General features: G+C 42.1%; 52 protein-coding genes and 1 pseudogene (2 of these 53 running past the window's edge). 15 read left to right on the forward strand and 38 right to left on the reverse strand.

Annotation, left to right across the window (positions count from 1 at the left end; all coding sequences use genetic code 11):
* A protein-coding gene (locus tag V6W81_RS15840) for a GNAT family N-acetyltransferase (RefSeq protein WP_338539675.1) crosses the window boundary here: on the forward strand, positions 1-68 show its end. Its footprint begins 550 nt before the window's first position; 68 of the gene's 618 nt are visible here — the last part of the coding sequence; the start codon falls outside the window, past its left edge; the stop codon is at positions 66-68.
* Positions 69-98: 30 nt separating this feature from the next.
* On the opposite strand, the gene V6W81_RS15845 is transcribed toward V6W81_RS15840, so the two are convergent.
* From V6W81_RS15845 to V6W81_RS15855, 4 genes and pseudogenes are all read right to left on the reverse strand, one after another.
* Entirely contained in the window at positions 99-443 is a 345-nt protein-coding gene (locus V6W81_RS15845) for a winged helix-turn-helix transcriptional regulator (RefSeq protein ID WP_056691034.1), read from the reverse strand.
* Between the two features lie 488 nt (positions 444-931).
* A complete protein-coding gene (locus V6W81_RS29225; protein ID WP_430701359.1) occupies positions 932-1,147 on the reverse strand; it encodes a DapH/DapD/GlmU-related protein in 216 nt (71 codons plus the stop codon).
* Positions 1,148-1,381: 234 nt separating this feature from the next.
* Positions 1,382-1,561, reverse strand: a pseudogene (locus tag V6W81_RS29230) (maltose acetyltransferase domain-containing protein); the annotation flags it as partial.
* Between the two features lie 71 nt (positions 1,562-1,632).
* A complete protein-coding gene (locus V6W81_RS15855) occupies positions 1,633-2,997 on the reverse strand; it encodes an MATE family efflux transporter (RefSeq protein WP_338539677.1) in 1,365 nt (454 codons plus the stop codon).
* A 135-nt stretch (positions 2,998-3,132) separates the two neighbouring features.
* Here V6W81_RS15855 and V6W81_RS15860 point away from each other — a divergent pair, with 135 nt between their 5' ends.
* Positions 3,133-4,023, forward strand: coding sequence for a helix-turn-helix transcriptional regulator (locus V6W81_RS15860; RefSeq protein WP_338539678.1), 891 nt, complete (start codon positions 3,133-3,135; stop codon positions 4,021-4,023).
* A gap of 80 nt (positions 4,024-4,103) precedes the next feature.
* Here V6W81_RS15860 and V6W81_RS15865 read toward each other — a convergent pair whose 3' ends face one another.
* Positions 4,104-4,904 carry an HAD family hydrolase gene (locus V6W81_RS15865; RefSeq protein ID WP_338539679.1) on the reverse strand — a complete coding sequence of 267 codons (801 nt, stop codon included), beginning with the start codon at positions 4,902-4,904 and terminating at the stop codon, positions 4,104-4,106.
* Between the two features lie 349 nt (positions 4,905-5,253).
* Positions 5,254-6,414: a CynX/NimT family MFS transporter gene (locus V6W81_RS15870; RefSeq protein WP_338539680.1), complete on the reverse strand. Its 1,161-nt coding sequence runs from the start codon at positions 6,412-6,414 to the stop codon at positions 5,254-5,256.
* 125 nt (positions 6,415-6,539) lie between these two features.
* On the opposite strand from V6W81_RS15870, the gene V6W81_RS15875 reads away from it, so the two are divergent.
* Positions 6,540-7,454 carry a LysR family transcriptional regulator gene (locus V6W81_RS15875; protein WP_338539681.1) on the forward strand — a complete coding sequence of 305 codons (915 nt, stop codon included), beginning with the start codon at positions 6,540-6,542 and terminating at the stop codon, positions 7,452-7,454.
* Positions 7,455-7,823: 369 nt separating this feature from the next.
* Here V6W81_RS15875 and V6W81_RS15880 read toward each other — a convergent pair whose 3' ends face one another.
* The 4 genes from V6W81_RS15880 to V6W81_RS15895 all read right to left on the reverse strand — a co-directional run bounded on the left by V6W81_RS15880 (position 7,824) and on the right by V6W81_RS15895 (position 12,381).
* Positions 7,824-8,444 carry an SMI1/KNR4 family protein gene (locus tag V6W81_RS15880; protein ID WP_338539682.1) on the reverse strand — a complete coding sequence of 207 codons (621 nt, stop codon included), beginning with the start codon at positions 8,442-8,444 and terminating at the stop codon, positions 7,824-7,826.
* Positions 8,445-8,751: 307 nt separating this feature from the next.
* Complete coding sequence (locus V6W81_RS15885; RefSeq protein WP_338539683.1) at positions 8,752-9,543, reverse strand: SDR family NAD(P)-dependent oxidoreductase; 792 nt, start codon at positions 9,541-9,543, stop codon at positions 8,752-8,754.
* Between the two features lie 51 nt (positions 9,544-9,594).
* On the reverse strand, positions 9,595-10,650 hold the full coding sequence (locus V6W81_RS15890) for an AraC family transcriptional regulator ligand-binding domain-containing protein (protein WP_338539684.1): 1,056 nt from the start codon (positions 10,648-10,650) through the stop codon (positions 9,595-9,597).
* Between the two features lie 342 nt (positions 10,651-10,992).
* The gene (locus tag V6W81_RS15895; RefSeq protein ID WP_338539685.1) at positions 10,993-12,381 is read right to left on the reverse strand and encodes a serine hydrolase; all 1,389 of its coding nucleotides are present in this window, start codon (positions 12,379-12,381) and stop codon (positions 10,993-10,995) included.
* Positions 12,382-12,538: 157 nt separating this feature from the next.
* Here V6W81_RS15895 and V6W81_RS15900 point away from each other — a divergent pair, with 157 nt between their 5' ends.
* Positions 12,539-13,069, forward strand: a complete 531-nt coding sequence (locus V6W81_RS15900; RefSeq protein ID WP_338539686.1) for a hypothetical protein — start codon at positions 12,539-12,541, stop codon at positions 13,067-13,069.
* 128 nt (positions 13,070-13,197) lie between these two features.
* Here the strand turns inward: V6W81_RS15900 and V6W81_RS15905 are convergent, their stop codons facing one another.
* On the reverse strand, positions 13,198-13,452 hold the full coding sequence (locus tag V6W81_RS15905) for a hypothetical protein (RefSeq protein ID WP_338539687.1): 255 nt from the start codon (positions 13,450-13,452) through the stop codon (positions 13,198-13,200).
* Between the two features lie 359 nt (positions 13,453-13,811).
* A complete protein-coding gene (locus V6W81_RS15910) occupies positions 13,812-14,384 on the reverse strand; it encodes a TetR/AcrR family transcriptional regulator (protein WP_338539688.1) in 573 nt (190 codons plus the stop codon).
* A 132-nt stretch (positions 14,385-14,516) separates the two neighbouring features.
* Here V6W81_RS15910 and V6W81_RS15915 point away from each other — a divergent pair, with 132 nt between their 5' ends.
* Entirely contained in the window at positions 14,517-15,281 is a 765-nt protein-coding gene (locus V6W81_RS15915) for an SDR family NAD(P)-dependent oxidoreductase (RefSeq protein WP_338539689.1), read from the forward strand.
* Positions 15,282-15,421: 140 nt separating this feature from the next.
* Here V6W81_RS15915 and V6W81_RS15920 read toward each other — a convergent pair whose 3' ends face one another.
* Complete coding sequence (locus V6W81_RS15920) at positions 15,422-17,161, reverse strand: ABC-F family ATP-binding cassette domain-containing protein (protein ID WP_338539690.1); 1,740 nt, start codon at positions 17,159-17,161, stop codon at positions 15,422-15,424.
* A gap of 282 nt (positions 17,162-17,443) precedes the next feature.
* Here V6W81_RS15920 and V6W81_RS15925 point away from each other — a divergent pair, with 282 nt between their 5' ends.
* Positions 17,444-17,695 carry a (4Fe-4S)-binding protein gene (locus V6W81_RS15925; RefSeq protein WP_145049036.1) on the forward strand — a complete coding sequence of 84 codons (252 nt, stop codon included), beginning with the start codon at positions 17,444-17,446 and terminating at the stop codon, positions 17,693-17,695.
* Positions 17,688-17,969 carry a GNAT family N-acetyltransferase gene (locus tag V6W81_RS15930; protein WP_338539691.1) on the forward strand — a complete coding sequence of 94 codons (282 nt, stop codon included), beginning with the start codon at positions 17,688-17,690 and terminating at the stop codon, positions 17,967-17,969. Before V6W81_RS15925 ends, V6W81_RS15930 begins: the two co-directional genes overlap by 8 nt.
* A 210-nt stretch (positions 17,970-18,179) precedes the next feature.
* Here V6W81_RS15930 and V6W81_RS15935 read toward each other — a convergent pair whose 3' ends face one another.
* Complete coding sequence (locus V6W81_RS15935) at positions 18,180-24,560, reverse strand: GDSL-type esterase/lipase family protein (protein WP_338539692.1); 6,381 nt, start codon at positions 24,558-24,560, stop codon at positions 18,180-18,182.
* A 199-nt stretch (positions 24,561-24,759) separates the two neighbouring features.
* Here V6W81_RS15935 and V6W81_RS15940 point away from each other — a divergent pair, with 199 nt between their 5' ends.
* Positions 24,760-25,632 (forward strand): AraC family transcriptional regulator, encoded by an 873-nt coding sequence (locus V6W81_RS15940; protein ID WP_145049030.1) that lies wholly within the window; start codon positions 24,760-24,762, stop codon positions 25,630-25,632.
* Between the two features lie 56 nt (positions 25,633-25,688).
* On the opposite strand, the gene V6W81_RS15945 is transcribed toward V6W81_RS15940, so the two are convergent.
* From V6W81_RS15945 to V6W81_RS15955, 3 genes are all read right to left on the reverse strand, one after another.
* Positions 25,689-26,024 carry a thioredoxin family protein gene (locus tag V6W81_RS15945; RefSeq protein WP_338539693.1) on the reverse strand — a complete coding sequence of 112 codons (336 nt, stop codon included), beginning with the start codon at positions 26,022-26,024 and terminating at the stop codon, positions 25,689-25,691.
* Positions 26,025-26,436: 412 nt separating this feature from the next.
* Positions 26,437-26,565 (reverse strand): DUF6254 family protein, encoded by a 129-nt coding sequence (locus V6W81_RS15950; protein ID WP_222125993.1) that lies wholly within the window; start codon positions 26,563-26,565, stop codon positions 26,437-26,439.
* Between the two features lie 84 nt (positions 26,566-26,649).
* A complete protein-coding gene (locus V6W81_RS15955; RefSeq protein WP_338539694.1) occupies positions 26,650-27,387 on the reverse strand; it encodes an SDR family NAD(P)-dependent oxidoreductase in 738 nt (245 codons plus the stop codon).
* Between the two features lie 176 nt (positions 27,388-27,563).
* Between V6W81_RS15955 and V6W81_RS15960 the strand changes: the two genes are divergently transcribed.
* Positions 27,564-28,175 carry a TetR/AcrR family transcriptional regulator gene (locus V6W81_RS15960; protein WP_338539695.1) on the forward strand — a complete coding sequence of 204 codons (612 nt, stop codon included), beginning with the start codon at positions 27,564-27,566 and terminating at the stop codon, positions 28,173-28,175.
* Positions 28,176-28,447: 272 nt separating this feature from the next.
* Here V6W81_RS15960 and V6W81_RS15965 read toward each other — a convergent pair whose 3' ends face one another.
* Complete coding sequence (locus V6W81_RS15965; RefSeq protein WP_338539696.1) at positions 28,448-29,593, reverse strand: DUF2264 domain-containing protein; 1,146 nt, start codon at positions 29,591-29,593, stop codon at positions 28,448-28,450.
* Between the two features lie 115 nt (positions 29,594-29,708).
* Here V6W81_RS15965 and V6W81_RS15970 point away from each other — a divergent pair, with 115 nt between their 5' ends.
* Positions 29,709-30,521: a helix-turn-helix transcriptional regulator gene (locus V6W81_RS15970; RefSeq protein ID WP_338539697.1), complete on the forward strand. Its 813-nt coding sequence runs from the start codon at positions 29,709-29,711 to the stop codon at positions 30,519-30,521.
* Between the two features lie 110 nt (positions 30,522-30,631).
* On the opposite strand, the gene V6W81_RS15975 is transcribed toward V6W81_RS15970, so the two are convergent.
* Positions 30,632-31,603: an aldo/keto reductase family protein gene (locus V6W81_RS15975; RefSeq protein WP_338539698.1), complete on the reverse strand. Its 972-nt coding sequence runs from the start codon at positions 31,601-31,603 to the stop codon at positions 30,632-30,634.
* A gap of 134 nt (positions 31,604-31,737) precedes the next feature.
* Here V6W81_RS15975 and V6W81_RS15980 point away from each other — a divergent pair, with 134 nt between their 5' ends.
* Positions 31,738-32,115 (forward strand): MerR family transcriptional regulator, encoded by a 378-nt coding sequence (locus V6W81_RS15980; protein WP_338539699.1) that lies wholly within the window; start codon positions 31,738-31,740, stop codon positions 32,113-32,115.
* A 102-nt stretch (positions 32,116-32,217) separates the two neighbouring features.
* Here the strand turns inward: V6W81_RS15980 and V6W81_RS15985 are convergent, their stop codons facing one another.
* The 3 genes from V6W81_RS15985 to V6W81_RS15995 all read right to left on the reverse strand — a co-directional run bounded on the left by V6W81_RS15985 (position 32,218) and on the right by V6W81_RS15995 (position 36,358).
* On the reverse strand, positions 32,218-33,186 hold the full coding sequence (locus V6W81_RS15985; RefSeq protein ID WP_338539700.1) for an ROK family protein: 969 nt from the start codon (positions 33,184-33,186) through the stop codon (positions 32,218-32,220).
* Between the two features lie 228 nt (positions 33,187-33,414).
* A complete protein-coding gene (locus V6W81_RS15990) occupies positions 33,415-35,097 on the reverse strand; it encodes a CotH kinase family protein (RefSeq protein WP_338539701.1) in 1,683 nt (560 codons plus the stop codon).
* A 109-nt stretch (positions 35,098-35,206) separates the two neighbouring features.
* The gene (locus tag V6W81_RS15995) at positions 35,207-36,358 is read right to left on the reverse strand and encodes a Gfo/Idh/MocA family protein (protein ID WP_338544011.1); all 1,152 of its coding nucleotides are present in this window, start codon (positions 36,356-36,358) and stop codon (positions 35,207-35,209) included.
* Between the two features lie 166 nt (positions 36,359-36,524).
* Here V6W81_RS15995 and V6W81_RS16000 point away from each other — a divergent pair, with 166 nt between their 5' ends.
* Entirely contained in the window at positions 36,525-37,415 is an 891-nt protein-coding gene (locus V6W81_RS16000) for an AraC family transcriptional regulator (protein WP_338539702.1), read from the forward strand.
* Positions 37,416-37,463: 48 nt separating this feature from the next.
* Here the strand turns inward: V6W81_RS16000 and V6W81_RS16005 are convergent, their stop codons facing one another.
* The 6 genes from V6W81_RS16005 to V6W81_RS16030 all read right to left on the reverse strand — a co-directional run bounded on the left by V6W81_RS16005 (position 37,464) and on the right by V6W81_RS16030 (position 42,858).
* Positions 37,464-38,228: an ABC transporter permease gene (locus tag V6W81_RS16005; protein ID WP_338539703.1), complete on the reverse strand. Its 765-nt coding sequence runs from the start codon at positions 38,226-38,228 to the stop codon at positions 37,464-37,466.
* Positions 38,225-38,974 carry an ABC transporter permease gene (locus tag V6W81_RS16010; RefSeq protein WP_338539704.1) on the reverse strand — a complete coding sequence of 250 codons (750 nt, stop codon included), beginning with the start codon at positions 38,972-38,974 and terminating at the stop codon, positions 38,225-38,227. The genes V6W81_RS16005 and V6W81_RS16010 overlap by 4 nt, the downstream gene beginning before the upstream one ends.
* On the reverse strand, positions 38,971-39,687 hold the full coding sequence (locus V6W81_RS16015) for an ABC transporter ATP-binding protein (RefSeq protein ID WP_338539705.1): 717 nt from the start codon (positions 39,685-39,687) through the stop codon (positions 38,971-38,973). Before V6W81_RS16015 ends, V6W81_RS16010 begins: the two co-directional genes overlap by 4 nt.
* Positions 39,688-39,894: 207 nt before the next feature.
* Entirely contained in the window at positions 39,895-40,338 is a 444-nt protein-coding gene (locus V6W81_RS16020; protein ID WP_338539706.1) for an Hsp20/alpha crystallin family protein, read from the reverse strand.
* 197 nt (positions 40,339-40,535) lie between these two features.
* A complete protein-coding gene (locus V6W81_RS16025; protein WP_338539707.1) occupies positions 40,536-41,765 on the reverse strand; it encodes a cytochrome P450 in 1,230 nt (409 codons plus the stop codon).
* 205 nt (positions 41,766-41,970) lie between these two features.
* Complete coding sequence (locus V6W81_RS16030; protein ID WP_338539708.1) at positions 41,971-42,858, reverse strand: TetR/AcrR family transcriptional regulator; 888 nt, start codon at positions 42,856-42,858, stop codon at positions 41,971-41,973.
* Positions 42,859-43,347: 489 nt separating this feature from the next.
* On the opposite strand from V6W81_RS16030, the gene V6W81_RS16035 reads away from it, so the two are divergent.
* From V6W81_RS16035 to V6W81_RS16045, 3 genes are all read left to right on the forward strand, one after another.
* Positions 43,348-44,952: an extracellular solute-binding protein gene (locus tag V6W81_RS16035; protein ID WP_338539709.1), complete on the forward strand. Its 1,605-nt coding sequence runs from the start codon at positions 43,348-43,350 to the stop codon at positions 44,950-44,952.
* A 90-nt stretch (positions 44,953-45,042) separates the two neighbouring features.
* Positions 45,043-45,933 (forward strand): ABC transporter permease, encoded by an 891-nt coding sequence (locus V6W81_RS16040; RefSeq protein WP_338539710.1) that lies wholly within the window; start codon positions 45,043-45,045, stop codon positions 45,931-45,933.
* A 15-nt stretch (positions 45,934-45,948) separates the two neighbouring features.
* On the forward strand, positions 45,949-46,839 hold the full coding sequence (locus V6W81_RS16045) for a carbohydrate ABC transporter permease (RefSeq protein ID WP_338539711.1): 891 nt from the start codon (positions 45,949-45,951) through the stop codon (positions 46,837-46,839).
* A gap of 96 nt (positions 46,840-46,935) precedes the next feature.
* Here V6W81_RS16045 and V6W81_RS16050 read toward each other — a convergent pair whose 3' ends face one another.
* The 10 genes from V6W81_RS16050 to V6W81_RS16095 form a co-directional block, all read right to left on the reverse strand.
* Positions 46,936-48,681, reverse strand: a complete 1,746-nt coding sequence (locus V6W81_RS16050) for a cache domain-containing sensor histidine kinase (protein WP_338539712.1) — start codon at positions 48,679-48,681, stop codon at positions 46,936-46,938.
* Between the two features lie 22 nt (positions 48,682-48,703).
* Positions 48,704-50,326, reverse strand: a complete 1,623-nt coding sequence (locus tag V6W81_RS16055; protein WP_338539713.1) for a response regulator transcription factor — start codon at positions 50,324-50,326, stop codon at positions 48,704-48,706.
* A gap of 155 nt (positions 50,327-50,481) precedes the next feature.
* The gene (helD, locus tag V6W81_RS16060; protein WP_338539714.1) at positions 50,482-52,905 is read right to left on the reverse strand and encodes an RNA polymerase recycling motor HelD; all 2,424 of its coding nucleotides are present in this window, start codon (positions 52,903-52,905) and stop codon (positions 50,482-50,484) included.
* A 312-nt stretch (positions 52,906-53,217) separates the two neighbouring features.
* Positions 53,218-54,234, reverse strand: coding sequence for a HAMP domain-containing sensor histidine kinase (locus V6W81_RS16065; protein ID WP_338539715.1), 1,017 nt, complete (start codon positions 54,232-54,234; stop codon positions 53,218-53,220).
* Complete coding sequence (locus V6W81_RS16070) at positions 54,231-54,911, reverse strand: response regulator transcription factor (RefSeq protein ID WP_338539716.1); 681 nt, start codon at positions 54,909-54,911, stop codon at positions 54,231-54,233. The genes V6W81_RS16065 and V6W81_RS16070 overlap by 4 nt, the downstream gene beginning before the upstream one ends.
* Positions 54,912-54,999: 88 nt before the next feature.
* A complete protein-coding gene (locus V6W81_RS16075) occupies positions 55,000-55,392 on the reverse strand; it encodes a GNAT family N-acetyltransferase (protein ID WP_056690897.1) in 393 nt (130 codons plus the stop codon).
* A gap of 26 nt (positions 55,393-55,418) precedes the next feature.
* Positions 55,419-55,733 (reverse strand): immunity 53 family protein, encoded by a 315-nt coding sequence (locus V6W81_RS16080; RefSeq protein WP_338539717.1) that lies wholly within the window; start codon positions 55,731-55,733, stop codon positions 55,419-55,421.
* Positions 55,734-56,049: 316 nt separating this feature from the next.
* A complete protein-coding gene (locus tag V6W81_RS16085) occupies positions 56,050-56,454 on the reverse strand; it encodes a hypothetical protein (protein ID WP_145048974.1) in 405 nt (134 codons plus the stop codon).
* A gap of 299 nt (positions 56,455-56,753) precedes the next feature.
* On the reverse strand, positions 56,754-57,302 hold the full coding sequence (locus tag V6W81_RS16090) for a hypothetical protein (protein ID WP_338539718.1): 549 nt from the start codon (positions 57,300-57,302) through the stop codon (positions 56,754-56,756).
* A 67-nt stretch (positions 57,303-57,369) separates the two neighbouring features.
* On the reverse strand, positions 57,370-57,671 hold the end of the coding sequence (locus V6W81_RS16095) for a Gfo/Idh/MocA family oxidoreductase (RefSeq protein ID WP_338539719.1). 1,135 nt of this gene lie beyond the right edge of the window; 302 of the gene's 1,437 nt are visible here — the last part of the coding sequence; the start codon falls outside the window, past its right edge; the stop codon is at positions 57,370-57,372.

A 57,671-nucleotide genomic window follows, 5' to 3' on the forward strand; every position in this document is an offset into this window, starting at 1 on the left:
CTGCAAAAGCAGGCTTCACAAAAGTAATATTCATGCAAAAATGTGTAGAGATCAACAGTCACACCTAATCTCCCGTCACCTCGGATTTTAACTACTGGTTATGGATACAAAATCTCGATTTCCCCTGGAGCATAGGATTGCTCTGCGTATTGCCCGCCCCATCCACATAGCAATTTCAAAATGGGTTCAAGGGATTGACCCAGCTCTGTTGTTGAATATTCAACTTTTGGCGGGACTTGATTGTACATTTTTCGATGAATTAATCCATCAGCTTCTAGCTCTCGAAGAGTTTGAATCAGCATCTTCTGTGAAATGTTGTTTATGAGCCGCTTAAGCTCTCCCGTCCGTTTAGGTCCTTTTATCAAATAATATAGAACAAGTCCTTTCCACTTTCCTCCAATAACCTCTAATGTCACTTCCAGTTCACAGTAATACGTTTTCATATCATGCACCCTCTCTCCAATCTATTATGGAGGAAAAGTTACTAGATGAATAGTACCTACTTTTTAGTGATATAGTCACCAAAAGGTAATAATTGAGTCATTACAAGTTATTTGTTACGCCGAGCTGTTCATTTAATGACATCAAAATAGTTGCATACAGTTGCCGTGGCATATCATGTCTCATGTCTACGGGCACCTAACCACAAGCAAAACAAAAGCAACCGACTCATTGGGTCGGTTGCTTTATCATTTTTCTAAAAACGATAGTCTTCTGATATTCTGAATTATATCCTGTCATTATGTTGATCATTATGATAGGCATTTTCATTATAATAATGTTCAAACTTTTTTTTCATTTTATTAGCGATCAAGTTGGTTCGGCGGGTATGGACAAGGGCTCTAATGACAAAAAACAGAGCGATCAATACGACAATAGAATATATAATATACATAGACAAACTCCTCTCTAGAAGGCAGATGTCCTTCTTTTACCATTCAACCTGGTCAAAACGCATGTCTTTATAGTAGAACTCTCGATCCTGTTCGTTAATCTCACGAAGAACTCTGCATGGATTGCCCACAGCGATTACGTTTGTAGGGACATCCTTCGTTACAACGCTACCCGCACCAACGACACTTCCTTTGCCAATCGTGACTCCTGGTAGAATGATTGCTCCTGTCCCGATCCACGCCCCATCTTCAATGACGACGGGTAATGCAAACATCCCGCCTTCTTTGCGCTTCTCAGGGTGTACCGGATGACTCGTTACAGCAATTGTTACATTTGGGCCAAACATCACATCATTCCCAATCGTGACTTTGTAATCATCAACCACGGTTAGATTGAAATTGATATATACATTATTGCCTACGCTCGTATTTGAGCCGTATGCCATGCGGAGTGGCGGCTCCATCCACACATTTTCGCCTATGCTACCAAACAGCTGTTTCATTAATTTCTTGCGCATCTCAACATCATCTGGGTGCAAATTATTGATTTCATAGCATAGTGCCTTACCTCGTTGGCGTGCTTTGGCTAACTCTGCAGCCTCTTTCGGATAATTGGCATCATCATCTGTAAATAGTTGTTTGCTTGCCATACGTTCTTGAATATTCATATCATCTTCTCCTTTATGAAAAAGCTATTATATATAAGAGTACATTACATAATCCTTAGTGATGATTAGGTTTATGTAAAGTTTCTAGTTAAGTTGTTCAGCCACTTAAATTGACGATAACGGGTGAAAGCAATAGGCAATTTAATTAATTCATCTAAGCTGATGACGATATATAAAAAAATGGGAGACACTTGCCAAACAAAAGCACACAGATAACTAAGGGGTAGAATAATAAACCACATCACAACTGTGTCGCACCATAATCCAAACTTCGAATCTCCACCAGCCGGGAATATGCCCGCTATAGTTGTGGAGTTAAACGATTTTGCAATGCAGTAATACGCACTAATGTATAACATCCCATCCAGATAACCTTGAGCAGCGGGGTTCAAATTAACGATGGAGTAGACCAAAGGCCTAATGAGCAGAATTGTGCAACCGGCAATGACTCCAAAAATCAATGCGTAATAACACATGTTGTTACCCGCATACCTTGCTTTCTCCATTTCACCCTGTCCCAGATACTTTCCAACCAGCACAGATCCGCCGGTAGCTATACCTCCACAGAGAACAACCGCCAAGTTTTTAACGACAGATGCGATGGAGTTCGCTGCTACCATATCGGAATTCACATGACCTATAATGGCAGCCGTCGCGGTAAGTGCTCCTCCCCATACGATATAATTCCCCTGTACTGGCAGCGTATATGTCAAAAAATCCTTTAATAGATTACGCTGAATACGGTCACGTACCGGTAAACGAAAGCGAATTGATCCTTTTATTAAGGAATGAATCACACAACATGCTAGTTCAATCATACGTGCCAATACCGTGGCAAGAGCTACTGCCGTAATCGCAAGTTCCGGATGGGATGGGAATAATACAAAAATGCAAATGGCATTAAATATAATGTTTAAGACCAAACATAAAGAACTAATCCACGCAGTGAGTTTTGCATTTTCCATACTTCGAATCACACTGAGATACATCTGCGATAATCCCATCACAAGGTAAGAAAAGGAATTAAACTGTAAAAACCTTGACCCATATTGAATCAGTTCAGGATCATTGGTGAATAAGTTCATCAGTGCGTCGGGAATCAACAAAGAAGACAAGAAAAACAGAATCGATATACCTAAGGAGAACACGCAGGCAATACTAAGAATGCGCTGTATGGTGGGTGTATCCTTCTTCCCCCAATACTGAGCCGTGAGGATACTCGCCCCCGCTGACAACCCCATGTAAAACAATGTTAATGTAAACGTGACTTGTCCTGCGAGTGATACGGCTGCCATTGCAGATTGACTTATCATACCCAACATAATGACATCAACAGATATCACCGTTGCGGATATTAGGTTTTGTAGTGCAATGGGGATCACAAGCGATATTAACTCTCGATTAAAGTCTCGTTTGCCGAAACCCTGAAGTTGCATGCGTTTTCTCACCTATATCGTTCCTCTCTGTTGTTTTGCATAATATAAGAATAGGACACAATGATTGTTGTTTCCATCAATATTGGCTATACTTTTATCAATATCGTACACATTTGTGTGAAGAAGGGATTCTCAATGACAGACTTAGAGGTGTTCTCTGATTTATCAGAACGGTTGAATTATAATCTTCCTGATTTACCGCTTTATGTCCGCAAGGGAAGCCTTCATCAATTTAACAATCATGCAGCAGTTGCACATTGGCACGTGGATCTGGAGTTTATATATGTAATAAAAGGATCGATGGATTTCTCTGTGAATGGAAGTATCACTCGATTGCATCAAGGCGATGGACTTTTTGTTAATAGCCAACGCTTGCACTATGGTTACGCCATTGCGGATCATGACGATTGTTCGTTCCTTGTGGTCGTTATTCATCCCTCTATCCTTGGTGAGAAGGCTTCATATATCCAAACGTACTGGGAGGAGAAGTTCAGTTCCAAGATGGCTGATTTTGTTGTGCTCATGAATCAGGAGGACTGGCAACAAGATATATTACTGTCCATTCAGGAACTCTATCGGGAAATGCACACGGAGCATAGACATCCCAATCCACTTCGTTTGGTAGCCCAAGCGTTATCGTTGAGTGCTACAATTGGCGATCAGTTAAAGCCCGTTTCCGGTCAACCTGGCGTACTAACGCATGTTCAGGAAATGACTCATTTCATTCATCAGAACTATGATCAAAAGATAACGCTTGAAGAGATCGCATCCGCCGGAGCTGTTTGCAGAAGCCGTTGTTGCCAATTGTTTAACAAATATGTGGGTCAATCGCCGAGCAACTATGTGACCCAATATCGACTCCAGAAAAGCTGCGAAATGTTAAAAGAAACACGGAGATCCATAAGTGAAATTGCACTTGCCTGTGGTTTTCAAAGCTCTAGTTATTTCTCGTCCATTTTTCGAAAACAGATGGGCATAGTCCCACAGCATTATCGCAAACAAGTTACGATCAACGACTCCAATTAGCATTTCTTATCCAATAAAAATAGGGCAATCATAAGATTGCCCTGTCATTTTGAACATGAATACCTGTGGGTAGACCAGTATTATTGCAAATCCAGTATTTTTTGAACCGTTAGAAGAACGCCATTCTCTTCATTGGATTTCGTAATAAAGCTCGCTGCTTTTTTCGTATTATCACAAGCGTTACTTACTGCAAAACTATATTTGGCGATGGCCATAAGTTCCACATCATTCTCACCGTCACCAAATGACATCGTTTCTTCGTAAGTGACACCCAACATTTCTTGCAGTTTCTTAACCGTCTCTCCTTTGTGGGTGTGCAATGCCGTAATATCCAGCCATTTAGCCTCCGAGTCAACAATGTAAATTTGTCCACTCAACGTATCCTCCACATGCGCTCTTAATGCTGTGCTACGACCTTCAGTATCAAAGACCGTAATTTTGATAAAACGACTCTCAATTGTTTCAAAGGAATCTGTTTTAATTACACGCTCATAGGAGCCTTTAACCACTTTGTACATATCTTCTGAAATGGAAGAATGAACGTAAGCAGCATCGCTTGCACATACGATAAGAGTCATCGTTTTATCGAAGTCCTGAATTCGATCAATCGCCTTCAACGCAAGATCCTTGTCTATGCTGAACTCTTTAATAACTTCACCATCTTTTTTAATTCGAGCAGCGCTGTCACCCAGGATCCAAACGCCTTTGCCATGTTCATCAAACAGTTTCTCTACACGTTCACATTGTTTCCCGGTACATGCGACGAAAGTAACTCCTTTTTGCTGCATTTCCGCATACACTTTTTTAAAGAGCTCGACATCGTACGAACCCTTATTGTTCAGAAACGTTCCATCTAAATCAGTAACTACCAGTTTAATCATCGTTATGACCTCCATGTTTTAAGTATGTCCTTTTTATCCTGTTTGATTGAGATGATCTTCTTTATTTAGACACTTTATAATGGATATTTAATAAGTGTCCAAAAAAAAGGTTTATCATGTGTTGCCTACAACTATGAATATGATCTCTCGCTACAAAGCAAGATTAAGATATGTAACTGGTTTCATGTCAACATTTTTTTTTTGAATTCATGATTACCAAATGGTCTTTAAATTAATAATGTTACAAACAGAATCTGCCGTAACATGAGCATAATCGCCGCAACTCTATCCTGTGAATGGTTACGGCGATGGACTTCAGAAGCTCTATAAACTTGTAAGCTATCTACTATTATTGATAAGGCCCCTCTTTGTCCTTTTTTACTATATTCATGGAAAACTGAACACCAATCATTAACATCACAATGACCAGCATGGCTATAATCGGAGCGTAAAATTGACCTGTTAGATCGAACATCCACCCGATAAAAAGTGGTCCAAAAGCACCCAGAATATAACCTCCCATCTGTGACATGGCCGACCAAGTTCCCGCTTCCTCTGCAGAACGTGTTTCCATAATGGGCAGCATCAGCGCTAGAGGAAATAATCCGCCGGCACCGATTCCTAAGAAAAGCACGGCTGGAAGCATGGGAGCCGATAATAAAAGTAATACCAGACCGATAAGCTCTGATACACTGCACAAGACAAGCAGTAATTTAGGATTACCTGTGCGATTCACGATGCCTGGAACCAGCAAAGCAATGGGAACCTGAATCAAGGTGAACACGGTCAGCAGCATTGCGGCGTATTGCGAACTGTATCCAAAACTTAGAGCAATGGGCGAAATCCAGGCCGTTAAGGCATAGAACATACTAGCCATGAAGCCAAAGAACAAGGTGAATTGAATCGCTTTTTTGTTACCAAGCGGTAGTCTGAGATGCCGAGTCTTGTTGCCGGAATGTTGTTTTTGCCGTATCAGTGCAATCCACACGATTAGAGCGACAATCCCTAAGGCAGCCCAGCATGACGTAGCCAATGGCAGGTTATTCTCACTTTGAGTATAGATTGGAATGGTTAAGCCCGAAGCAAGTGCTGCGCCAATTGTCATTGATACCGAGTAAATACTAACAACACCCGGACTCGTTGGAAAATATTTTTTGATAAAACTAGATAGTAAAGGTCCGGCGAAGCTGATCCCGATCCCCCCTGCCAGAGCAGTCACAAGAAGTATTGTGACAGATTCATTGATACCACGCATGATCGTAGCCACGGTGATGAGCAGTAACGCAATACATAGTGTCCGCTCCAAACCAAAGCGTTGGCTTAGTGTTGTGGCAACCGGGGCAAACAGTCCCATACATAGGACGGGCAGTGTAGTCAGTAGGCTAGCTGTCAAAGCACTTATGCCTAGCTCGGATTGAATAGCACCCATCATGGAGGCAACCGATGTAATGATGGGGCGTAAATTCAAAGCCGCTATAAATAGAGCGAATACATAGAATGCTTTTTTCATATGACTCTTCCTTTCCATTCGTGTTGATGTCACTATGAGTATAAGTGGGCAGCATTCATTGATCAATCCAATAATTCGTATTATTATGATAGTAAAATACTATGATAAGCAGAAAGGAAACATCTATGGATACTCGTAACATTACGTATTTTATGGCTGTCTTTGAGCATCTTCATTTCACGAGAGCCGCAGAACTACTCGGAATCTCACAGCCTACGCTTAGCCAGCAGATTCGTCTGCTTGAGGCAGAGGTAGGTATGCCGCTCTTTGATCGTATTGGCAAAAAAGTAGTAGCAACCGAAGCGGGTAGGCTACTTCATCAATATGGTATGAAGATGCTTCAGGCTGAAATGGATGCAAAGAATGCGATTAAAGAATTGCGATCCGAGAATCGTGGAACCATTCGGCTAGCTGTATTACCTTCCGATCTTGACTTCCAGCTCGTTCCGTTGTTCGTTGGTTTCAAGACCCGTTATCCTGAAACTAGCCTGCAAGCATTCTCAACGATCTTCGTTCGAGAGGAAGTCCTAGCACATAAAGTAGACCTTGGAATTGGTCTGAGTGGTTCTTTAGACAAACGCCTGGTTCAAATTCCACTGGGAAGCGAGCCTTACGAATTGTTTGTCCATTCAGCAAGTGAACTGGCGAAGCGGCAGGAGATTACGCTCGAAGAACTGACTCAGCATGCTCTGGTAATGTACCCGAAGGGGTATCTGGGCAGAGATTTGGTGGATAACGTTTGTCGGGAGCAGGGCATTGAGTTAAATACCGTCATGGAGGTGGGATCCGCTTCCTCTTTATTACAATTGGTGGAGGCTGGCATCGGTGCGACCATTCAACCGAAGGAGTTACTGAAACAACATCCGGAATGGTCACATATCGTATCGATTCCCATAGCTGACCCTGCTCCCATTCGTCATCTGGAGTTAACCTATTATGCTGACCGGTTCATCAGCAAGGCACAGCAGCAGTTAACAGAATCGCTTATTAAATTCTTTACATCCAGAGGGGGTGGAGAAGACTTGGAATTGCGAGGTTAAATAAGCATAAAATAATTGCTCTTACCGTTGTGAATTCTATAGTTGGACTGCTTCACCTGAACAACTTCAACTGGCTAAACCAAAACAAAAAAGCCGCCAAATAGCGACTTCGATAGGGTTATATTCTTAACCCTCAATATCTGGGATTACTACATTATCATATCAGCTCACTCGAGAATAATTGAATTCGACATAATACCTTGTAAAAATTCATCAAGATGCTCTGCCACTTTGGTGACTTCTTCAAATTCAGGTTCTTCTCCACGCACGATTGTACCTATTTCGTTGGATAAATCAATTGCATAGAACGAATTCACTTTGACTCTTGGAATTGGTTCACACTTATACGGTTGTCATTGTTGGTCAATTCTAATCCTCGTCTTCACTAAGATACACATATTCACCGTCAATAAGCATTTGTAAATACGCATCAAAACTGTTCGCAATCACGGCATATTCATCTGGGTCATGCAAAAAGCGGATGATTTGACCCTTAACCCCTAGATCAGAAGGGTTAAAATCAATATAAAGTCTTGATGTTCCCCCATTGTTCATACAATCTGAGAAATGAAGATATTGGCCTGGAAGTAGCCCCTCTGAATTTATTTTAGGGTCAACGGCCTCCTCTTCCTCTTCCTCTTCCTCTTCCTCTTCCTCTTCCTCTTCGTATTCCAATAGATAGGACACATCTTCCTCTTGTTTCGAACTTTTGAGCATTTCCTCAGTGGAAAGTAAATAATATGGATATCGACCTTCTTCAACATCAGAGCCTAGAATGCAGACCGTAATTTCTTTGTCTCCGTACTTCCTCCAATATGTACCATCTATATTCTCTAGCAAACGTATTAACGATTCTGGACAATCAGGATACTGTGCCCTCAGTGTATCAATATCCTCTTGTGCAGCACCATGTGCGGTGTTTAGATCATCAAGCTCTTCTGCTGATAACCTTGCTCTTAAGCCATTTAAAAATTGGTTTACTAAATCCATGGTATTGCCCTCCCAAATAAATAATAGAAATTCCGCTTAAATAAACAGATAAACTGAAGTCAAACTATTGTTTTGTTAAAATAGTTTTGCTCTTCCATACCATCGTTTATATCAAGTCCAGTTTATCATTTTTAACTAGCAACTCTCCAGTTAGGTTGGCAACTTGATTGCAACTTGGCTAAACTTAGCTAACATTACAAAACTTCAACGAGAACATGCTTTAATCCTGGTTCAGCATCAAAAACAACCGATAAATCTTATCGGCTGTCTGTTAAAGTTATGAAATTTATCATGTACTTAAGTATGATTAGTAAATCGTCGGAACCATTCCACCATCCATTCGGATCGGGGAACCTTTAAATGGTGTTGCGAACGGGCTGCAAACAAATGTCGTAAGTCTGCCGATCTCGCTTGGTCTAATGAAACGTTGTAACTCCGATTGCGGAAGATTCGCGGCCATAAAGGTCTTCTCTTTTTCTTCAAAGGTCATGTTCTCATCCTGTATGACGCTCTCAATAATCTGTTGTACATTCTCTGAAAGTGTCGGTCCAGGCATAATCGTATTAATCGTGACTTCCGTGCCTACTGTTAATTTGGATAGACTCTTGGATAAAGAGAGCAGCATGGATTTCGTTACGGCATATTGAGGCATATATCCAGGCATTACCGCTTCTTCACTTGCAATAAAGACAATCCGGCCAAAACTATTGTTCAACATGGTAGGCAGATAAAATCGGGTCAGCGCATCTGCGGATAACACGTTGGTCTGAATGTATTTTTCCCATACGGCATCATCTATATCATAATATGACATCAGCTCATAAATTCCGGTGTTATTGATCAGAATATCAACCTGTGGGAACTTCGCAAATAATGCTTCACGCTCTGCAGAATTAACAATATCGGCTGCTGCATTTTGAGGAGACGTATTCGGATAGGTAGACTTGATTTCATTTACAACGTTTTCTACCTCATCATAATTCCGTCCATTGATCAGTACATTTACACCTTCTTTAGCCAGTTCGATGGCAATGGCTTTACCGATTCCTTTCGTCGAACCTGTTACCAATGCTGTTTTATGATTCAATCCCATGTCCATGATCGTATTCTCCCTTGTCTGTTCTAGTTGTTGGTTCTCGATGATTGATTATTAATGAGTGTGTCCGCCTGAAAATGAAGGATGATCTCCTGAGTTTGCATCCCCCTCCGCATGCTCAATGCGCCAATTGGCAGGCGTATCGCCTTCCCAAGTGCGGAATGCACGGTAAAATGAATTTTGATCTTCATATCCGATCAGAAAAGCCACTTCCTTGATATCAAGTGATAAATCTGACAAATACATCCGTGCTTGTTCATGCCTTGCTTGTGTGAGCAAATGGTTAAATGTCGTGCTTTCATCGGTTAGTCGACGCTGCAAAGTCCGATTGCTCATACCAAGTTCTTTAGCGACCATGTGCACATCAGGACGCCCAGCGCTGAAGCTGCGCTTCATAATCCATTTGACCATCTCCGAGAAGGAACGATTCCCTTGATGTTCATGTAACGTGCGATCCAGTGCAGGAGTCAGAATCTCAAGCAACTCTTCATTGTAAGTACGAAAAGGAAGATCCAGATCTGTCCGATGTAACATCAAACGATTGCGATTGGCATCCGTTCGAACCTGGCATCCAAAGTAGTCTTCAAGAGCCTGAATGTCTCCCATCGGCTGTGAAAACTCTACAGTTCTTGCCGTCAGATGCCGGCCTGTTCCTCGTCGTCCCAATTCGAGAAGGAAAGCTAGCGTAATGCCCACCAGAAGCGGTGGACACGCTTGATCCGTAACCAACCATTGCAGATCTATGGTACATTCTTCGCGATCTTCAACCATCTCTAAACTTTCTGGAGGACACAGCTGTTTATATCGAGCCATCCGTTGTAGTGCATCGCGATAATCACGTGCGTGAAAAGTGGCTAATATAGGGGGTGGATATTTCGTTACCTCATAAATGGTTGCAAGTTGGATCATCCCGTGAGCAATATCACCTGCGAGATCTGAATATGCCTGCCAGATTGCGTAATATTGAGTGATATTCACCGATGAATCGGAAATAATCGTAAGTGGTAAACCGGCCTTGCGTGCTACATCATGTGAGTTAATGCCGATCTGACGTAGTCCTTCCCAGAATCCCGATGGCATCTTAATACGTTCAAATGAATCGCTTGTCATTGATGTGCACCTCCTTCTGCTGACTGACAAACTCGGATGACATGCATCCTTCGCTGACTTGCAAATACAATGATACTCTTAGGGTTTATATATGTAACTAGCATAACATGACAACCTACTAACACATTGCGCCATGCTCATCTCATCGCGATAATTGGAGCATATCAGGTGCCAATACGTTTAATAGCCAAGAAGTAATTGTTTTGGGTTTTGGACATCTTCAATCATCATGCGTATACAAACGTCGAGGGTTACACAAAAGGCTACCCTCATGGATAGCCTTTTCTCCAAACCCAAATATCGATATGCTGACATAGTTATTCTGCAATGCTGCTCCGAAACTTAGCCAAATGTTTTATCCAAACGGAAAGCCCTTCCCTCTTGATGAATATGAAGTGCCACAACTTGACCATCTCCATCCCGTTCAAAATCAACGCTTGCATTCAGCCCATCTGTTGAAAATGTCGTCTCCGATTCGGGAGATAGTCGGATTGGGGACTGTTCTTGTATTCGTAATGCCAAGTTATTACCGTCTAGGTTGATAGAAGCATGTAGTCCTGATGTTGCTTTATAATCGCCTACGTACTCCTTAAGTATATTCGGCGATACATCCACATTTATTTGATCAGGAGAATATCCGAGCCATCCATATTCGCGCGCAATAGCGTGCTCGATTTCTCCAAGCAATGCATTACCTTCATTAGAATTAATCATAATGACGGCACCATAACCGTGATGTTTGGATAAAACAAATCGGGATACGAAACCTTCATTCCACCCATTATGACCGAAACGACTTGCTTCCCCTTCACCTTCTAGGAAAAAGCCGATACCCATATGATTCTCAATTTGGGCAGTTAACATTTCGTTTAAAGTTTCCGCAGAGAGAATCCTACTCGAATGATGCTGTAATGTTAGTTGCAATTCAATGCCTATACGAGCAAGATCTGAAGGCACCGTCCAGAGACCTGCTGCCGCCATCTCTGGATATACATACCACTTACCAGGCAGAGGTCTGCCTTTCCAAGGATGTCCCGTCGCGGTAGTTTCATGCCTTTGAGAAGATAATGGCTGTTCATATGTACTGTTCGTAACTCCTAACGGTGCGAATATCAACTTGCTCATAATTTCAGCTAAGGGTTGGTTCAGCCTATCCTCAACAAGCTGTTGTGCAATGGTTGTACCCCCTCCGGAATATCGAAATTGCAATCCTGGAATAACATTAACCTCCACAGATGAAGTATTGGCTGGATGTTGTCCATTCAGAATCTGCACTAGCTTGGGAAGTTCACCGGTTCTTTCATAACCGGGAAATCCCTGAATCGTAACTCCCGCACTATGGCTCAATAATTGCCGCAACGTGACTTTTGGCTGCCAGCCGGAAACAGAAGGTATTTTCCAAGATGTCAGATAATCGTTCACGTCCCGATCCAGATCTAATTTCCCTTCCTGAACTAATCGCATTACAGCTATAGCAAAAATCGGTTTGCTGACCGACGCAGCTTGGAAGAGCGTTGTTTCGGTGACAGGCTGCGGTTTCCCTGCCTCGCGTACCCCGAATCCCCGAGCCCATTCTAGTTTGAAGTCATTGATAACCGCAATGGATACCCCAGGTGTGTTGTAATACTTCATTCGATCTGCTAGCGTTGCTTCCTGACCGTATTTATTTCGAAGATGAGTTTCCGGTTGTAAACGCTTAATAATTGCTTCGATTCGTTCTTCAATTGCCATGGACATCGACCTCTTCCCACTTTATTCGTTTTGAATATAATTCCACAAGCCGGCCAGATTCCCCTTTCATCTCAACGATAAACTGAACTAGTACAGGGTAACTATTTCATTATAGTAGACGTTTATAACTAAGCAGAGTATATAAGGAGGAATGGTCATGACAAAATTATGGATAGTATTTCTACTAATGGGTTGTATGTTGGCTCATTATTTCGTTTCTCCTGACTCTCCAGTTATATCTACTTCTACTAGTGAGCCTGTTCAACAAGAAGAATCCAATCTAGTCGGCTACACCAGTAAAGAAGAAATTGCTGCTGCTCTTGATGCAGCAAATATCTTCAATTTTCACTACATAGATGAGATTCACTATGAGGGGGATGAGCTGCAAATTGTGCAGACATTGAATCGAAATATGAAAGGTATACTGCAGTTCGATGCTGACGCGGTACGTTCAGCTTATGTTCAAGATCACGCGGTTCACGAGGAAGAATTCAGTCAAGTGTATGCTGTAGCTATTTCAATGGATGAGCCGTTGTTTAATGTGCTTCAAGATGGAAACATCGAAGTGTTTGTTAAACAAATAAATGTGTATTTCCATGAGTCTCCCCTACAAGCAGATGAAACTACTAAGTTATACCATATGCAAAAAGAAGATTCAGCATGGCGTATTCTCTCTATTACGAATTAACACTCCTTGCATATAAAAAGTCGTGAGTCTTAATGACCTCACGACTTACTTACTTGTGATCCGATATCCGATTACAACCGCAGTGTAACCAGATCAATTTACCATCATATGTAGTTTGCTTAACGAGCTTATAACGTATGATCTTCTTTCTTTAATTTCCGAATCTGACTCAGCTCTTTCCTGATTTCTAGTAACCGTCTATGCGGCATACTCGGTTCTACTGATTCGGCTTCTACATTTTTGTGTCGGATATCCAAATCATTTAATTGTTCCAAAGATGTTTTCTTGTTCGGAACTGGACTAACTTGACCTGTTCTAGCCTTGATCGATTTGGATCTCTTCGATTTCATAATCTGTTCAAATACGCTGTCTTCTTGAACCATTGTACATTCATCCCTTAGTCTGTAATGCTTCTATTGTAATCAATCCTTGACACTTTGCACACTACTAATTTGGCATCCAACTAATGGTTCCCATCGTTTCTCATTGTCTCCAATCTTTATATAAAAGCGGACCTCAGATTAATATCCCTTTACACAATATCGCTTACAATACAAAAAAATGTTGATCAGTATTAGATCAACATTTTTAAGCACGTTTTGAAATGGAGTTTTACTTGTAATGATTTCAGAGCTTTGTCAATTATAGCAACTTAATTAACTCTTCTAGCTTATCAACCAAACCTACACATCTCTCATTTCGATTTTTCAACCAATGATTTCGGTTTTGAGCCATAATTTAATTACACTATTTTTTCAGCATTTCCCTTCGGAATAGTGACCCCACAGAATTCATACAAAATATCAGCCATGTACTTATCACTTTCTTTCATGCCATTTAACGCCCATTCGATTAAAACGCAATAAAATCCACCTACATAAAACTTAGCAATATAGTTTTCTTTGTAAGAATCATCGTAGGTTTTAACTACAATTCTTGTGGCTAATTTGTGCAGGTATTCATTACACTTGGCCAGCAATAAGTAACTAACGTTGGACTTTACCAGATTTTCTACTAAGATTTTCTCATTCCTGAAACATCTGAAGAATAATAGTGTTGAATAATAGTTATCAAAGTTCTCCCCTGCCAATGCCTGATCAAAAAAGTCATTAAACACTTGATCAATGCGTTCCACGATTACATCCTCAATGATGTTGTAATTTCTATAGAACCCCATGCGTGAAACACCAGCTTTTGTACAAACCTCGGTAATAGATATATTATTTAGATTTTTGCTTTGCATTAATATCATTAGTGCATTGAAGATCCACTCTTTCGTCATCGCACTTCTGAGTTGATTAGATGGGTTTGACATTACAACATCTCCTTTTATGTCACAGTTGCCTCGAAACGCATTGATATCTTTATGTTATACACATTATACTGAGCTCAACGAGACGTTACAACAGTAACATCTTAGCGAATAAAATTTGAGGAGGAATATAACATGTTCAAAAAATTGCAAGATACGGTGGCATTGGTAACTGGAGCAAGTAGCGGAATCGGTGAGGCGACTGCCAGAAGGCTCGCTGCTCAAGGAGCAACTGTTGTCCTTGTCGCACGTCGTAGAGATCGATTGGAGAATCTGGCTTCGGAGCTAAAAAACCTTGGAGGTGAGGTTCTTGTAATAGAAACAGATATAACAGATAAGAAGCAAGCGGAACATGCAGTTCAGCAGGTTATCCATAAATATGGACGTTTGGACACCGTTATAAATAATGCGGGACTCATGTTAATCGGTAGTGTGTCAGAGACGCCCTCAATCGAATGGGAACGAATGATATCCGTGAATATAAATGGGTTGTTATACATATCCCATGCTGCACTACCGTATCTAATCCAATCAGCCTTGACTTCCGAACGGAAAGTTACTGATTTAATTAATATCAGTTCAGTTTCTGGACGCAAACCATCGGCAGGGCAAGCGGTGTATAGTCTCACGAAATCTGGTGTTGCAGCGTTTACTGAAGCCCTGCGGCAAGAGACTGCCGGACTTAACGTTCGTGTGGCTATTTTAGAGCCAGGCGCAGTGGGAACGGAACTAGGTAATCACTTACGTGACGATGTGCGTGAGCAACTTTCCAATATTCTGAGCAATATTGAAGTTCTTGAAGCAGAAGATATTGCGGAAACGATTGAATTTATTGTAACTCGCCCACGTCGTGTTGCGGTCAACGAGATTTTAGTTCGTCCAACGGATCAAGCAATGTGATGCTGATCCGATTCTTATTAGATACGGTTGCGATGCATTACACAGAAATATGATTGACCTTCCATTGGCCTTACAAGCAAAAAAAGTCGCTAAGGTAGCGACTTTTTTCTGGTCTATCATTTCAATCAGAACCTTGTCAATTAAAGCAACTTAATGACCTCTTCTAGCTCATCCACCAAACCTTTTGCAAGTTCAAAATTAGTATCTTTCAAAGCTAATTCAATTTTCATTTCAACTGCTTTTTTCTTTTGTTCAGTTTCTAAATAGTCTTTATTAAAATGACTCTCATAGATCATCTCTCTAAATTCTTCAATACTCATTTTTTTAATCTTTTTATCCTCAATGAGGACAACATAATCCATACCATTGACTACAGAATAAAAATCATGCGAAATCATGAGAATAGCGCCTTTGTAATCCGTAATGGCATTCTCCAATGCTATTTGAGAATAGATATCTAAATGGCTTGTCGGTTCATCCAGCAGCAATACGTTTGCTTTACTGGCAGCAACTTTAGTCAATTGAAGCATATTTTTTTCTCCACCAGATAAAGATTCTATCTTTTGATTAAGAATTTCTCCTTCAAAGCCATAGTTTGAAAGATACGATCTAATCTCATCATACGTATTAAACCCAGCATCAATGAACTCATCGAGTATGGTGTTCGAATCCTTCAGCATTTCACCTTGAACCTGAGATAAATAAGCCACTTTGACATCAGCATTGATTTCAATGGAAGCATGATTATTCTTAAAGACTTCGCGGAGCAAAGTCGTTTTCCCGGTACCGTTTGCACCGATAATGGCTACTTTATCTGTAGCTTTCATCTCAAAACTAACATTATCCAAAAGCAACTCGTCAAAGGCAACGCTATAATTATTGACAAGTACAACAGGGATATCTTCTGGTTCAAGATCCACATCAAAATGAATATTCGGTTGCTTAATATCAACAAATGGCGCTTTAATTCTACGTGCTTCCAATCTTTCTGTGAACTTAACTCTAGCCTTTAACGCTCTGCCTCTCGATGCTTCTGAATCATTCGTTGCGATCTCTCTAAGGTTAATTACGATATTCTCGTTTCTCTTAATTTCTTCTTCTTCCGCGACTGCGATTTCTTGTAACTCTACTTTGGTCTGAAGCAGTGAGAAGTTGTAATCGATATATCGTCCATCAAACTCTTGGATCTCCGTATCTTCAAGGTGGATGATTTTGTTGAAACAATGATTCAACAGATATCGGTTGTGCGTAACCACCAGCAGCATTCCCTTGTGGGAATTTATAAGTTTTTTAAGTGCATTTAGATTTTCAAAATCCAAAAATACATCTGGTTCATCCATAATCATTAAGTCTGGACGATGGAGCATTTGCTTCATCACTTGAATCAATTTGAATTCTCCACCACTTAAGGAGGAAATGTTAAGATCTTTTAGCTTCATGAGGTTAGCCAGGTTTAGCTGCTTATTAATGTTGTTTTCGAAATTATCCCCGTCCATCGACTGGAACGCGTCTAACGCCAATTGAACCTTTTCCATCAGCGAATCCATATCAGAAGTGGTTCCCATTTCAGCATAAATAGACGTGATTTCATTTTGAATTTTGATAAATTCTTCTGCAATAAATTCGAAAACAGTCATTTCTTTCGCTTGGTCTTCTTGTAAGAACTGACTTACATACCCGATTCTACACTCTGGGTCTATCTCCAACTTGCCATCGTATAAATATCGTTCCGGATCCATCAGAATATCAATCAGCGTACTTTTCCCACTACCACTCGTTCCGATAAAGGCGCAATGTTGGCCTTCTTCTAATGTAAATGAAATATTGTTATATAAATCTTTTTGCGGAAATGAAAAGGATAAATTATCAACTGTTATCATAGTGTTACCTTTCTTTCTAACTAAAATGGTGATTATGAATACATGTCTTATGAACACAGACTTTTAGAGTAACACTGATTACCCCCAAGTACAATTCATTTTTAGTCCTTCGTATAGGAGATTAGTCTCGTTGACTTATCTACGATTCCTCATTATAATTCGGACATCGAGAGCCTGGCAGACACTGTTTTCCAAGAATGCTTGTCGCAAAGTATTTATGTCGGCTTTTGAATAATGAAGCTAGTTCTATAAACAAACTTTAAAGTGAAAGATGTGAAGATTATGACTAAGGAGAAGGTCTACTACGGTAAAGAGATCGAAGTTATGTTTAATTCGGATGTCTGCATTCATTCCGGCATTTGCGTAAAAGGACTTCCTGGAGTTTTTAATTTAAGTAAACGTCCTTGGGTTGATCCAGATGCTGACACTTCCGAGGCCATTGCCCGGCATATTGACACCTGTCCAAGCGGAGCATTGACGTATAAACTTCTGGACGGTAAATTTTCAACTAGGAAAGAGGATGAACATGCATAACGTAGAACATGAACCTGCTAACAAAAGATTTATTATTCAAGATAACGGTGACATTGCTGCAGTAATGACGTATGTGATCTCAAGTCCTGAGCTCTACATTATTGATCACACGTTAGTAGAAAATGCTTACCGAGGACAAGGACTTGGCGATAAACTGCTCCAATCGATGGTGGAATACGCGCGGGAAAACGGTATCAAGATTTTACCATTATGCCCGTTTGCCAAAGGTCGTTTTGATCGTATCACTGAATACGCGGATGTTCTTAATAAATAATAACTAAGCACGTTTAGATCACAATTTCTCTAGATATCAGTTCTCTTTCTAACCATGCCTTAGATGGATTTTCAAATCAGTCAAATGCTCTCATACGGAGCTCATTCAAAAAGGTGCTATCCCTCAAAATGATGAGGAATAGCACCTTTTTATATAAGGATATTGCTCTAATCACAAAATGTTAATGGACTTCTTCAAACGTTACAACCACTATCGTACCCTCACTTGCAATGGATATGATCTGGTTTCCCCTGAAGGATTGCGAAGTACAGCTTCATACTCATAGCTTCCAGATGATCTTCCAGAGATAGCGGTAACCGCAGACTGAGCATTAGGTGTATGCGATTGTAGTGATTGTGTATCGATCAGAACGCCATTCTCATACAGTTCATATTCAGTAGCATTTGTTCCCCACCACAAGTTCATCGTGACATTAAAGTTACCATCACCATCCCAGTTATCGTTCGACAGAATAGCTTGCCCTGGAGAAGCATCGGTAACGATGACTGTCAGTGGAACACTCGTGGTCGTACCTAGTGAATTGATCAATTCCCCGGTATACATATAGGTACCATTTTTCTTTCCAGTAATATCAACTTTTACAGACTGAGCAGATGGCGATTGATCAACTAGGGAAACTTCCTTAATCAACTCACCATTCTCATACAACTTGAATTGATTGCCATTATTACCCCACCACAAATTCATCGTGACAGTGTAGTCTCCATCCTTGAGTCCCGTGTCGTAACCGTTATTGTCCGACAGTACCGGTGTCCCTGGTGCACCGTTCGCTAGTGGTGTTGCTTGGTAAAGCCATTCCTCCCACTTAAGCAGTACATTCACCTGTTCATCCGTAAACACGTTTCCTCTAGCTGCTTGAACGTCACTGCCATAGGATGCGAGCAGTTGACGTGCTTTTGCCCCGTCACGATCATTAGCAGCCTGTTGTGCTTGTTGTAAGGTGTTCACAAGCTGATCAGCAAGTACGCTTGCATTCGGATCGGCCGATTCATCAGCAAAGGAGTTCGTCAGATTAATCAAGCTGTCGAAAGTAGCAATTACCGCAAAGCTATATTCTACTGTCTGTTCCCAACCCGCTATATCGGAGACGGTTGCCGTAACCTGGTTCAGGCCCGGTTCCAATGTGTACGCTGGAGTATCCAGAAGCACACCCTCCGGTTCTGCCACACCGGATACCGCGTCAGAGGCTGTATAGCCGATTTCCACATGCTGATCAATCGTGTACTCCGTTTGACCATGAATTTCGATGGTTGGAGGAACGAGATCAATAGATACGGTCAAAGACTGCTCACTTTCCTTGTTACCGTCTACATCGACGCTCCAGTATGTGATCGTGTGTGTACCTTCTTCAGTTAGAGTCAACTGTGTGCCACTCACCGTCTCGTCATCGTTAACTTGATAATAAGTTCCTTCGACCTCGGAATCTTCGTCACTTGCTGTAAAGGTTACTTGTACTGGAGAAGTATACCACCCGTCATGTTCTTCCCCTTCCACGGTTACCGTGGTATGCGGGGCTTTCTGATCTGGATTTTCTCCTTCCAATTTAACGTGAGCTGACAGCGGAATATTCAATTCCTTCACAAGACCTGCCACAAGTTCAGATACCTTGATTGCTCCGTTCATCTGCAGATGTGTATTGTCTTCCGTTGTGCCTACCCACATAAATATTGATTTCGTTCCTTCTGTGCCAAGCTCTTGGAAATACTCCCAGCTAGCTTGGTTCAGATCAATAATGAGCGTTTCGGTCTCCTGTGCCGTTTCCTTCATCGCCTGTACGTATTCCGGGAAGCTCTTATTCAGCACCTCTCCGGTAAAATCACGACGGTTGACTGGCGTGACCAGAACCGGAATCGCCCCTCTTTGCAGAGCACCGTTAATGTATTCTTTCAAGTACACTTTAAACTGCTCTGGCGTTAGATAACGCTCTGGACGGGACGGCGTGGAATCATTATGAGACCACTGCATGAATAGATAATCGCCTTCATTGATGTCGAGCAAAATATCGTTAAGGTATCCACCAACCAGGAAGGTTTTGCTGCTCAATCCCCCGACTGCACGGTTATCAATGCTGACTTCATTTTGATCAAAATATTGACCCAACGTCTCGCCCCAACCTGCTTGCGGACGATAGTTCTCCGCGTAATTGGCCACGGTGGAATCACTAGCCAGATAGACAATAGGTTTGTCGCTTGCATTGTTATCTGGTAGACGCTCCAGCGTCAACGCATTGATTTTCGGTGCATTTCCAGTGAAGTTGAAGTTAAAGATTCCATCGATGAGCGCAATATCATAGGTTACTTCTTTGAACTCGCCCTTGGCAATGGTTGTGAGCGGCAGTTTCGTCATCTGCTCTACCACGACATTCGCGCTGGTCGATTCTTCCGCATCTCCTATGGTCATCGTTACACGGTAATTCGCTGGCTCCATTTCCACCAGGAAAGAAGTGCCGTTTACTCGAGTAAAATCCTCCTTGAGCGCATCCCCGGTCTCCCGGTTCTCATCTTGTGTCAATGCAGTATCAGCAAAGCCGTACTTATTGCCTTCAATGTACGCTCTTTTGGCATCTACCTTGATGTATCCTTCGGCAGCATCGCCAGAACCAAAATCAAATTTGTACGTGTTAATCTCTACACCCGGTTCAGTCGTCAACGAATCCTTTGCGACCGTTAACACGTTAAACGCATGATCAATTTGAGCTTGGGTTGCTTCTGTATTAAAGATAGCTTCCGCAGCTGCCAAAGCCCGATTGACTACTGCTTTCGAAGCTTCTGTATATGCTGACAGATCAAGTGCCTTGACCTCATCGTACAGGTCAACCAAGGCTGTCTGATCGCCGCCCTCTGAATCAAGCTGAGTTCCTTCAATTCGCACATTATCAATCTGAGTAGTCCAGTTCAGCGTACCTCCACCGCCTTTTCTCGTACCAAGGAACCGAATCGCTCTGACGTTATCTGCATAGGCGATGGAACTCATAGGGATATCCTGGATCGTCTGTGTGACGGTTGGATCCGCCTGATTCGTTAATGTCAGATCCAATGTTTTCTCGGCAAAATTAACGGATGCATCCACATTGACCCATTGGTTCTTGGAGATCTCTGTAGCCGTTCCCCCTTCAGGTATGGCTGTATCACCTGTGCCGTAGTCCGGGTTATATGCACCGACAAAATAATGAATTTTCGTGCTTCCGGTTTTGGTAAACAGTGTGAACAGAGCATTTTCGTTCGAATCTTGAACCGTCAGGTGACCTTCAGACGGATAGGCACTCACATTGCCGGATTGCCAGTCAAAGTTCACGTCTACCTTATCGCCATTTACGGCATCGAACAAACGGAACACTTTCGCCCGATGGCCTGATCCAGAACCTGTGACCGACAGTACCTTATTCCCTGACTGTTCAACTACCGTTCCCGCCATGGTACCGGCAATACCAGTAGCGTTCACCATCGCATACTGATAGTCCGCTGCGGCGCCTTCAAAGTCCTCTTCGTAGAGCTGGATTTCCGGCTCTGGCTCGGGTTCAGCTGTATCCGGGTCAATGACCAGGGGAGAAATGCTAAGCTCCATGTCTTTCACCGCGCCGGCAACCAATCCAGCAATTCTCTGCGCACCATAACTGCTGAAATGGGTGTTATCGTTGATCCCATTCGGGTATTTCGGATATTCGCCCGGATTAGCATATAGGAAAACTTTTTCCGTAGCTGTATTACCAATTTTGTTGAAGTACGCAATGCTTAATTTGCTGAGATCAATCAGCGGCACATTCAGTTCCTGCGCCACTTCTTTGGCTGCTTGCACATATGCCGGGAAGCTAACATTGAACTCCTGAGTTAACGTATTAAAATCTCTGCGTCCAACCGGAGTAAGCAGTACCGGTGTAGCGCCGCGCTGTTTCGCACCGTTCACATAACGGGATAAATAGATTTTATAGTCTTCTGGTGATGCATACCGATCTGGTATACCTGCACTAGCGTCATTATGACCAAAGGAAATGAAGAAGAAATCCCCTGGCTTAATGCGCTGCAGAATTGTATCCAGACGTCCATCTACCATGAACGATTTACTGCTACGTCCACCAATTGCATCGTTCACAATCACTGCCCCATTAGAGAAATAACGTCCGAACTGTTGTCCCCATCCTTCTTGCGGAGCTTGCATTTCACTGTAAGATTGCATCGTTGAATCACCGGCCATATAGATCGTCGTTGCTGTACCGGCCTCTTTCTCCGGATATTTCTCTATAATGATGTCTTGGATGTCTATGGCAGTACCCGTAAAGAGAAAATCAAGTTGCCCGTCCACTAAGGCAATATCATAAGAATACTCCAGCGGCTCTCCTGCTTTTACATTGGTTACAGCGAACTTTTGAACAAATTCAGATTTGACTCCAACGTTAGAGTCATGCGTATCGCTGCCCAAACGCAGTGTTACCTTATAGTTCGCATTCGGCAGATCAACGGCAAATGTCGTGCCTGCCGCGACTGATACCTCGTTAACCCCTACGGTAACACCGCTTGTATCCGTAAATCCATATCCCGTCTCTTGTGTGTATGGCGTATCTTGAATATCCGTACTTCCAGCCGCTGTATCTGTACCAAAATCAAAACGGTATACGGAATCCAGCATTTCCGCTCCGCGAGTCAGTGTCAGATCAGCTTTAGGGAATGAAGTTGACTCTGCTCCAAGATAAAAGCCAGTATGCGGTGGCTGGTTGTAGGATACATTTTGCCAAGCTACGCCCAGGCGATACACAGGATCCTGCATCAGTGTAGGGATGCGATAGTCTGTAGGAATGGTCGTCGTATAGAGACGATATTCTGAACTATCTTCACTCCGCAGCAGAATTTCCTCACGCCAGTCCCCCAGAATGTCCGCTTGAAGCGCAGGATTTCCTTTGGTATGATTGTTCGTTAATGTACCGGTTGCCCGGAAGATTTCGTCGAGCTTTTTATTTTCGTAATCCCATTTATAAATGAGCGGAATTCCTCTAGCTGTACTGTTATCCCACTCATGGTCAAACAGTTCACGCTGAAGATCTCCATCCCACCAGATGGCAAAGTTTGCGGTTTTGGGTCCCTCTTCAACAGTGTAGATTGGCTCTCCGGCAGCCGAGTAAGTACTGGTTACAGGTACACTTTGTCCGTTAGTAACCGTGGTTGCCCATGACTCGTATCCCGGATGATTCGGATCAATGTCTGCCGACATCCCACGGCCTGTGTCAAAACCCGTTTTCTCTCCCCAGAGAATTTCACCTGTAGCCGCATCACGCATCTCCAGTCCGTATGCAGCATTGGAATGCTCGTGTACACTTACGACCTGTTGACCCTCACGGTTCGGATCGAGCTTGCCTGCGTGCATAGCGTCGCCGTGACCGAGTCCGGTGCTATACATCAAGCTGCCATCATCGTCTATCGCTAAGGCGCCAAACATGATCTCGTCCTTGCCATCATTGTCAGCATCCAGCACACTTAGATTATGGTTGCCTTGTGCCTCATATTGAGATCCTGCCTCGTTGGTGTCAAACCTCCAACGTTTGACGAGTTCTCCGCCAACATAATCATAAGCAACAAGCACAGTACGAGTATAATACCCCCTGCTCATTACAACACTTGGCTTCGTACCATCCAGATAAGCGATAGCGCCAAGGAAACGGTCTACACGGTTACCGTAGCCATCGCCCCAATCGCTGACATTGCCTCTTGGAGGATCATAATCCACAGTGGATACGGCCGCTCCAGTCTCACCGTTGAATAGCGTGAGATATTCTGCACCTGTCAGTATGTATCCGCCTTCATTACGGTAATCTTTAGTACCATCGCCAATGATCGTACCTTGTCCGTCTGTCGTGCCGTCTGCAGTCTTTACAACTACTTCAGCCTTTCCGTCGCCATCCAGATCGTATACCATTAATTGCGTATAATGTGCTCCGGCGCGGATGTTGACGCCAAGGTCAATCCGCCACAGCTTCGTGCCGTCTAATTTGATCGCATCGATATACACATTGCCGGTGTAACCTGCCTGCGAATTATCCTTGGAATTGCTTGGACTCCACAGAAAGACGATCTCATATTCGCCGTCACCATCCAAGTCCGCTACGGAAGCATCACCCGCATAGTAGGAGTAAGTTCCACCGTCCTTGGTTCGGCCGTCAGCCGGTTTATCAAGCGGGATCGGTAGATAATCGTTATGCCAGACCGATACAACCTCTGGCTCCATTTGCTCCTTGCCCGTAATAATCGTAGAAATCTGATATTGGGAGCTGTCGAAGCCACTTGTGTCCACATAGTTCGTCACATCGCTTATAGGCGATGCGTTTACTTTCGTCCCGTTTTTATATATATTGAAAGCGATCTCATCAGGATCATTGTTCAGATACCTCCAGCTTAGAAAAACACCGTTGTCCACGAGAACCGCAACCAGACCACGGTTCAGATATTCCCCCTGTCGACCCGCCTTGATGTCTGATGTCTCTGCTCGTGCCGGAGCGGGAGGTACAGCCAATGAAATTACCATAAGGAATGCTAGAAAAGATACAAACATCGATTTCTGGATGGAAACAGTTCTTCGGTTCATCGGATTAGCTCCTCCTTTATCCAAAAATTCATTTTAAGAAATCTGCCTTACTTGTTGTCAAATGAACACAAAATTACAGTCACCATCCTTTCGTATGTTACCGCTTACATTTATCTTACAGGTCTAAAAAAAGACAGACAATCTAAAAAATGTGACGTATTATATAACATAATTGACTTTTTTAGGTAGGGGTGAAGGTATGAATCATACGGTCTCTTATGCTTTTCGTAATGACGATACATCAATCATGACACTGGACTCTATTGGATGGCAGATCGTCTCAAGTGAGGAATATCGTTGTCCAAGTGATGACAGACCGGATCCGGGGCATGTTGTTTTTCAATACACTCTGAATGGCCAGGGTTATCTGGATATTGACAATCAAACACTTCCTTTACCTAAGGGGCACGCACTACTCGTCAAAATTAGCGGAGAACATTGCTATTACTATAAGCAAGAAAATAACGAACCATGGGAATTTATTTGGATTAACATTCGCGGAGATGAAGCCAATCGAATATGGGATATGATTCATGATAATGAGGGGCATGTCATTTTGCGGAACGCGGATTCTCCCTTAATTCAAGAATTGTGGCAGATCATCCATTTGATTCATCAAGAGAAAGTGACCGACAAGTATCGTCTGTCCATGCAAGTCTATCAGTGGTTGCTTCTCTTAGTGCAGACGAGTCGGGATGCGGAGAGGGATATCGGTGTCCTATCCATAACAACAATCGAGAAATGCAAAAAGTTCATTCGAGAGAACTATGCTTCCCCCTTGACGCTGGACCTACTGGCGAGCCACTGTGATATCAATAAACACTACTTATGCAGATTATTTCAGAAATCGGAGAAAACATCACCGCTAGCTTATCTCAAGGACAGACGGATTGAAGTTGCCGTCCGACTTCTCCGCACGACAGAAATTCCGATTGCTCAAATCGGTCAACAATGCGGCTTCGAGAGTCCCAGCTATTTCGGCAAAGTCTTTCGGCAATATATGTCCATGTCGCCCAAAGAATATCGGCTGAATAAGCTAACATTTCCTTACGAAGCGATCTACTATGAATAGGCCATCTCTGCTTTTGCTTAAGGCTCACAGGGATCGAGACGTTCAATGTCGTAGTTTCAAAACGCTATAGAATTATAGATTTGCTGAATACGATTCTCAAGAGATTCAAACTGTACGAATCTACCTTCTCGGAACAATTCTTTTTGCTCATAGAACATGATGAATGTCGGGACTGAAAAAATTAAAAAACGCCCCGCAACTTCTGTAACTTGCTTTGCATCCACTTGTATGAATTCAATATGAGGATAGTTTGTCAAAAGCTTCATTAATTTGGGGAGAATCGCGTGACAGACAGAACATTCTTCTTGTGAAACATACAGTAAAACTAAAGAATGATGTTGTAAACATATATCAATATCTTCAATAGAGTTGATTATTTGATGTTTCATCATATTCAAATCCTCTCATCTTAGCTTGTTAACATATAGAAATATTGTACACGGAAACCTGGAATACTAAAACCTAGCCTTTGGTTCTACTGCAATATGGCTATCCAACTTCAACGACTTTTCGGAAAAGACCTCGTTTGCTCCAGTAGGAATCTGGACGAATCGGTTCACACCTCTAGGAAACAGTAAACAAAATAAGAAAAATTGGAGATTTCTCCCGACCCCTTGGTTCATCTAGTGGGATAATTATTCAATTTCACTATTGGCTGAAGCATCATAAAAAGCCGCTACTTCCATAGCGGCTTCATTGACATCATTTTCAAAAGGGATTCTTTATTGAATATTCAATGTTATATTAACAGGATAGATAAGTAGTAGAAATGACCGCCGGCTGTTCATGCCGACAGTCATCGCTTTAATCCGTAGTATGTTTCTCATCATACTCGCTTGATATTTCTTTGAGCGATCTGATTTTACCATGAGGGTGCTGTTCTTGCTTTCGTGACTTCCAAGCAGCTTCCTGCCTTTTCTTCTGGCGAGCCATAAAAGATCTCCTCCTCTGGAAATGAGAAATGATACTACCTCTGTAGGATGTCGATGTTAAGCTACTTTCATTCATCCTTAACTCTTATTGAGCAGTGTATCCACCGTCTACGATCAGACTGTTGCCTGTCATATAGGAAGAATCGTCACTCGCCAGGAACAGAACAGCTTTTGCCATTTCTTCTGCTTGACCAAGACGTTTCATTGGTGTTGCTGCAGAAAGAGCCTGTTTGCTCTCTTCAGGAATAATCGGTGTATCGATAAATCCTGGGCATAATGAGTTAACCCGAATGTTATTTTCTGCATATTCCAGCGCAAGCGAACGAGTCAAATTCACGACACCGCCTTTGGCTGCATTGTACGCTGCAGAACCAGGTGAACCAACCCATCCGTACATGGATGCCGTGTTAACGATCGTGCCTCCACCAATTTTCAGCATTTCGCGAATGGATTCACGTGCAACCAAGAATACGCCGTCCAAGTCTACGTTGACTGTATTGCGCCATTCTGCATAGTCCAGTTCATGTGAAGGATGCACACGTCCGATCCCTGCGTTGTTGAATACGATATCCACTCGGCCAAAAGCCTCGACCGTTTGTTTGAAAATATCCGCAACCTCTTGTTCACTGGTGATGTTAGCTTTAATAAAGAGGGCATCTGCTTTAAGCGCTTTCAGTTCCTGCTCGAACGCCTTCCCTTTTTCTTCATTCAGATCCACCAAGACCACTTTGGCACCTTCAGAAACGAAAAGACGTGCTGTCGCTGCGCCAATCCCAGATGCTCCTCCTGTGATAACTGCTACTTTATCTTGAAGTTTGCCCATGAATAATTCCTCCAGTATAATATTTTGAATAGCGACTATATAAATAGTGCTATATGATGTTTACAAAACTAATTGTATGCTTAAAATTGTAACAATCCAATCATTAAGATAAGACCAAATGTCTACCTCATAGACACTTTTCTAAACAATGTCGATTTTTATAGGAGATTTATTGAATGAATGATGAACTTATTGTGACAACTCAACATCGTAATCGTACCAAAGAACACCTCAAAGCAGCCTTAATTCAGCTCATTAAGAAAAAAGGCTTCCACGCTGTGTCGGTGAAGGATATCGTAGAGCAAGCGGGTTATAATCGCAGCACATTTTATTTACACTATCAGGATAAATATATTCTAAGCGAAGAATTATTAAATATGGAGCTCGAAGGATTGCGAGGTGCGGTAGGCAAACCCTATTGGCATGGTCAAAAGGTTCTGACAAACAAGCTTACTGCCGAATCTTTTCAGATCGTGGACTATATTTACGAACACCGTGACTTCTTTGAACTGATTCAATACGATGATACGTTACCCGGTCTACATACAGGATTTCCGCAAACAATACTTAAAATCTATGAGGAACAATTTATCTTCGAGACGATCAACAACTCCCCAGTGAACATGGAGTATTTCAAGTACTATACCGCATACGGTTTCTTTGGACTATTAAACAATTGGATCTTAAGCGGATATCGTGAATCACGCGACACATTTATCCAAAACGTCATTGAACTCACAAGAACGCATATTCACTCTTTTCAGTATGTGGGCGACAAATTTGAGTAAGCTTATCAATTAAAACTCTGTTGATCTCTTAAAATATGTTTGTTGCGTTTGAACTTTGTATAAGAGTCGCTAATATTCTTTCATTAACGGAAGGAAAAATATGATTCAGATTAACACTTCATCATTCCCAAAAAACAAGCTGCCTGTAGGCAGCTTGTTTAGATATAAATACACTTACTATCACATTTCATGCTGAATGTTACCACAGGTTCAAATTAACTTACTTTGCTCATGGCTAATGCTGTTACTAAGCTATACGACACCAAGCAACTTTAAAAATCACCATACATCGCTACATCTAGCTCCACCGTTCCGCCAGACCATGCTTTTAGTGAAGTCCACTCTGCCTCTCCTTGCCAGAAATCGGCTTCGGGTGAGAGCCCCAAGGCTAGAAATACGGTCGTACATAGGTATAAGCTGCCTGTCGAAATATAGGCTTCCCCGATGGCTGGTTGACTCCCGGCAAAGCCAATACGAAGCCAACCATGCTCATCAAAAGTACCCTGTATCTCTATCTGTCTCTTCATAACGGCTGTAAGAGCACAACGAACCTGAGCTGGCAACAGCTTCTCCGGCAGTTCTTCCCTAAGCGCCATCAACGATAGATGCTGAAATGCCCCGAACCGATATGCGAGTGATCGTCCAAGAGGTGGATAGGTTCCTTCAGGGGATATCATTCGTTCCAAAACAGCCGCATAACGCACTGCTCTTTTCAACACGTTAACTCGAAGTGCTGCCCAATCCTCGAACTGATCACCTACTGCATCTAGAATATCGACCAGCATAGGTTGAATGACAAAGCTATTGTAATAATCCCAATGAAATGCTGGACCGTCACCGTACGCACCGTCGCCTTTATACCATTGCTCATGCTGTCTTAACGCATAATCAACACGCATACGATCCCACTGTTCTACACCCATTCGAAATAATGCAGTTTCAATCATGGCACTAAACAGAAGCCAATTGCTAAAGACCGGACGAATCTTTCGCGTAGCCATCAACGCCGAGATTAAATTCGTTTTCACTTCTTCATCAAGCAGTGCATACAGTTCGTTTGGAGCACGTAGAACTGCATTGGCCAGAAAGGCTGCATCAACGACAGGTTGACCACCTTTGGTAAAATTCATATAGTCCGGTGAAGCTGGATCAGTTGCAGCCTCAATTGCTTGCCTAGCCATCATAGCCATTTGTGACCGAAGTTCACCTTCATCACCAGAACGTGGTCCCTGTTCAAGCCATGGTGCGATCCCCGCCAAGGTACGTCCTAATGCTTCCAAGTATGTATAATCGGATCGGTCACCCGCCCTTGCTTCAACAGGCATCTCTGCAGTCAATTGCCGTTGGGATAAAGAACGTAAAACAGGCTGTGCAATCTGAACTAAGGTGTCCACCCAATATCTTCTGTCGTTCCTCATGAAGCATCGCTCCTTCGTAGGCTCGTATTTTAGATCAAGTATAGATTGTTGTATCCCCTCCTTCAATAAACTATAATGATCAAAAACTGACCTATCGTGCTAGGAGTGTACACAGATGTTGAAGTTAATTTCTTGCGGATTTCACACCATTCACCATGAGGGGATTATCCGGAATCGCCCGAATGGATCAGGTCATTACACATATGTATTCTTCAATAGCCGTGCAGAAGTGACGCTACGTGAGCAAACGATGATTGTAGAAAAAAATACATTTATCCTGTTTGGCCCAGAGACGCCTCATGCGTACCGCGAAATGGAGAACCCTTTTATCAATGACTGGTTTCATTGTTATGGTGCGAACATGACTGATTTTCTGATGGAATTGAATTTTCCGCTGGACACTCCGATTGAAGCATCCGATCCGCTGCTCATATCCAGGTGTGTTATGGAGTTACAAACGATTAACCGACTTGATGGTTCACTACGTGAGCGTATCATCGATTGTGACCTCCGATCTTTCTTCATGAAATTGAGTGATCTGCGCGAGCGAACGGCTCCTCATCAACTGAATCGTTATTATATTCGATTCAATGAATTGCGTAACGAACTATACCGCTCACCTCACCAGAATATTTCTGTGGCGGAGCTTGCTTCCCGATTAAATGTAAGTAAATCTTATTTTCAACATATCTATAAGCAGTTATTTGGCTGCTCAGTGATGACGGATATGATTAACGGAAGACTTGAACACGCGAAGTACCTTTTGGATCATAGTGAGATGTCGGTAACTGAAATATCCAGCTCGTGCGGTTATGACAATGACACCCATTTCATGCGTCAGTTCAAGAAATTTGTGGGTACCTCACCACGGCAATACCGGTTTAGACGCGAAGCTAGTTATGGATCGCCTCTAAACCAAAAAGGCTAGCCCACAAAAAAAGGCTAACCTATCAGGTAACAAATATCCTGTGATATATCACACATGCTAATCTATTTCGGTCTGAAATTGTCCATATTGATAAAGTATGATCTCCGATATTATCGCAGTGGCGCAAAATGGCTGATGGAAGACAGAATTTCTTCCGTTTCCGAGATTATATCAGGGGTAAGCTCAAGTTTAACCGCTTTGAGATTCTCTTCAATCTGCGCCGGTCTGCTAGAGCCAATGATGGCAGAACTTACCACGGGTTGACGTAGAATCCACGCCAATGCGAATTGGGACAATGTTGCTCCAATTTCATTAGCAAGTTCCGACAGCTGTAACGTACATTGAAGCACATCCTCACGCAAATAGCTGTTGATGACGCCATTCGTTTGATTATTCGCAGCCCGTGTACCTTCAGGAATCTGCTGTCCCGGTTTATATTTACCGGTGAGCACACCCTGTGCCAGTGGAGAGAATACGATGAGCCCCAGCCCTTCCTGCTCGCATTGCTCAATGACTCCTTCTCTCTCAATATAGCGTTCAAACATATTGTAGATCGGCTGATTGGAAATTAACGGACGTAAATTCAGACGTTTGCTAATCCCTGATGCCTCTGCAATCTGTGCGGACGTCCACTCACTGACACCTGCATACAAAATTTTGCCTTGCGCTTGCAGATCATCCAATGCTCGAAGTGTTTCGTCAACAGGAGTTTCGGAATCAAAGCGATGACATTGATATAAGTCAATATAATCTGTACCCAGCCGCTTTAAGCTCGCCTCACACTGCTCAACGATGTGTTTACGGGACAATCCGCGATCATTCGGTCCTGATCCCTGCGGGAAAAACAACTTCGTAGCTAGCACGTAACTATTGCGTGAATACTGCTTCAGCGTGCTTCCCATCACCTCTTCGGCGCCCGGATACGAATTCGATGTATCGAAAAAATTAATGCCGAGTTTATACGCTTTATGCATACATGCGCGCGCCGCTTCTTCTGAAGTTGCTGATCCGTATGTTAGCCAGCTTCCCAATCCAATTTCACTAACCTTCAATCCACTTCGACCAAGTCTTCTGTATTTCAACTAAATCACTCCTTATAAGAATGGTTGGATTAGAGCCTACTCGTGTAAACGCTCTATTGTACAATCTTAGGATAGTGGTTAAACTTAGGTTTAAGTCAAGACATTCAATCATTTTTTTGGAAAGGAAGATTTGCTTGGAATTTACGATTAAACAAGTCGCGGAACGAACCCAATTACCTGCTTCCACTTTGCGTTTCTATGATCGGGCAGGTCTCATGCCTTTATTGAAGAAGACGGAATATGGTACCCGTAAATATTCTGAGATGGATATATGTTGGCTGGAATTAGTACGTTGCCTAAGGGACAGTGGCATGCCACTTGAGGATATCAAAGCATTTATGCTGCTCTGTCTAGAAGGTTCCGGCACTAGTGAACAGCGGAAGGAAATGTTGGAGACGCATCGGCATAACATTTTGAAACAAATGGACATGTTAAACTGCAGCCTGGGTACCATTGATTACAAGCTAGAGCACTATAATGAGATTGGCATTTTCCATATCGATACCAAATAGTACATAGGATGTTTATTATAAAACAAAAAAAACGCTCGTGTTAGGTACAAATCTTTCGGCTACCTTAACATAATGAGCGTTTGAATATTTTAGGCTGTTCATTTATAAAGACATCTTATTGTTCGCATACGCAGCCGCACCGATCATACCTGCTTGTCTACCTAATTTAGCTTGTAGGATCTCACAAGCACTGGAAGCAAGTGCTAAAGCATGTTTTCTAACGGTATCTCGGACTGTTTCCAGCAAACGTTCCCCAGCAGCAGACATTCCACCACCCACAATAACGACTTCAGGATTCAATAAATTGATCACATTCGCAAGACCAAATCCAAGAATGGTGCCTGTTTCATGCATCACCTCGATCGCAAGAGCATCTCCAAGATCATAGGCCTCCGAAATCATATGGGCAGTAATTGCTGTCCCATCGTCTCCTGCCCATTGCAAGATGATACTTGATCGACCTTCCTCAAGCTTCTCAGTAAACGTTCTAACCATACCTACCGCAGACACATATCTGCCTAAACAGCCCGAGCTTCCGCATCGACAAGGTCGACCTTCCCGGAACATATTCATATGCCCAATTTCGCCAGCACTAGACGTGGTACCGTAGATGACTTTGCCATCATTCACAATACCCGATCCTAGACCCGTACCTAATGTGATTAATACTAGGTTACGATAGCCAACGCCTGCACCGAAGAGCCATTCTCCGTACATATTTACTCGAACATCATTATCAATGAAGACTGGAAACTCAAAATGTTCCTTCATCACATTCACCACATGAATGTTCTCCCAACCCGGAAAGTTAGGCGAGAATATAGATAGCCCTTCCTCTGGATCAAGCAATCCTGGAATGCCCATACCCATACACTTAATTGAAGACTGATCGATGCCTTCAAGCAGCAGCATCTCTTGAACAATTCCCTGAATTCTACTCAATACATGAGCTGGTCCCTTGCTTGCTTCTGTAGGGTCACTTCTTTCGTGAACGATGTGAAAATCCATGTTGAAGATTGCAGACTTAATATTGGTTCCACCGAGGTCAATGCCTATAACATAGTTACTCATGATCTTGATCTCCGTTCTCCTAGGTTTAGAGTATTGTAAAATACTTCATGCCTAAAATGAATGGACATATGAGACTAATATTGGGTAACTGCTCTCACGAAAGTTAATATCAGAGGTTAAACCAAAAAACACAAAACATCCTTATCGGACGTTTTGTGTTTTGAATTTTAGGGTACGGCCTTTCAGGTTGGGTCTTGTACACGTTCGGCCTTTTATGAGTATGATCTTTTATTGAGAAGACGTTTCTGACGAAGATGGGCTATTCTCTTCCGTACGTCGATCTCTGCCGTTCATACCTCTGCCTCCTGCACTCTCACCTAATTTGGTCAAATCAATAGAGGATGCATCAATCAGAGTATCGGAACTCGCTTTTTGCTCATCTGTTGTAGCAGGTATCGATCCATCTAGTTGGCCTTGTATACTCTCTGCACGTAATGTGCCCAACTTGATCAGTTCAGCGACAGCCTCTTCATATGCATCGTATGATACAAATGCCGTTGGATCTTGTTTAACATAATCTGCAATCATCGTATTGAGATTTTCTACCGTTTCCTCGAATTTACCATTTGCAAAATAACCATCTACAATTTCCTGTAAATATTCATGATACTTTTCCTTATATTCCGGTACTTCAAGCAATTGATTAAGAATCGGACGTTCCTCCATTGTTACACCAGAAATTGGTGTGTCAATTGCTAGATTAACCACATCAGAAGCCGTACCCGCCTGGAATCCTCCAAAAGCCATATTGTAATCCCATGGCAGCATGCTAATCTGTCCATCATTCTCGTACAAATAATAGTTATGACCCATGTTAGAAGTATAGCTATCCATATTGACGACTACGGTATGAGCCGCAAAATATCGAAGAACAGCATCGACATCAACATATTTCTCCAAATCCGTACCCGCATTCAGATTTTTAAGTGCTTCGATGACCCGTTTTTGATCTTCCTCGGTCGTTTTTGTCTTGGCGTTATCGAAGATGGCAGAGTAACTAGATACTTCGTCATCGGTATACACTAATGAAACACCATTGGTTCCTCCGTTCATTCCTACGCCGCCACCTCCACCAGGCCCCATGCCACGACCTTCACGAGCATCAGCGGATTGCGGATCTGAGTCTGTACCTGATGTCATATCACTTGGTGGTTCCATACCTTCTGGAGGTTGTCTATCTCCCATCATTCCGCTATCGCCCTGTTCAGGTGCATTCCCCTCAAAGTTACCTGGGTTCATCATTCCACCTGCTCCACCACCCATATTATCGTCATTGTTAGGTTTGTAGAGTTCTCCCTCATCATTTTTTGCACGAGCGAGATATCCACTGTCGATGTCTTCAACAGCTAGGTATAACCCCCACGTTTCCCCGTTAACATGGATGTCAGCAAAAGCAAATAGTGGAGCATCAACGCCGATATAATCCATAATGTCATAGCTTAGATACTCTTTCATATAGCTACTATCTGAAATCATGTTGTTAACCACTATTTTGTCGAGTCCCATCCAAGTCTGATCTTTGACATACTCGTCAAATTTAATTTTGAAGCTATAACGGTCTGTCGTATCATCTTCAGCAACTTGCCTTAAGCTCGAATTCCCTTTCGCTCGAATGCCTACGTTTTCAATAGTTGTTCCGTTGATCGTGACATTGGCTTTGATATAATTCTCTTCCGTTGCTGTATCAAGCATTTCTTGCCAAGCATCTTCGTCTACATCAATGGAGAAGGACATGACCTCCGTTTTATTGATCTCCTGTGCATAGCCTACAGTTTGAGTATTTACATCAGTGACTTTACTCTCCGTATTCGTATCTGTAGTATTGCTCACAACTTCACTGCTGCAAGCAGATAAGATCATTCCAGAGATTAACGTTACTGCTACTATACTTCTCCACTTATGATTCATCATTCATCTTCCACCTTCCAAGCGTAATAAGTTTTCTTCTACTTGGAAGTAAGTTTAATGGCGTAAGCTGAAATGAATCTGAAATGATTATAGGATTAATTTGTTTAAATGGTCATTGCTTTGTTCTACCAATAGTTATCTGTTGTTCAACGAAATTTTCAACATGACCGCTTTTCTCATAGAAATGGATTGCATGTTGCTGGACTCCGGCTCGTGTATAGAAGGGATCCCCTGCTACAAGCGGCAGGCTAACATTCTCACCTGTACTTGCCGATTTATAAATCGCTGTGATCATTTCTAGGGTACTGCGACCACTTACTCCATCGACTAGCGGCGGCTCCCCTGATTCAATGGCAGTTAAGACATTGTCAATCTGAGCGGTATGTCCTTCGTAGGATAGATTCGGCAGGCGATCATAAACCTCTTGAAGCTGCTCCTCCAGCTCCACATTTTTCTCAGGAAATCCGTTCGCTCTAGAAGAAGAAGCTGTGATTTTCCAAGGAGCTGAGATTCGTGCATGTTGGCCTTGAAAAATGAACTGTTGCTCTTCACCATGATGCACGACCGAACTCGTGATCTGTCCCAGTGCTCCATTCGGATAACGAAGCATCGCAATGGATATATCTTCGACTTCAGCATTATCATGGGCGACATTGCTCATGAACGCCTGCACCTGATCAGGCCGACCCATCATCCAGAGTAAAGCATCGATATGATGAACCGCATGGTTCAGCGTACAGCCGCCACCCTCTTTCTCCCACGTACCACGCCACCAGAGATCATAGTAACAATGACCTCGCCACCAGAAGGAATCCACCTGCGCATGCAAGATCGACCCCGCTAGCCCTGTATCTAGCATCTTTTTCAGTTTCATAATTGGATTCGTGAATCGATTTTGTGCTACAACCGACAACACCTTGCCACTCTTCTGTGCGGCTTCAATCATTAGATCACACTCTTCAAGCGAAGATGCCATCGGCTTCTCAACTAATACATGACTTCCCGCATTTAGAAAATCAACGGCAATCGGCGCATGTTCGTAAGGAGGCAGACAGATCGAGATCAGATCAATCCCCTCGTGAAGCAGCTCTTTGTAATCGCTAACAATTTTGGCGTTTAGATTAAATTCATTCTTTTTCGCTTCCGCCTTATCAAGATATAAATCACACAGCGCTACAATCTCGCATCGCTCCCCAAAATGCAAATAACTATTGATATGAGCGTTGGAAATAGCCCCTGTACCGATAATGGCTACCTTTAACATCATAATTCCCCCTCTTAACATCGATGTTCTTATCATCATGGTATCGTAGGATCACTATCTATTGTAATCCTGTGATGTGGTTAAAATAACGCTATGTTGCGGTTTTCAGGGAGCTTCGTTATAGTAAAAATGCTGGACAACAATCCATAGGGAGAGGTGTTGAGGTATGCGATATGATCTGTACAAGTTCAATGAGAGCACCCTTCATTTCGGGTATAGGCGCAAAAGCATAAATAACGAGCATATGGAGACATTTCATTCTCACTTAGGCATCGAATTATTGTTGATCCACCAAGGAAGTGGAACGATGATCGTTAATAACCGGAGCTATGAAATTAAACCGGGCATGTTCTGCATTTTTCAGCCATACCAGCTGCACCACCTGAAATTGGATTACTCCAACAATCAATGTTTTGAACGATCTTTGGCTATTTTTGAGCCCTCTATGTTTGAAGCCTATTTCGAGAAATGGCCCATTTTACACGCGTTCTTCAGACATATTTATGTAGGTAAACTCTCCTCGCCTTGCTTCTATAATCTGAACGACCAGCATATGTTGGTTCACTTATTCAGGAGCTTTCAAGAGCAAATGTCCAACTGGGACGAGTCGAATCGATTAGAAGAAATTTCACTGTTTCTGGTGAACTTCCTGCATCATCTCAAACCGTTATGGACTGATTTCGAGGTTAACTCTACTATTTCTCCGACCGAACGCAAAAACCATCAGGTGGAGCGAATCTTAGGGTGGATTGAAAAAAATCATCATGTTCCTTTTCGTTTAGATGAGTTGGCTCAATCGTTGCACTTGTCTTCCTATCACCTCTCTCATTTATTCAAAGACGCTACTGGAGTCAGCATTTCTCAATATATCGCCACTCGTAGGATTCATCAGTCTGTTCGATTATTAACGACGACAACCAAACCGATCTCGCTCATTGCTGAGGAAATCGGCTTGACCAATGTATCGTATTTCTGCAAATTATTCAAAGAACAGATGGACGTCACACCCCACCAGTATCGCAAAAGATGGGTCAATCATCCGTTTCGTCTGGAATAACTATATCTGGTCGTTAAATTCAAAAAAATAAGATAGTGAGATCTAATATTAGACATCTCGCTTACAATGACAGATAGTGGCTACTATAATCAAAGTGAGTGTCCATAACATGGAAATGCCTGTTCCTTGTATGGGAGTAAAACCATTGATTACATCAGAGGAAGGTGGTATGTACATATACAATCCTGCCGTATCTGGAAAGTAATCTCTAATACGAGGTAGAAAGTCCCTCGACAATGGACTCAGTATAAAATAATAAGTAAGTAGCACCACTAAAGCAGACGTGGTTCTTCTTAATATAGCACCTACCGCCGCACTGAGAAGTGTGATTAATGTTAGATAGCCTGTTGCACCTACTAATGTTCCTATGATTATATCTAGTTCAACTACTGCCGCAGTGTCTCTTAACATTATTAAAGGATATAGTACACCAGATAAAACAATAACAAATGCGGCAGGAATGGTTATGATCGCCAAAGCTACATGCTTCATGCATAATTGAAGACCACGCCAAGGTACAACAGTCAAAGTCGTTCGCATCTGCCCTCCCGTATACTCCGTACAAGTAGCTAAAATACCGAGGATAATGAAGCCTGCCTGAAGGTATACCATAGATGCAAGTCCTATATCTAGTTCATTTTGTATCCCTACTGTCCCATGCAAACCAGTAGAAGCAGAAGTGTAAGCTGCTGCTAAAAATAAATTAGCTATGAATGTACTTAGAACATTAATCCATATCCATGGAAGTGTAACTAATTTATCTAACTCACTCCTAAGAATTCGAGTGATCTTTCTACGAGAAGAAACATTCATGATGCAACGTCCCTCCTATGGAATACAATAGCTGCAACAATCATAAGAACGACCACCCATGTAAACATCACCAAGCCACCTATGTGCGGAGTGTGAAATCTGTCGTTCATAGACATAAACATATCAATGCCGGCACGATCTGGTAAATAGACGGCTAGTGGTGTAACCTTGGCAAGCAAGATACTAAATGAAACTATAGATGAGTTTATCATGAGTACAGTAAGCGGTATAATACTATTCTTGGTTAGAACAGTAAGCCCGAAAGCTATCAGCGCGGTGAACACCCAGTAGCAAACTGCACCGATAAGTCTGGGCCAATCAAATGCTGGAGCATATTCACCAAGAATTAGCTCAGTTGATAATATAGTTGTTACAGTAGCTATCATACAGAGCAATGCGCTGATTGTTATCACAGCGCCTGCCTTTGCCAGCAAAAAATAAAGCCGGGATGGTACTACAGATAAACTTGTTGTAATCTGTCGTCCTCCACCAGATTCACTGCTTTCTGTGAAATACTCACTACTTACAGCAAGCACACCTAGGATGATAACTCCTTGCACACCAAAAGCTAATCCGACATATCCAACTTCCGCTAGCCTTGTGCTAACTCCAGCGATAATATCTTCTTTTTGTGCCAGACTATCCAGCCCAGCAAAGATTGCTGGGGCAAAAGCTCCAATGAAGCAGGCAAGCCAGATGCTCGGAAGGGAGAACAATTTAGACATTTCCGCGTTGAATACTCTCACCCAACATCACCTGCATTTTCCGTTGTAGTAAGCGCAAAAAAAGCCTCCTCTAACGTGGAATAGTTGCCTATGACTTCTTCCAATGTTCCATCTGCAACGATTTTTCCCTTCTTAATGATCACCACATCATCAACCGTCTCTGCAAGCTCTCCCATGAGATGACTTGATAGTAGCACCGTATTCCCAGACTCTGCACGTTCACGTAGGAATGTCCGAATCCAACGAATCCCCTCTGGATCGAGCCCATTCACAGGCTCATCTAATACCAATATTTGCGGATCACCAAGTAATGCAGCTGCTATCCCAAGTCTTTTCCCCATACCAAGAGAGTAACTGCCTATTCTTTTACCGGCCGCATTAGTCAGACCTACAATTTCCAGAACTTCCTCGACACGTGCGAGCGACAATCCTGCGGCACGAGCAATCCAGCACAGGTGGGCTCGTCCTGTTCTCATACGATGAGCTCCTGATCCATCAAGTGCAGCACCTATTGTTGTTAGAGGATGCTGTAATTCTCTGAATGGAAACCCATTAATTAATGCAGTCCCTGAGGTGGCGCGATCTAATCCGAGCAGGATGCGAAGTGTAGAACTTTTACCCGCCCCATTCGGACCTAAAAAACCCGTTACTCTACCAGGTTCCGCTTTGAAGCTAATACCAGATAATATTTCTTGAGCCCCACGACGTTTCACTACGTTATTAAGTGTAAGCAACCACAACACTTCCTTTCTGTTATGGCTTTCATTATATAGAGGCTAAGTTACATCTCGGTGATCAACCTGTTTACTTCTAGGTTAACTTTGGCTTAAGCTCTCCCAAATAAAAAATCCCCCATGGTAGACCATGGAGGATGTAATTCAAATTTCAGATATCTATACTGTGTAACTTAAGGAGTATCTTTCGTAAGTGTTAACGTCATATTAATCAATCTGAATGCGCTTATGGTTGTTCTCTTCCCCTAAACGTTTCGGAACTTCAAGCTTTAACACGCCATCTTCCAATCTGGCTTTGATATTCTCTTCATCAATTCGTTCCACATAGAAACGTCGAAGGAATTCACCCGATCGGCGCTCCTGCCGGATAATACGATTGGAATCATCCTTATGCTCTTGAAAATCATGACGTTTGGCTCGAATAATCAATTCATTGCCTTGAACCTGAATATCAATATCTTGTTTTGCGATTCCCGGAAGATCTGCCTCAATCCAATATTTGTCCTCGTCTTCACGAATATCGGTTCGGAATGGCTGGTTGCTGTTGCCCAAGGGAGATACCCATGGACTGTCAAACACATCATTGAAGGATTTCAGCATGTGTCCGAACAGGTCTTCATTTCGTTTACGAAACGGAGTCATCTCAAACATAAACATCATCTCCTTAATATGATTGGTTTGTTGTTGCTTACATGTACGATTATAATCCACTAATCAATGATCATCAAAATGCGAAAAAAACGATAATAAACGATATTTTTGCAATATAACCTGTTATGCCAAAATAGATCCTTTTCCCTTAGTTTTTGACCTTTTTTGACCTTCTGACTTTCTCTGATATTTCTCTCTTAGATGACTTGCAAGGGTAAACGAATCAGACTTTGGCCAGGTGCAGAAGTGGCTAGATTATCCTCCAAATTGAATGATTCCGCAGGTCTGATCTCGGCAAACTTTTCAAGAAAAGCGGTTAGTGCAATATTCAACTCTAATCTGGCAAGTGGCGCACCTAAACAGAAATGAGGACCAATGCCAAACGTAAGATTTCTTTTATTATTTTTTCGATGAATATCAAGTTCGAAAGGTCGCTCAAACATATGTTCATCCATATTCGCTGCACTCATCCATGCAATCACTAGATCTCCCTTTTTCAGCTGAACACCTAACACATCATTATCTTGCTTGACGGTACGATGCCTCTTCGAGATCTGGAAACGATAACGGAGCATTTCTTCTACGGTGTTAGGTACCAGATTAGGTTCTTCTCTCAATTGCTTGTACAAGGTTGAATCGTCATACAATAAAGAGTAGAACATGCTCGATATCATATGGCTTGTTGTTTCAATACCTGCTCCAAGTAACAGCATCGTTGTTCGAACAACCTCGTCGTCTGTAAATTTCTCCTGATCCACCTCTACCGCCAGAAGGTCAGATATAATGTCCTCCCCAGGATTCGCTCTCTTCCGAACAACGATTGGATAAATATGTTGAAAGTATTCTTTGGCTGCAGTCTGTTTCTTCTTCTCTAACTGCTCTTGGTCTACGTTGTTGGATGGCTGGAACAAAACATCTACCCATTTTTTGAACAGATGACTATCCTCTAACGGCACTCCCAACAAATCAGCCATTACCATGGAAGGAATCGGACTTGCATAAGACTCAACAATATCTACTGTGGTGTTACTCTCTATGTTATTTACTACATTCTTAATGACTTGTTGAATGCGCGGCTCCCAATTTTTCAGACTACGAGGTGTAAATGCAGCAGACATCAGGGATCGATATTTGTGATGACGAGGTGGATCCATACTTGAAATGCTGACTTTTTCAGGAATGGCTCCCTCTTTGTTTTTGGCACCTACTTCTAAAATAGTTCGATTCCCCTCGGCAGAAAAGAACTCATGATCACTAAGCACCTTCTTTACATCATCATATCGAAAAACATTCCAACAATCGGTCTCCTCGTGATAATAGATTGGATTGTCGTTTAGCATCTTTTTGTACCATTCTAGTGGAAAAAATTCTTCAGATCTGGTGTTAAACTGAGTGATCGCTGGAACTGAGACAACTTCTTTACTCATTCGTAATCCACCTCCAAGAATATTCTTCATACACATGAAAATTCGTACTTAACCAATTATATACTCTTAGTATATTTAATTTCAATTTTTCGTATATTATCGAGAAATAATGCTTATAAACAAGGTTTTATAATTATACTAGTAGTATATTTCATCTAAAATGAACAAATAAAAAAGGCTGGCATTTGCCAACCTCATGGCAGTATCACTTTTGCAATTGTTCTAAATACCACCAACAGGATTGAACAAGTCTGTTCGCTTCGGATTGAAATTGGCTCGATTTATGCTCGCTATGGAATGCTTTGAGCACCACTTCAATCACGGAGGTATTAAAGTCATTCTTCTCCTTTAGTAACGTTAACAGCCCGTTAGACAGTTGTTTTAATTTTAATGATTCATTGGAGTTTTGTACAAGTCGATCGAATTCCTCAAACTCTTCTAACCATTCTTCTAGATTGATATGGTTACTGTTTGTATTTCTATCCCCATTGATAAGCGCTAGAGACGTATAATCAAAAATGTGTTCGTTCTTTTGCTGCATTGTCTTTAAAATCACTTCTATATACCTCAAAACTTTGGGCACAACTTCGTTCCAAATTGGCTTCTCGGTATTCAAACTCCTCGATGCATTGGCAATCTGGTGTAATATACCGTAGCATAGAATAGCTCCTTCGCTCGCGTACAAACGTATCTCCTGTCCATATACCTCAATTAATCTAGTAGACAACCACTTCAGCTGCAATGTAGCTAGGTTTGCAGAGTTAATCTCTCCGGAATAAAACCCAGACCAGTATAACTCCCATACTCTTTCTTTACTAGGAAGTGACATGGGAATAGCAATCTGATCAACAAGCAGATCAAAATCAGAGTGATAATGTTTACCCTCAAGTTCTTTTCGAATCAAGTTATCCTCTTGCATCCGTTGATTGAGAATGGAATATAAGCAATCTTCCTTCGAATTGAAGAACTTATAGAAGGTTCCTTTCGAAACGCCTGAGTGATCCAAGATCATCTGAATGGTTGTATTTGCAAAACCATGTTCTATGAAAAGTGTAAGAGCTGTCTCCAATAAACTTTGTTTACGACTACTCATGTCTCTAATCGCCCCAAGTCTGATTTATATTAGTTATATGTACAGACCTTTGTCTTTGCTCCGGCCTCAGTTATAGCACCATTATATACCCGTTTCACTGATCTGTCCTTCAACTATAATGTGCAGAGTATTCACTGAAAAAAAAGTAGTATTTGACGGTGAGATGTGCTACTTTTTGTTGTTTTTCAAGGTGCGTGTGCGAAAGTAGGGTATGCTCAATATGATCAGCGGAGTAGTGTTTTATTATTGTGAATTTTTCATATGTTGAAATGTTCATCTAATTGTTCATTAGCCTTCGAAGTAAAAATAAGATCAGACTCAAGTCAAATTAGTGCAAGATGTCTTCCATTCACTTTCCCTCTGTGATTTGATAAAGTAAAAAAACTTAGTGCTATTCGTCAATAACGTTTATATCGCGATATTTCGTTCTCGATTACAATATTTTCAAGGCACCATTCACTCTATTATCGCTAACAAGGGGGAAAGTACATGAACAAGAAAACGAGATCTGTCGTGTTGTCTTTACTCATGTCGACCGTATTACTCGCAGCTTGTACAAACGATAGCGGTGTTGGTCAAAATCCAACGAATCCGGACACGGATACCAGCGATTCAGGAACCATAACGATTCATACCGTAACATCTGAACACACGGCTGCGAAATATCCACAGGGCGATGATATTACCAACAATGTATGGATACGGCGATACCAAGAAAAGTTCAATATTAATGTCAAAACGGACTGGGTCAGTGATGAGTACAATACCAAATTAAATCTGGCCATCGCCTCCAATGATCTACCTGACGTATTCAGAGTTAACCCTTCTCAATTGAAGCAGCTGGTCGAAGCGGACATGGTAATGGATCTAACCGAAGTGTTCGATCAACACGCTTCAGATCGTGTTAAAAGTTACATGGAAATGGACAAGGACAGTTACGAGTCTGGGAAGAAGGATGGCAAATTGTACGGTATACCTCAGATGCACTGGGGATTAATTGAGCAGCCCGATTTTGTCTGGATTCGGAACGATTGGAAAGAAGAACTCGGTCTCAAAGACCCTACCTCCATGGGAGACATCAAGGAGATCGCATTAAAGTTTATGGAGAAGCACGGCGGTTATGGCATCGCGGTAGACCAAAGTCTAGATTACTTGAACCTACTCGCAATTGCGTGGGGCGCACATCCCGATATGTGGATCGAGGATTCCACTGGAAAATTAGCTTATGGCTCAATCCAGCCCGAAATGAAGCAGGCACTTGCTGACTGGGCGGAATGGTATAAACAAGGGATCATTGACCCGGAGTTCGCAATCAAAGACTTTAACGCAATGAATGCCGATATTGTCGCAGGCAAAGTGGGAATTCAGCCTTTTTACCAATGGTGGGGTTACAATCCTGGCGTAGATACAGTATCCAATCTGGGAAAAGACGCGATCTTCTACCCTTATCTCATCCCTACAGTTGATGGAAAGGAAGCGAAGCAATCCATCTTCTTCGCTAACAACAGTTATATTGTCATGAAGAAAGGATTCGCTAATCCACAAGAAGTGATCAAAATTCTGAACGACTACGCATACATCGTGGACGAGGGCAGTGGTAAGGAATCTCAGGAAACATTGTCCGACTTATTAGATAACGATATTGCACATGTTGTTGGTGCATTCCGCGTGCTTAATCCTAACTCCGATTATGAGCAGTTTGAAGCCGTATCCGCAGCTCTTCAATCCAATGACACTAGCGGATTAACCACCTCAGGTATGTGGCAGAAATACAACAACAGTGTAGAGTTTATGGAGAATGCAACGCCAGGATCCGTCGGTGATTATCTGCAGCAAGGAGCGCCTAAGAATGCCTATAGTCTTGCCAAGAAAGTGTTAGACAGCGAGAACTATATCAAGACAGCTCTGTGGGGAGTTTCACCAGAAGTATTGTCAAACTACGGCTCAACACTGGATGATATTCTGACTGAAGGCTTCACGAAGATCATTATGGGTAGTGAGAGTATTGATTATTTCGATGTTCTTGTTCAGAATTGGCGTGCTGCCGGAGGCGATGAAGCAACTCAGGCTGTCAATGACACCTACGGCAAATAATTCGTAAGGTTACAGTGAGGGGATGAGATTCGTCTCACCCCTTTTTGATAGCGGTTACAAATGTATCACATCTAGAACGGAGGAATTGGAATGCTGCGAAAATGGAAACAGCAGAGCCCCTACCATCTCATGTTGATCCCGAGTCTGGTCTTGGTGTTTATTTTCAGCTATATCCCTTTTTACGGACTTGTTATTGCATTTCAGAAATACAATCCTGGCCTAGGTTTCAACTCACCATGGGTTGGATGGGACAACTTTGCACACATATTTAATCAGCCGAACTTCATAAGAACGATCTGGAATACATTGTACATGTCCGTGTTCAAAATTATCGGTGGGATTGTTGTCCCTGTTATCTTCGCATTACTGCTTAACGAGGTGCTCCATAGTGGAGTCAAACGTACATTTCAAACCCTCGTATATATCCCAAATTTCTTATCCTGGGTCATCATGGCCGGCATCATGCTCGATATCCTCAGTGCCAACGGCATCGTTAATACATTCCTTGGTGTATTCGGGATTCAGCCTATTTCCTTTCTTGGCACACCCTCTCTCTTTCCGTGGACGATGATTGTGAGTGACATCTGGAAAGGCTTCGGGTTCGGAACGGTCGTATACTTAGCTGCTCTTACGAGCATTGACCCAGGACTATATGAAGCCGCAGTGATTGACGGTGCCAAACGATGGAAGCAAACGATCTACATTACGCTTCCCCTGCTCATGCCAACCATTGTTTTGATGACTGTATTATCCCTCGGTAATGTACTCAATGCTGGATTCGATCAAATCTATAACCTATACTCCCCTGTCGTCTATCAGACGGGAGATATTATTGACACCTATGTATACCGACTTGGCATTCAGCAGGCTCAGTATTCGATTGGTACAGCCGTCGGATTATTCAAATCCATCATCTCCAGTATTCTGGTTGCTGTCTCGTACATTCTGGCATACAGGGTAGCCGGCTATCGTATCTTCTAAGGAGGAACTCTCATTATGGTCTATGATAAAAGTTTGAGCAGGTGTCTATTTCATGTTGTGAACTATACGATATTGTTGGTCATCTCTCTACTCTGTATCCTCCCATTTATCAACTTGCTGGCTGTATCGTTCAGTAGTAGTTCGGCTGTATCTGCAGGCACTGTTACATTCTGGCCCGTCGAATTCAATACCAAAGCATATGAGTTTGCCCTAACGGGTGGAGCATTTTTTTCCTCTCTCTGGATCGCCGTGAAACGAACGATACTCGGAACGCTAGTGAATCTGATATTAATTGTGCTCACTGCCTATCCGTTATCCAAGTCGAAGGACAAAGTGATGGGTCGCAATATCTATATGGGCTTTTTCATCGTCACCATGCTATTTAATGGAGGGTTAATTCCAACGTATCTTGTGGTCGTCAAAATGGGACTCATTGATTCAATCTGGTCACTGATCCTACCAGGTGCTCTACCCGTATTTAGTATGATTATTCTTATGAATTTCATTAGAGGGTTACCAGAAGAGATTGAGGAATCCGCAATTATTGATGGAGCTGGGCCTATGCAAGTCTTACTCCGTATTTTGCTTCCACTCCTCAAACCCGCCCTTGCAACAGTAGGCTTGTTCAGTATCGTCGCTCATTGGAATTCCTGGTTTGATGGCATTATCTATATGAACAACCCAGCCAATTATCCATTACAAAGCTACTTACAGACCCTCCTGCAGAGCTTTGAACAGATTATGTTGAAATCTGGATCGGATTATACCCAACTCTTATCCATGATGAATGCCAGAACTGGACGCGCTGCTCAAATGTTCTTAGGTGCTATACCGATCCTGCTTGTATATCCATTTCTACAGAAGTACTTTACTAAAGGATTGGTGCTGGGTAGTGTCAAAGGATAACCCATTGATTCATTAAATCCGTGCACTCTATGGCTTTAACGATATGAAAAGGACTTGCAGGCTGAACTGCAAGTCCTTTTGCTAAATGTTGCATACCTACTTGATATCTGAAATGCCAGGCAACAAAATGGTAAAAATCGTACCCTCTCCCACTTTACTATCCACTTGGATCCCGTAGGGCTTTCCAAAATGAAGCTGAATACGCCGCTGCACATTATGAACTCCGATTCCTTTCGTCCCATCGCATACTCTCGGCTTCTCATCCATTAAATTTTGTATTGTATGATCTTCCATACCTACTCCATTATCACAAATCTCGATCGTAATATCGCTGCCCTTCGTTTGAATCCGTATCATTATGGTGCCATCTTCTTCGATTTCGGCAAGACCGTGAAAGATCGCATTTTCAACTATGGGCTGTAGAATCATTTTCGGCATCCGGTAGTCCAGTAGTCGATCCTCAATCTCATAGTTCATCTGAATGCAACCGTAGTATCTCACATTCTGAATGGTTACATAATTCTTAATGTTATCTAGCTCCTCACGAATGGTTACTAGACTATTATCTGATCTTGTGGCGTAACGGAGCATAGAGATTAGTGCATCTGTCATTTCCACAATTTTGTCAGCCTGCTGCATGGAGGCAATCCATTTGACTGATCCAAGTGTGTTATAGAGAAAATGGGGGTTGATCTGATGATGGAGTGCACGCATCTCGGCCTGAGCCTTCTCCATTTCTTCTTGCTGCATCCGCTCAACCATACGTTTTAATTCATGCGACATCTTATTGAACCGTACCGATAGATGTCCAATCTCATCACGAGAGCGAATATGCTCGACTTGTTCAAACTGCCCTTTTTCTACAAGTGAGATATTACGCAAAAGTCTCTTGATTGGTGTTGTAATAACATGGGATAGAAATACGGATAACACGGCTGCAAAAAGGAACATCACGATGGCGAGTGTTACTAAGTTACGTCCTAATATTTTACCGTCAGCAGTCAACTCATCCAACGGCATGTAGAGATAACTTGTCCATTTTTGCTGACTTAGAGGGCTTGTTACTACAACATTTAGTGCTTCAGGTGGACGCACATTTCCCCGAAACAACGTACCAATTAATCGTTCATCCGCGTTGTATACAATCTTATCGTCCTCATCCACAATCATGAACCTAGAGCGAAGCCCTTCCTGTAAGTTACGATTAACGATTTCAATAAATTTGATATCAATGCTAACAACGATTACACCAAGTAATTTCCCTGTAGAGACATCATGAATTTTTCGCGCATGCGAGACGGCTAGAATTTTATTCTCCAATTGCTCATCAATTCGGGTAGTCAAGGTAATCGTTCGATCATTCTTATGCAAGAACTTTTTGAACCACAATTCGTTCGCCACTTTATAGTTTGCATCAATGGGCTGATGAGGACTGACGAACAAATCTTGACCTCCGTTCAGGTTGTAGAGGTAGATGGAGAACACGCGATCCTTCATCATAATATAGTTCATCAGAATATTGTAAGCTGCGATCTCTCGCTGTTCATCACTATTACGGAGGAAGTCCTGAATGGGAAAACTGCCTTCAGGCGTCGCAGATAGATCATTGCTCAGTCCATTGCTTGCTAGGAGTGTGATTTTTTCGATTTCTTTGAGAAACTCATCAATTCGAATATTGGTCTGCTTGGATAGATCGTTCAGCACGTTTGTATAATTCTGTGTCAATAATCGTTCAGAAGAATAATAGGAATTAATGGTCATCACAAGCACCGGAAGGATAATGACCGTAATACAGATCACCATGATTTTGTGCTGGATTCGAACGAATCGGACATGCTTCATCAGATGCACCTCTATTCACGGTTCACATGGATTCCTGCTGTAAATCTCGATATTCTTCAGGGGTATGCCCTACAGACCTTTTGAAAATCTTACTGAAATACGTGTAGTTATGGTAACCTACCTTTTCTGCGATTTCATACACTTTTAGCTCCTTGCTCAGAAGGTAATTCTTCGCATGCTCCATACGAACTCGCGTTAAATATGCGATAAAGTTCTCTCCCTTTTCCTGCTTGAACAATCGACTTAGATATGATGGATTAACATTAATCTGACTCGCTACGCCTTGGAGTGAAATGTCTTCCGCATAATACTTGTTGATGATCTCTATTGCGACGTCTGCATGAGTATGCTCCTGCATGTCCTGTGAATTGTTTATAAAATAATAAGAGATGTGCTCCAGTATATCTTGGTGGATATCCTCCCAACACTCTCCCTTAAGCACAATTTCATAGGGTGATTTCTCTGTAGAATTACGCTTGCCTCTTTCTGTCCCACGAGACAGATGCGATTGTATCGTTTCCATCAGCAAAATATATTGCTTACGAACACTGCTTTCATTCGCTCGTTGCGCCTCCAGATCGGATCGAATTGCCTCAAGAAATTTTTTGGCGCTGTTGTAGTCTTTGCTAACCCAAAATTTAAGAAAATCTCGTTCCTGTTCCGGGGTTAACATCTCATGCACCTCTTGCCGAGCCGGAGCTTGAAGCACATCCTTATAGTGCAGCACCTGATTGCTGCCCGTGAAAAAACCGTGCTGTAGCGCGAATTCTGCTTCCTCACATGCCTTTCGAATGTAACGGAAGTCAGGCACGATCGTACTTACAGCCGCTGTGAGTGACAAGTTCATAAAATCTTTTACAGAGGATAAAAGTTTCGTACAGAGCTTGTGGAGATCAGCTTGTATTGAGCCAATCTCAGGAAGCACATTGACGATAACCCAATATTCAGACGAGCTTTCCACAAAAATTTCCTTCTCCCACTTGGATGGAATAATCTCTTCCATAATGTTCAGGAGCGAAAATCGAAGTAGTTTCTCCCCCTTCTCGATATACTTTTTCTTCGCTTTCTCGTAATAATTAACGAAGAACTTGATCACGACCAATGGCTCCGATCTAATACGAAATTGCAGTTCTTCGGCTTTGGTTGCGATTTCCTTCTCCGTTATGAATCCGCTTACAATATCCTGAAAGAAGCTATCCTTCAAGTGCCTCAAGCTCTTGGAATAATCCAGTGATACAGACGATACGTTAGCTGGGTTAATTTGTTCACTTTGTAGCTTCTGGGTAATGCTGGTCAGAAGTTCAATGAGAGATGCTTCACTAATCTCACTCTTGATTAAATAATCAGCTGCGCCAAGCTTCAGTGCTTCTTTTACATAATGAAATTCGTCAAAATTACTGAGTATGACATACTTACATGTTTTGAGTACGGAAGAAGCTTCTTGGATCAGCTTTAACCCATCCATAACAGGCATTTTAATATCCGTAATAATTAAATCAGGCGAAACTTCCAAAGCTAGCTCCAAGGCTTCCTTGCCATTCCCCGCCTCACCAACCACATTATATCCGAACTCCTCCCAGTTGAGCATGGAACGGATTCCAACTCGCATGAGTAACTCGTCATCTACGATCATCAGTTTATACATGAGAATCCTCCAATCGGTATATTTCAATGGATACACCATGTGCGTCAATCTGTAGCTATTCTATCATTGCTTAGACAACGAGCCTACCTTCTATAGAACTAAAAAAACCTTGGTTGTATACAACCAAGGCTGGCAAGGCTTTTTATGTCTACTCATTAAGCTGTGTAGGATGATATCTCATACACATCCTCAGGAAGTGCCTGCACAAACGGTGACCAATCACTACATGTATACAAATGAAGCTGGTGCATTGCACGCGTACAAGCCGTATAGAGTAACTTGCGTTCATTTTCCTTGCCGTAAATTTGCGATGAAGCATCATAGACAAGGACGGCGTCGAATTCGACACCTTTAGCTAGATAAACGGGAATAACCATCAATCCTTTTTCAAAGCGTATGGTCTCTTTTGTGATGAGCTGTAACGTTTCATTGCCTTGAGATTGCAACAGGTGAAAAGCCTCACGACTCTCGGCTGCCGTTTTGGTGATGATCGCGATGGATTCGAGTCCCTTATCTCGAAGTGCAGCGATATCCGTCAGAATTTGTGCATCGCGATTCTCTCTGCTATTTATTTTAGTCAAAAGTGGTTTCGGCCCGTTGCGATCAAATGGTACAATCTCCTCACCGCCTGGCAGCATCGCTTTTGTGAATTCAACAATTTCTCTTGTTGAACGATAGCTACGTAAAAGGCAGAACATACTTGTGTCCGTTTCGCCAAAAAGGCGAACCAGCGGCGAATGATCTCCAACCAGACTTGTTGATTGCATGAAGATAGCCTGCCCAAAATCACCCAGCACCGTCATCCGGGCTCGAGGAAACAGTTTTTTCAAATATTCATATTGAAATGACGAGTAATCTTGACCCTTATCGACGAAAACATATCGAATTTCCGAGTTCGTCCGAACACCTTCAATCAATTCTTTTACATATAAATACGGCGTTACATCCTCGTGAAACAACTCGTTTTGATCCAACATTTCCTGGGTTCCGCTACAAATTTCTGACCATAAAGTAGGCACAGGGGCTCCATTCGTTCTAACTTTGTATGCTGCTTCATCGACAAACAGTTGACCGTATATAGCTTGGAGATTGACAAAAGAGAAGTTCTTCACACTTTTCTTTAGCGGTTTAAAATATGCTTTGACAATCTTCTGACGGAGCAGTTCTTCCTCTCGCTGCGTGAAATCGAAGTCACCTTCATCCCCACGTCGCTTGCTCTTGTTATCTCTAAGAATGGCTGCATAACGCTCTGCAACGTCGAATATCTCTTTCTCCTTGTGCAGCATTCCGAATGCTTCCACGTATTGTTCAGTATCAAGATAGTTTAACTCTTCCTGTACCCAAGAAGCTTCACGTTCCGCCCGTTCCAGCGAAGCCAGTTCATTCAGTAGCCACTCCTGCAAGAGAGCAACTCGATTTATTAGAGGCAAGGTATGATCATACCCGTAAAATTGCTCTTTCATCTGCTCTGCCGTAATCAGATCCCGTTTCTGTATCCGAATCCCGCTGAACTGCATACCTTCACGTCCCAGCCATAAGCCATAGTTCTGTAGAGCCTGCAGGAAAGATTCGGATGTCTTATACTCCATCCCCTGAAGACGAGCCTCGTAGCCTGGCGTATTATGTTTAGTCAGAACATATTCAATTTGGTCAAAGACATCCTCCGATCGTAATGTGGAATCTAACCAATAGTCGAGATATTCTTGGAACGTTGTCTGCTGCATATTCTCTTCACCAAGCTCAGGAAGAACGGTAGAGATATAGCTAGCAAACATCGGATTTGGAGAAAAAAGAACGATCTGATCGGCCTTAATTGTCTGGCGGTGTTTATAGAGTAAGTATGCTACCCGCTGCAATGCTGCTGAGGTTTTACCACTGCCGGCAGCCCCCTGCACGATTAGCATTCGACTTGTATCATTACGAATAATCGCATTTTGTTCTTTCTGAATCGTTGCTACAATGCTCTTCATTTGCGAGTCTGCACCAGAGCCAAGCACATGCTGTAACAAGTCGTCTCCAATGGTTTCATTTGCATCAAACATATTATTTATTGTTCCGTTTTGGATCTGAAACTGCCGTTTAAGTTCCATCGCACCATCGATGGTTCCAGATGGGGTAATATATGAAGCCACTCCGGGAGAAGCATCATAATAGAGGCTAGCTATGGGCGTACGCCAGTCATAGATCAGAAAGCTCAAGCCGTCCTGATCGACGAAGGAAGACACACCGATATAGATTTTCTCACTGAAGCTCAATCCCTTCTCCTTGAAGTCGATTCGTCCAAAATAAGGTGATGGGAGCAGCCGCTTTACGTTTTTCCACTGTTGCATCAATCGCTGATGGCCGCGCTCTCGTTCAGCCAATACTGCGGACTGTTGGTTAATCGTGTAGAAAGACTCTTCAAAATCTTCATTGCTACCTGTATTCATCGTAACTTCTTCCCAGAACCGCTTGCGGATGTCCGTCGCCTGATCATGTAATCCGGCCACTTCCGGCTCTAATTCAGAGATTCTTACCTGCAATTTGTTTCTAACTAACTCCAGCCGTTCCTCTTCTTGTTGCCAAATATTCATCTCCATCCCTAAACCACCCTTTTCCCATTTTTTTAGGTCAAAAAAGAGCATTGACAAACTCAAATTCCAGATGTATACTAAGATTAGGAATAATGATGAATGCAAACACGGACTAATTTATCAATGGCGCTACTGATTATATCACAGCGTTTTTTCGCGTTCAATTTATTTTTTATCTTTCGGACATTAGATTGCGTGGTCTACTTTGACCATTTCCTATGGAGATTACACATTAAATAAGATATCATGAAAAAGAAGAGGCAGCTTGAATGATCAAAGTGCCTCTTCTTTTTATGTTCAAATTACACATCGTACGCTTCACTGCTCAGTTCTACCAATAATTACTTTGGTGCCATAATTCTCATTAGATATAAAGTCAGCTTTTAGATTCATTTTGTTCAACATATAATTCGCAGTAGATAGACCAATACCTGCCCCACCCTCATAAGAAGAGTTATTCATACCTGGGCCTCGGTCTGCAACGATGATTAGTTCTTGAGCTACATCAACTATAATGTGAGCATATTTCCCCTCTGCTGCATGTCGAAGAATATTCTGAAACAAATTATCCAGAACCCGTGACATCCATTTTGGATCTGCTTCCCAATAAAAGGTTTGCTCCGTCGGTAAATCAACTTCAAGCTGTATCTCTTTTTCTTCAAATACGGTATACCATGCAGCAACGGAGGCTCTAACTAAACGTACAATATCTGTTGAAGCGGGCTCAAAAGGATATTTCTCTGATGTTAGCAACGTGTAGGAAAGCAAATCATCCATGAGTAAGCCAACTCTTGTGATCGTATGATTCATTTCTGTTAACGAGTGTTGTCCTTCTAGACTTATGGATTCTTTGTTTAGTCTGGTGACATGTCCTCTCAAAATCGTCAGTGGCGTACGTAAATCATGAGATAAATTGGCAATAAGTCGTTGGCGCAATAACTGCTCTTCATATTCTCGCTTACGACTGTCTTCAAGCTGCTCAATCATCCAATTAAAAGAACTTCCTAACTGGTCTATTTCATCCATACGATCCACTTGAACAGATACTGGTGTAGGGAATGAATGATGATCTGCTGCAAACGACATGACTTCCTGTAAGTGTGTGAGACGATTACGAAGTCGGAAGAAGAACAGCCACGAAATGGCAACAAATGCGACAATAATAAAACCGAATAAAAAGAGCATAACGAATATTGGATTTAGAGTATTAAGCTCCTGACCATCGATAGAGAAATTAACGAACATAGAGAAGAATAACAGCAGCAGGGGAGGCAAAAAAATAAAGAGAAAATGCCCTCTTAGGTAATGGCGAAATAATGATCTATTCTGTTTCATTGTTTCACCCGATAGCCTATTCCCTTCAGCGTTTCAATAATCTCTGGGGAATCTGGATTACGTTCCAGCTTTTGACGCAGTCGACGGATATGTACCATTAGTGTTTTATCACCGGTTATGTATGCTTCTTGCCAAATTGCTTCATAGATTTGTTCTTTTGGTAACACTTGATTAGGATGGCGTAAGAAATACATTAAAATCTGATGCTGCCTTCCTGTCAATATAATTTCTTCCCCTGTGTCTTTGTTAAATACCATTTGGCCTGCTGGATCGACTTCAATATGGTCACCTAATGAAATTCGTTCAGAATATGTTGTCCCCCCTCGACGGATTAACACTTTTAATCTTGCAACTAATTCTTCTGTATGGAATGGCTTCGTTAAATAGTCATCAGCAAATTGTAAACCATCTACCTTATCATTAATCGATGTTCGAGCAGATAACAATAGAATAGGAACAGTAGGTGCTGCCTTTTTTAATCGTTTTCCTACAGTAAATCCATCTAAACCGGGTAACATAATATCTAAAATAACGACTTCATGCTGACTCACTGCTTCTTCAGCTCCTTCACCAGAAAGAAGCCACTGAACTGCAAATCCTTGTTGTTCCAATTCTTCTTTTACCCAACTACCTATTTTCTCATTATCTTCAATATATAATATGCTTCTATTCTTCAAGTAACATCCCTCTCTCTATTCGGTGTCTATTTTATACAGATTAACATAATCACACTTAATTAGAATCTATTTCCACACGTCGGCAACTTCATTCTTTTCTCCACAGCCCTCCTGAACAAGGAACGAATCCGCAGTCTGCATAAAATGAATGATGTTTGGCATCATAGGTTAACGTTACGATCTCAATTCCAATTCGTTCCGCTTCCTGGAGTAATCCTGTCACTAACGCTTGGCCAATACCCGTTCGTTGATATTGCGGATGAACAATGATATCTTCCATATAACCATGTTGCAATCCCATGCCTGAAATATAACCAAAAGCGATTAACTCCTCCTGATCTCCTCTTAAACCTGCCCAAAAATTGCAACGTTCAAATAAAACGGGATAATCAGAGTGACGCCCCTCCCAACCTACCAATTCTCTTAGCGCTGGGACTTCGTTAGGCTTGATGGGTAAATTAACAACGATTTCTTTACGCAATACTCCCCCTCCTTAAACGTTGAATCTCAAGAGTTAAGTTGGTAATCTCCCTCTAAATGAGCAGCCCAATTTTTAAAACTATCGAGTATTTCTTCCAAGTTCATTGCTCCTCCTGCACCGTGAAATATTCCATCTCTCACAATACAATAAAACCAATCCTCTTCATTTCTCTCTTCTTCAACTTCATCAAAAGGCACATCTTCTAAATAAGTATCCGTTAAATCTATTTCAACAGACCAGCCCGGATTATCCACTGTTTCAATTTTTACACCATAAGAATGTTCCCAGTCCCCGTTGCAGTGTTTAGCGTACCACTTCTGAATCCATGTGAGTGTGTTCATTATCATTACCTCTTCTTCGGAATTCGTATCTCTCACCATTCTAACTTCTCGGATCATGATTTACCATGAAGCTCAGATATTATCACCGATGTTATATGATCACGCTAATATGTCGACAGAGAGTATATTTATTACAATTTATATGGATAAATATGCTTTTTATAAAGTAACATTCTCGGGGATTTTCTCATTTCGCATGGATAAATGTGTAAATCGTATAATGTAATAAAAACCGAAAAATTTTAGGATCGCTAACACAAAAAAGGCATTCCTATTTAGGAACGCGCTTGGTTAGTATTTAGCCTTAACTATACAATTATTGATTAGCAGCTTCGGTTTTGGAAGGTAGCCTTTGAAGATATGTTTTGCTAGGACGATGTACTAGAACTACGATAAACATAAACAAATGAATCAGAATAGAAAGCACCTCTGTTGAAGCAATTGCTTGAAGAAGAGTAACTATAAGCAAAATCATTGTTGTTTTATACAGCTTGCAGCTAATAAAAGTAACAGCTAATAGTGCGGGTATTAGCCTCACATAAAATTCCCCTTCTAGATAACCAAAAGTGCGATACAAATCTTCACTATTGGCGTCAAGGTACATAAATTGAGCATCTGCTTCTTTGATTTTAATCTGGAGTAGCACCATCCAGTAAACCAAGATTACTAATTTCAAACCTAGTAAACCTCGAACCACGTGTAGCATTACAGGCATTTTCATACAGTCGACTTTCTCCAATCTCTTATGTATTAATATTTTTCCTTAATTATACTTTTTAATTAACAGATAACATATTAGTCTTAAGTATGGATTTTCCCAAGTTGAATTCATAAATGTGAATATATATAAACTTGAAGTCGCGCATCTATTACCAACGACTGCTTAATTTAACCTCTTTACTATTTAAACCCAAAGAAGATCGTGAATTTTTATACTTTTAATAAAACAAAAGCAGACGATTGTCTAATCGCCTGCTTCTTGCAGTTTTTTGAATATGATGAAATCACTGACTCTCAATCCTACACATCCACTTCATCGTTATCCATGAACTCGAAATAACCCGGTGCTCCAATCGAGACAGTCGTAAAATGGAAATACCTCTTCTCAAGCTCCTGATTCTCTTCACTCATCTCCAGAAACTCCGGATCTTTCAAGATGTCATCATTCATAATTCCTTCTCGCCAGAAGCTCAGCTCCAATGCTCGAATTGCAAAGGAAAATCCTGTCTTTGGATCATGATCTCCGACCGTAGGATAATTTTCCCTAAGGGAATGAATCAACGTCTCAGCTTTCGCCTTGAATACATCCACCCCTTGAAACAAGCAAGGAACGTGAAACTCTCCCGAATACTGTGGATTGATTAGTTGAATAAATTTCACTCCACCTTCGGCATCATATTCGAAATGCTCACGCATAAATAACATCTCGATATAGCTTGGATTCATGGGAATGCCATCATCTGCTCTCCAATGGTCCAATTTCTGAAATGTCTGCTGTACCTCTTCCCTACTCATTCCTAATCGAAAAGGACCGATCCCAACATGCGGCGTTATTGTGATTTCGTTCATCTACAAACTCCTTGTTATGATTCTATTGGTATCTAGTCAAGGTCTAAAGCTTCTCTTACGCTACAACTCAAATTGCGGCACTAGGGAAAATAGAAACTTGCTTCTCAAGAGCTCTACTCAAAGCCCGAACGATAAGCTCATGATCTCTACCTTCATGCAGTCCGCTTAACGCAAGTGTTGCGACCCACTCATCATGTACTCGAATCGGGAAAGCTCCACCAGTTGGAATATAGTGAGGTATATTCTCCATCTCTGCATTCCACTTATTGTTCAAGACATGGTCAACATGCATCCATAGACTTGAGTGCCCGACTAACTTAGCCGCCCTGCGTTTTCCCTCCATATAACTAATGTTCTTCCGCGCCTTGC

It is taken from the genome of Paenibacillus tundrae (assembly GCF_036884255.1).
Taxonomy (GTDB): Bacteria; Bacillota; Bacilli; order Paenibacillales; family Paenibacillaceae; genus Paenibacillus.

Coding starts and splice junctions, on each gene's coding strand:
- V6W81_RS15845 (WP_056691034.1), bottom strand. CDS start 443: ATGAAAACGTATTACTGTGAACTGGAAGTGACATTAGAGGTTATTGGA.
- V6W81_RS15855 (WP_338539677.1), bottom strand. CDS start 2,997: ATGCAACTTCAGGGTTTCGGCAAACGAGACTTTAATCGAGAGTTAATA.
- V6W81_RS15860 (WP_338539678.1), top strand. CDS start 3,133: ATGACAGACTTAGAGGTGTTCTCTGATTTATCAGAACGGTTGAATTAT.
- V6W81_RS15865 (WP_338539679.1), bottom strand. CDS start 4,904: ATGATTAAACTGGTAGTTACTGATTTAGATGGAACGTTTCTGAACAAT.
- V6W81_RS15870 (WP_338539680.1), bottom strand. CDS start 6,414: ATGAAAAAAGCATTCTATGTATTCGCTCTATTTATAGCGGCTTTGAAT.
- V6W81_RS15875 (WP_338539681.1), top strand. CDS start 6,540: ATGGATACTCGTAACATTACGTATTTTATGGCTGTCTTTGAGCATCTT.
- V6W81_RS15880 (WP_338539682.1), bottom strand. CDS start 8,444: ATGGATTTAGTAAACCAATTTTTAAATGGCTTAAGAGCAAGGTTATCA.
- V6W81_RS15885 (WP_338539683.1), bottom strand. CDS start 9,543: ATGGACATGGGATTGAATCATAAAACAGCATTGGTAACAGGTTCGACG.
- V6W81_RS15890 (WP_338539684.1), bottom strand. CDS start 10,650: ATGACAAGCGATTCATTTGAACGTATTAAGATGCCATCGGGATTCTGG.
- V6W81_RS15895 (WP_338539685.1), bottom strand. CDS start 12,381: ATGGCAATTGAAGAACGAATCGAAGCAATTATTAAGCGTTTACAACCG.
- V6W81_RS15900 (WP_338539686.1), top strand. CDS start 12,539: ATGACAAAATTATGGATAGTATTTCTACTAATGGGTTGTATGTTGGCT.
- V6W81_RS15905 (WP_338539687.1), bottom strand. CDS start 13,452: ATGGTTCAAGAAGACAGCGTATTTGAACAGATTATGAAATCGAAGAGA.
- V6W81_RS15910 (WP_338539688.1), bottom strand. CDS start 14,384: ATGTCAAACCCATCTAATCAACTCAGAAGTGCGATGACGAAAGAGTGG.
- V6W81_RS15915 (WP_338539689.1), top strand. CDS start 14,517: ATGTTCAAAAAATTGCAAGATACGGTGGCATTGGTAACTGGAGCAAGT.
- V6W81_RS15920 (WP_338539690.1), bottom strand. CDS start 17,161: ATGATAACAGTTGATAATTTATCCTTTTCATTTCCGCAAAAAGATTTA.
- V6W81_RS15925 (WP_145049036.1), top strand. CDS start 17,444: ATGACTAAGGAGAAGGTCTACTACGGTAAAGAGATCGAAGTTATGTTT.
- V6W81_RS15930 (WP_338539691.1), top strand. CDS start 17,688: ATGCATAACGTAGAACATGAACCTGCTAACAAAAGATTTATTATTCAA.
- V6W81_RS15935 (WP_338539692.1), bottom strand. CDS start 24,560: ATGAACCGAAGAACTGTTTCCATCCAGAAATCGATGTTTGTATCTTTT.
- V6W81_RS15940 (WP_145049030.1), top strand. CDS start 24,760: ATGAATCATACGGTCTCTTATGCTTTTCGTAATGACGATACATCAATC.
- V6W81_RS15945 (WP_338539693.1), bottom strand. CDS start 26,024: ATGATGAAACATCAAATAATCAACTCTATTGAAGATATTGATATATGT.
- V6W81_RS15950 (WP_222125993.1), bottom strand. CDS start 26,565: ATGGCTCGCCAGAAGAAAAGGCAGGAAGCTGCTTGGAAGTCACGAAAG.
- V6W81_RS15955 (WP_338539694.1), bottom strand. CDS start 27,387: ATGGGCAAACTTCAAGATAAAGTAGCAGTTATCACAGGAGGAGCATCT.
- V6W81_RS15960 (WP_338539695.1), top strand. CDS start 27,564: ATGAATGATGAACTTATTGTGACAACTCAACATCGTAATCGTACCAAA.
- V6W81_RS15965 (WP_338539696.1), bottom strand. CDS start 29,593: ATGAGGAACGACAGAAGATATTGGGTGGACACCTTAGTTCAGATTGCA.
- V6W81_RS15970 (WP_338539697.1), top strand. CDS start 29,709: ATGTTGAAGTTAATTTCTTGCGGATTTCACACCATTCACCATGAGGGG.
- V6W81_RS15985 (WP_338539700.1), bottom strand. CDS start 33,186: ATGAGTAACTATGTTATAGGCATTGACCTCGGTGGAACCAATATTAAG.
- V6W81_RS15990 (WP_338539701.1), bottom strand. CDS start 35,097: ATGATGAATCATAAGTGGAGAAGTATAGTAGCAGTAACGTTAATCTCT.
- V6W81_RS15995 (WP_338544011.1), bottom strand. CDS start 36,358: ATGTTAAAGGTAGCCATTATCGGTACAGGGGCTATTTCCAACGCTCAT.
- V6W81_RS16000 (WP_338539702.1), top strand. CDS start 36,525: ATGCGATATGATCTGTACAAGTTCAATGAGAGCACCCTTCATTTCGGG.
- V6W81_RS16005 (WP_338539703.1), bottom strand. CDS start 38,228: ATGAATGTTTCTTCTCGTAGAAAGATCACTCGAATTCTTAGGAGTGAG.
- V6W81_RS16020 (WP_338539706.1), bottom strand. CDS start 40,338: ATGTTTGAGATGACTCCGTTTCGTAAACGAAATGAAGACCTGTTCGGA.
- V6W81_RS16025 (WP_338539707.1), bottom strand. CDS start 41,765: ATGAGTAAAGAAGTTGTCTCAGTTCCAGCGATCACTCAGTTTAACACC.
- V6W81_RS16030 (WP_338539708.1), bottom strand. CDS start 42,858: ATGAGTAGTCGTAAACAAAGTTTATTGGAGACAGCTCTTACACTTTTC.
- V6W81_RS16035 (WP_338539709.1), top strand. CDS start 43,348: ATGAACAAGAAAACGAGATCTGTCGTGTTGTCTTTACTCATGTCGACC.
- V6W81_RS16040 (WP_338539710.1), top strand. CDS start 45,043: ATGCTGCGAAAATGGAAACAGCAGAGCCCCTACCATCTCATGTTGATC.
- V6W81_RS16045 (WP_338539711.1), top strand. CDS start 45,949: ATGGTCTATGATAAAAGTTTGAGCAGGTGTCTATTTCATGTTGTGAAC.
- V6W81_RS16050 (WP_338539712.1), bottom strand. CDS start 48,681: ATGAAGCATGTCCGATTCGTTCGAATCCAGCACAAAATCATGGTGATC.
- V6W81_RS16055 (WP_338539713.1), bottom strand. CDS start 50,326: ATGTATAAACTGATGATCGTAGATGACGAGTTACTCATGCGAGTTGGA.
- helD (WP_338539714.1), bottom strand. CDS start 52,905: ATGGAGATGAATATTTGGCAACAAGAAGAGGAACGGCTGGAGTTAGTT.
- V6W81_RS16065 (WP_338539715.1), bottom strand. CDS start 54,234: ATGAAACAGAATAGATCATTATTTCGCCATTACCTAAGAGGGCATTTT.
- V6W81_RS16080 (WP_338539717.1), bottom strand. CDS start 55,733: ATGAACACACTCACATGGATTCAGAAGTGGTACGCTAAACACTGCAAC.
- V6W81_RS16085 (WP_145048974.1), bottom strand. CDS start 56,454: ATGAAAATGCCTGTAATGCTACACGTGGTTCGAGGTTTACTAGGTTTG.
- V6W81_RS16090 (WP_338539718.1), bottom strand. CDS start 57,302: ATGAACGAAATCACAATAACGCCGCATGTTGGGATCGGTCCTTTTCGA.